This is a genomic window from Micromonospora parva (genome assembly GCF_040649675.1).
In the GTDB taxonomy this organism is placed as follows: Bacteria; Actinomycetota; Actinomycetes; order Mycobacteriales; family Micromonosporaceae; genus Micromonospora; species Micromonospora parva.
Map to the genome: position 1 here is coordinate 396,682 of NZ_JBEZFX010000008.1, position 41,555 is coordinate 438,236.

37 protein-coding genes and 1 riboswitch (1 of these 38 running past the window's edge) are annotated in these 41,555 nt (G+C 72.1%); of the genes, 21 read left to right on the forward strand and 16 right to left on the reverse strand.

From position 1 onward, the window contains the following. Window positions 1-531 carry the 3' portion of an alpha/beta hydrolase family protein gene (locus AB0C03_RS22220; protein ID WP_357638671.1) on the forward strand. It extends 333 nt beyond the left edge of the window, so only the last 531 of its 864 coding nucleotides appear in the window; the start codon falls outside the window, past its left edge; its stop codon occupies window positions 529-531. 30 nt (window positions 532-561) lie between these two features. Here AB0C03_RS22220 and AB0C03_RS22225 read toward each other — a convergent pair whose 3' ends face one another. After that, window positions 562-732 carry a hypothetical protein gene (locus tag AB0C03_RS22225; RefSeq protein ID WP_210857745.1) on the reverse strand — a complete coding sequence of 57 codons (171 nt, stop codon included), beginning with the start codon at window positions 730-732 and terminating at the stop codon, window positions 562-564. Between the two features lie 198 nt (window positions 733-930). Between AB0C03_RS22225 and AB0C03_RS22230 the strand changes: the two genes are divergently transcribed. Together AB0C03_RS22230 and AB0C03_RS22235 are read left to right on the forward strand one after the other, a co-directional pair. Further along, window positions 931-1,560, forward strand: coding sequence for a hypothetical protein (locus AB0C03_RS22230; protein WP_210857746.1), 630 nt, complete (start codon window positions 931-933; stop codon window positions 1,558-1,560). A 218-nt stretch (window positions 1,561-1,778) separates the two neighbouring features. Continuing rightward, the gene (locus AB0C03_RS22235; protein ID WP_030335872.1) at window positions 1,779-2,150 is read left to right on the forward strand and encodes a hypothetical protein; all 372 of its coding nucleotides are present in this window, start codon (window positions 1,779-1,781) and stop codon (window positions 2,148-2,150) included. A 37-nt stretch (window positions 2,151-2,187) separates the two neighbouring features. On the opposite strand, the gene AB0C03_RS22240 is transcribed toward AB0C03_RS22235, so the two are convergent. Continuing rightward, window positions 2,188-3,093, reverse strand: a complete 906-nt coding sequence (locus AB0C03_RS22240; protein ID WP_051708761.1) for a DUF72 domain-containing protein — start codon at window positions 3,091-3,093, stop codon at window positions 2,188-2,190. 134 nt (window positions 3,094-3,227) lie between these two features. Here AB0C03_RS22240 and AB0C03_RS22245 point away from each other — a divergent pair, with 134 nt between their 5' ends. Then, complete coding sequence (locus tag AB0C03_RS22245; RefSeq protein WP_357638674.1) at window positions 3,228-3,731, forward strand: DinB family protein; 504 nt, start codon at window positions 3,228-3,230, stop codon at window positions 3,729-3,731. 40 nt (window positions 3,732-3,771) lie between these two features. Here the strand turns inward: AB0C03_RS22245 and AB0C03_RS22250 are convergent, their stop codons facing one another. Both AB0C03_RS22250 and AB0C03_RS22255 read right to left on the reverse strand, forming a co-directional pair. Next, window positions 3,772-5,829 carry an amylo-alpha-1,6-glucosidase gene (locus AB0C03_RS22250; protein WP_030335878.1) on the reverse strand — a complete coding sequence of 686 codons (2,058 nt, stop codon included), beginning with the start codon at window positions 5,827-5,829 and terminating at the stop codon, window positions 3,772-3,774. After that, entirely contained in the window at window positions 5,826-6,269 is a 444-nt protein-coding gene (locus AB0C03_RS22255) for an SCP2 sterol-binding domain-containing protein (RefSeq protein ID WP_357638677.1), read from the reverse strand. Before AB0C03_RS22255 ends, AB0C03_RS22250 begins: the two co-directional genes overlap by 4 nt. Window positions 6,270-6,433: 164 nt before the next feature. Here AB0C03_RS22255 and AB0C03_RS22260 point away from each other — a divergent pair, with 164 nt between their 5' ends. Next, window positions 6,434-7,480, forward strand: coding sequence for an NAD(P)-dependent alcohol dehydrogenase (locus AB0C03_RS22260; RefSeq protein ID WP_357638679.1), 1,047 nt, complete (start codon window positions 6,434-6,436; stop codon window positions 7,478-7,480). Window positions 7,481-7,489: 9 nt separating this feature from the next. On the opposite strand, the gene AB0C03_RS22265 is transcribed toward AB0C03_RS22260, so the two are convergent. Next, window positions 7,490-7,999 (reverse strand): mycothiol transferase, encoded by a 510-nt coding sequence (locus AB0C03_RS22265; protein WP_357638681.1) that lies wholly within the window; start codon window positions 7,997-7,999, stop codon window positions 7,490-7,492. 79 nt (window positions 8,000-8,078) lie between these two features. Here AB0C03_RS22265 and AB0C03_RS22270 point away from each other — a divergent pair, with 79 nt between their 5' ends. Further along, window positions 8,079-8,594 carry a 2'-5' RNA ligase family protein gene (locus AB0C03_RS22270; protein ID WP_030335886.1) on the forward strand — a complete coding sequence of 172 codons (516 nt, stop codon included), beginning with the start codon at window positions 8,079-8,081 and terminating at the stop codon, window positions 8,592-8,594. A 208-nt stretch (window positions 8,595-8,802) separates the two neighbouring features. Then, window positions 8,803-8,988, forward strand: coding sequence for a hypothetical protein (locus AB0C03_RS22275; protein WP_091401337.1), 186 nt, complete (start codon window positions 8,803-8,805; stop codon window positions 8,986-8,988). A gap of 15 nt (window positions 8,989-9,003) precedes the next feature. On the opposite strand, the gene corA is transcribed toward AB0C03_RS22275, so the two are convergent. After that, complete coding sequence (gene corA, locus AB0C03_RS22280) at window positions 9,004-10,128, reverse strand: magnesium/cobalt transporter CorA (RefSeq protein WP_030335888.1); 1,125 nt, start codon at window positions 10,126-10,128, stop codon at window positions 9,004-9,006. A gap of 154 nt (window positions 10,129-10,282) precedes the next feature. On the opposite strand from corA, the gene AB0C03_RS22285 reads away from it, so the two are divergent. The 4 genes from AB0C03_RS22285 (at window position 10,283) to AB0C03_RS22300 (ending at window position 15,126) form a co-directional block, all read left to right on the forward strand. After that, complete coding sequence (locus tag AB0C03_RS22285; protein ID WP_051708762.1) at window positions 10,283-12,238, forward strand: hypothetical protein; 1,956 nt, start codon at window positions 10,283-10,285, stop codon at window positions 12,236-12,238. Between the two features lie 86 nt (window positions 12,239-12,324). Continuing rightward, a riboswitch (SAM riboswitch) is annotated at window positions 12,325-12,436 on the forward strand. A gap of 273 nt (window positions 12,437-12,709) precedes the next feature. Then, entirely contained in the window at window positions 12,710-13,576 is an 867-nt protein-coding gene (locus AB0C03_RS22290; protein WP_030335891.1) for an ABC transporter substrate-binding protein, read from the forward strand. A 39-nt stretch (window positions 13,577-13,615) separates the two neighbouring features. Then, window positions 13,616-14,386 (forward strand): amino acid ABC transporter permease, encoded by a 771-nt coding sequence (locus AB0C03_RS22295; protein WP_030335893.1) that lies wholly within the window; start codon window positions 13,616-13,618, stop codon window positions 14,384-14,386. Beyond that, window positions 14,383-15,126 carry an amino acid ABC transporter ATP-binding protein gene (locus AB0C03_RS22300; RefSeq protein WP_030335896.1) on the forward strand — a complete coding sequence of 248 codons (744 nt, stop codon included), beginning with the start codon at window positions 14,383-14,385 and terminating at the stop codon, window positions 15,124-15,126. The genes AB0C03_RS22295 and AB0C03_RS22300 overlap by 4 nt, the downstream gene beginning before the upstream one ends. Before the next feature lie 27 nt (window positions 15,127-15,153). Here AB0C03_RS22300 and AB0C03_RS22305 read toward each other — a convergent pair whose 3' ends face one another. Continuing rightward, on the reverse strand, window positions 15,154-16,731 hold the full coding sequence (locus AB0C03_RS22305) for a Na+/H+ antiporter (protein ID WP_030335898.1): 1,578 nt from the start codon (window positions 16,729-16,731) through the stop codon (window positions 15,154-15,156). Between the two features lie 112 nt (window positions 16,732-16,843). Beyond that, a complete protein-coding gene (locus AB0C03_RS22310; protein WP_030335900.1) occupies window positions 16,844-20,173 on the reverse strand; it encodes an ATP-binding protein in 3,330 nt (1,109 codons plus the stop codon). 138 nt (window positions 20,174-20,311) lie between these two features. Here AB0C03_RS22310 and AB0C03_RS22315 point away from each other — a divergent pair, with 138 nt between their 5' ends. From AB0C03_RS22315 to AB0C03_RS22325, 3 genes are all read left to right on the forward strand, one after another. Further along, window positions 20,312-21,190, forward strand: coding sequence for an alpha/beta fold hydrolase (locus AB0C03_RS22315; RefSeq protein WP_030335902.1), 879 nt, complete (start codon window positions 20,312-20,314; stop codon window positions 21,188-21,190). Window positions 21,191-21,559: 369 nt separating this feature from the next. Beyond that, window positions 21,560-22,009: a hypothetical protein gene (locus AB0C03_RS22320; RefSeq protein ID WP_156057840.1), complete on the forward strand. Its 450-nt coding sequence runs from the start codon at window positions 21,560-21,562 to the stop codon at window positions 22,007-22,009. Then, entirely contained in the window at window positions 22,006-22,404 is a 399-nt protein-coding gene (locus AB0C03_RS22325) for a hypothetical protein (RefSeq protein WP_030335905.1), read from the forward strand. The genes AB0C03_RS22320 and AB0C03_RS22325 overlap by 4 nt, the downstream gene beginning before the upstream one ends. A 66-nt stretch (window positions 22,405-22,470) precedes the next feature. On the opposite strand, the gene AB0C03_RS22330 is transcribed toward AB0C03_RS22325, so the two are convergent. The 3 genes from AB0C03_RS22330 to AB0C03_RS22340 all read right to left on the reverse strand — a co-directional run bounded on the left by AB0C03_RS22330 (window position 22,471) and on the right by AB0C03_RS22340 (window position 25,838). Beyond that, window positions 22,471-24,627 (reverse strand): hypothetical protein, encoded by a 2,157-nt coding sequence (locus tag AB0C03_RS22330; RefSeq protein ID WP_051708763.1) that lies wholly within the window; start codon window positions 24,625-24,627, stop codon window positions 22,471-22,473. After that, window positions 24,624-24,806 (reverse strand): hypothetical protein, encoded by a 183-nt coding sequence (locus AB0C03_RS22335; protein ID WP_030335909.1) that lies wholly within the window; start codon window positions 24,804-24,806, stop codon window positions 24,624-24,626. Before AB0C03_RS22335 ends, AB0C03_RS22330 begins: the two co-directional genes overlap by 4 nt. Before the next feature lie 96 nt (window positions 24,807-24,902). After that, a complete protein-coding gene (locus AB0C03_RS22340; protein WP_030335911.1) occupies window positions 24,903-25,838 on the reverse strand; it encodes an SDR family NAD(P)-dependent oxidoreductase in 936 nt (311 codons plus the stop codon). 131 nt (window positions 25,839-25,969) lie between these two features. Between AB0C03_RS22340 and AB0C03_RS22345 the strand changes: the two genes are divergently transcribed. Then, window positions 25,970-26,125, forward strand: a complete 156-nt coding sequence (locus tag AB0C03_RS22345; RefSeq protein ID WP_156057843.1) for a hypothetical protein — start codon at window positions 25,970-25,972, stop codon at window positions 26,123-26,125. A 15-nt stretch (window positions 26,126-26,140) separates the two neighbouring features. On the opposite strand, the gene AB0C03_RS22350 is transcribed toward AB0C03_RS22345, so the two are convergent. The 3 genes from AB0C03_RS22350 to AB0C03_RS32355 form a co-directional block, all read right to left on the reverse strand. Further along, on the reverse strand, window positions 26,141-26,908 hold the full coding sequence (locus AB0C03_RS22350) for a TetR/AcrR family transcriptional regulator (RefSeq protein WP_030335913.1): 768 nt from the start codon (window positions 26,906-26,908) through the stop codon (window positions 26,141-26,143). 109 nt (window positions 26,909-27,017) lie between these two features. Continuing rightward, the gene (locus AB0C03_RS22355) at window positions 27,018-28,916 is read right to left on the reverse strand and encodes a GH25 family lysozyme (protein ID WP_357638688.1); all 1,899 of its coding nucleotides are present in this window, start codon (window positions 28,914-28,916) and stop codon (window positions 27,018-27,020) included. Window positions 28,917-29,034: 118 nt separating this feature from the next. Continuing rightward, window positions 29,035-29,874: an FG-GAP repeat domain-containing protein gene (locus AB0C03_RS32355; protein ID WP_435823379.1), complete on the reverse strand. Its 840-nt coding sequence runs from the start codon at window positions 29,872-29,874 to the stop codon at window positions 29,035-29,037. Between the two features lie 1,239 nt (window positions 29,875-31,113). Here AB0C03_RS32355 and AB0C03_RS22365 point away from each other — a divergent pair. After that, window positions 31,114-34,290, forward strand: coding sequence for an AfsR/SARP family transcriptional regulator (locus tag AB0C03_RS22365; RefSeq protein WP_357638692.1), 3,177 nt, complete (start codon window positions 31,114-31,116; stop codon window positions 34,288-34,290). Between the two features lie 119 nt (window positions 34,291-34,409). Beyond that, window positions 34,410-34,997: a hypothetical protein gene (locus AB0C03_RS22370; protein ID WP_357638694.1), complete on the forward strand. Its 588-nt coding sequence runs from the start codon at window positions 34,410-34,412 to the stop codon at window positions 34,995-34,997. A 39-nt stretch (window positions 34,998-35,036) separates the two neighbouring features. Here AB0C03_RS22370 and AB0C03_RS22375 read toward each other — a convergent pair whose 3' ends face one another. Both AB0C03_RS22375 and AB0C03_RS22380 read right to left on the reverse strand, forming a co-directional pair. Continuing rightward, window positions 35,037-36,671 (reverse strand): MFS transporter, encoded by a 1,635-nt coding sequence (locus AB0C03_RS22375; protein WP_030335922.1) that lies wholly within the window; start codon window positions 36,669-36,671, stop codon window positions 35,037-35,039. Further along, on the reverse strand, window positions 36,665-37,360 hold the full coding sequence (locus AB0C03_RS22380) for an SDR family NAD(P)-dependent oxidoreductase (RefSeq protein WP_030335924.1): 696 nt from the start codon (window positions 37,358-37,360) through the stop codon (window positions 36,665-36,667). The genes AB0C03_RS22375 and AB0C03_RS22380 overlap by 7 nt, the downstream gene beginning before the upstream one ends. A gap of 162 nt (window positions 37,361-37,522) precedes the next feature. On the opposite strand from AB0C03_RS22380, the gene AB0C03_RS22385 reads away from it, so the two are divergent. The 4 genes from AB0C03_RS22385 (at window position 37,523) to AB0C03_RS22400 (ending at window position 41,399) form a co-directional block, all read left to right on the forward strand. Then, entirely contained in the window at window positions 37,523-38,815 is a 1,293-nt protein-coding gene (locus AB0C03_RS22385) for a sensor histidine kinase (protein ID WP_357638697.1), read from the forward strand. Then, window positions 38,803-39,468 carry a response regulator transcription factor gene (locus AB0C03_RS22390; protein ID WP_030335928.1) on the forward strand — a complete coding sequence of 222 codons (666 nt, stop codon included), beginning with the start codon at window positions 38,803-38,805 and terminating at the stop codon, window positions 39,466-39,468. The genes AB0C03_RS22385 and AB0C03_RS22390 overlap by 13 nt, the downstream gene beginning before the upstream one ends. 99 nt (window positions 39,469-39,567) lie before the next feature. After that, the gene (locus AB0C03_RS22395; RefSeq protein ID WP_357638699.1) at window positions 39,568-40,629 is read left to right on the forward strand and encodes a Gfo/Idh/MocA family oxidoreductase; all 1,062 of its coding nucleotides are present in this window, start codon (window positions 39,568-39,570) and stop codon (window positions 40,627-40,629) included. A gap of 221 nt (window positions 40,630-40,850) precedes the next feature. Further along, a complete protein-coding gene (locus AB0C03_RS22400) occupies window positions 40,851-41,399 on the forward strand; it encodes a DUF1062 domain-containing protein (RefSeq protein ID WP_210861613.1) in 549 nt (182 codons plus the stop codon). Window positions 41,400-41,555: the final 156 nt, after the last annotated feature.

Sequence of the window (41,555 nt, forward strand, 5' to 3'; positions counted from 1 at the left end):
CTCGGGCACTCACTCGGCGGGCAGGCCGCGCTGCTGCACCTCGCCCTGCACGGCGGCGGCGAGGTGGACGGCTTGGCGCTGGTAGCTGTCGGCATCCCGCACTGGCGGAGCTACCCGGGCCGGCGCGGCCTCGGCGTGCTGCCCTACACCCAGGGCATCGCCGCCACGGCGGCGCTGCTCGGCGTCTGGCCGGGCTGGGGCTTCGGTGGCCGGCAGGCGCGCGGCGTGATCCGCGACTGGGCGTACACCGCGCGGACCGGTCGGTTCCCCCGGCTCAACGGTACGGACACCGAGGCCGCGGTCCGCGCGGTACGGACACCGGTGCTGGCCGTCAGCGTCGACGACGACCAGTACACGCCGCACGAGACCATGGACCACCTCTGCGCGAAGCTCGGCGACGCGCCGGTGACCCGGGAACGGTACACAGTGGCGCAGGCCGGAGCGCCGTTGGACCACTTCACCTGGGTCCGCGCGGGCGTTCCGCTGGCGCGGCGGATCGCCGCTTTCGCCACCGACCTGCCGCCCCGCTGAGCCGTACCGGCCCGTCGGGGGCGGGTCGGCTCACTCGTCCTGGTCCAGCGGCACCAGCTCACCGTCCCGCTCGACCTGGATCTCGGCGTGCTCCTTGCGGGGCGCGACCTCGGCGGTGTTCCGGTTCGGGTCGTTGTCGGGGTGCATGAGCACCGCGTCTGTTTTGGGGGTCTTCTCCCGGCTCTCGTCCGGCTGCGACATCGCGTTCCCCTCTCGTCGGCGTCGCTGGAGGATCTACCCGCCACCGGGCGAACGACTCCTGCCCGGACGAGGCCGACGCACCGACGCCACGGATGTCCCGTAGTTGCCCGCCACGGCGCGGATCGGCCCTGGCGGGCCGGGGTTAGCCGCCCGAGCGGCGGGTAAGCCGCACCGCCCGACACGGCGGAAGGGGATCACATGTCCGAACGGCACACCGCACTGCGTTCGATGCACGATCTGGGCCTGGCGGCCTGGTTTGGCGGCTCCCTCATGGGTGCCTTCGGTGTCAACGGCGCAGCGGCGAAAATCAGCGACTCGACCCAGCGGCTCCCGGTCGCGTCGGCCGGATGGTCCAAGTGGACGCCGGTCAACGCGGCGGCGATCGGCGCCCACCTGGCCGGCGCCGTCGGCGAACTGGTGACCGAGAGCCCACGGGTGGCGGCCCAGTCCGGCGTCGGCCGGGCCAGCGCCATCAAGACCGCGCTGACCATCGGCGCGCTCGCGGTCACCGGCTACAGCCGGTTGGTCGGCATGCGGCTGGAGAAGGCCGGCGGCCCGTCGGTGAGCGGTGCCACCGAGCCGAACCACCAGACCCCGGCCAGTGTGGCTTCGTCGCAACGGCAGATGAAGCTGCTCCAGTGGGCCATTCCGGCGCTGACCGGGACGCTGGTCGTGGTCACCGCGTACATGGGTGAGCAGCAGAAGCCCGGCCAGGTGTTCCGCGGGATGCTCGGTCGCGCGGGTGGGATGAAGGGCGCGTCCAAGAGCATGATCAAGATGGCGGGAATGAGCAACGGCAAGCGGCCGATGGCGATGGCCGGACGCTGAAGCGTCGGGCCGGCCGGCGTCCCGCCGCCACCTCGACGGCGGGGCGCTGGCCGGCCCCGCGCGTGTAACCGGAGTGACGACGAATCCCACGCGACGACGAGTCGGCGCCCGTGCGGCGGCGCGCCGGTGACCTGTCGGGCGGCGAGGGCGGGCGGGCAGCCCGGCCCGAGGACGGCACATCGTCCGCCGGTGGCGGCGGACCGACGAGCGGGGTGGCCATGACGGCGCACAAGGGACGCAGCGGCGACAACGACCGGCTGGAGCCGGAGGCGACCAACCCGTGGGGCACCGGCGACGGTTTCGACGCCGACGCGCCCTGGGGCACCGACGACGACTCACCGATGGACGAGGGCAGCGAGGAGACAGCGGTGCCCGAGGGCCGGCGCGGCGAGCGGCGGGCGGGTGCCCCGGCGGGTCGGACGGGCCCGGCGGGTCGACACGGCTTCGGTTCGGTCGAGCCGACGCGCACGCCGATGGCCGGGCCGGGCGCCCCACCCGATCCCGCGCCCAGTGGCCGGACCTTCCCCGACGACGCGGAGATCGGCGAGTCGACCCAGGACGCGCTGCGCAGCCGGGGACGGCGGTCCTGACCGGACCCGCACCCCGGCCGGCCGGCAGGTGCGCCGGTCAACCGTTCGTCGGGACGGCGTGATCGGCGACCATCGTCTCGGTGAGCAGTTGCGCCAGCCGGGTGGCGTCGCGCTGGGCCTGCCCGGCGCAGCAGTTGTTGAACAGCACGTGCAGCTCGTCGGGGAGAGCCGCGAACTCGGCCAGCCGTCCCGCCCAGTGCCGCAGCTCGTCCTCGGCATAGGCGTAGCGGAACTTCTCCTGCTTGTCGCCCTCGACCCAGGCGTCGCTGTGACCGTGGAACCGGACGACCGCCGGCTCCGCCGTCATGCTCAGGATCGGCGGCACCGACGACGGGTGTCCCTGTGGCATGTCGACGCAGACCACTGACAGGTCGTGGGCGCGGAGCAGGTCCAGGGTGTCCGCCGCGGCCGCGTCGTCCAACCAGGAGCCGTGCCGCAGCTCGACACCGACCCGCCACGGCCGGCAGCGCTGCGCGAGCTCGACGATCCGGCGTTCGGCCGCCGGGCTGCGCACCAGCCACGGCGGGAACTGCAACATCACCACACCGAGCTTGCCGGCCGCCGCGATCGGCGCCAGGGCCGCGCGGAACCGGGTCCACAGCTCGTCGTACGCCCGCTCCGGCAGGTCACGGCGGCGGATCCGGCTCGGGCCGGCGGCCGGACGCAGATCCCGGGGCAGCACGGTGACCGGCGTCGGGTGACCGGTGAAGAGGCTGAACGCCTTGACGTCGAAGGTGAAGTCGTCCGGTGTGGCGTCCACCCAGCTCTGGGTCGTCTCCGGCACCGGGATGGCGTAGTAGGACGTGTCCACCTCGACCAACGGGAACTGGCTGGCGTAGAAGCCCAGCCGACGCGCCGGCGTGCTGGCCGAGCGGGGGTACCACCCGGAGCGCAGCAGGGACTGGTCCGCCCAGGACGACGTGCCCACCTTAATCACAGCCATGTCATTCAGTGGACCGCCATCGACGCGGATCGGCAACCGCTGGCGGTCCTCCGTCGACCTGGTGCCGTGCCCGGGAAGTGTCGGTGCCCGGCAATACGGTGGCACCGGGTGGACATCGACGAAAGGGTGGCGGCATGACCAGCACTGAGCAGCTCACCGGTGAGCGCACCGATCTCCTGCAGGCGCTCCGCAGGCACCGCGGTTTCCTCTTGCAGACCGTCGACGGGCTCACCGACGAGCAGGCGGCCAATCGCCCCACCGTCAGCGGTCTCTGCCTCGGCGGCCTCATCAAGCACGTGGCCGGCGTCGAGCACCGGTGGATGCTCTTCGCGGTGGGCGGCGCGGAGGCGATGGGCCGCGAGGAGGTCGACTGGGTCGGTCAGTTCCAGATGGCACCGGGTGAGACACTGGCCGCTCTGGTCGAGCGCTTCCAGGAGGTGGCCGCCCGGACCGACGAGTTGGTCGCCACCCTCGACCTGGACGCGGCGCACCCGTTGCCGCAGGCTCCCTGGTTCGAGCCGGGGGCGAGCTGGACGGTCCGCCGGGTGCTGCTGCACCTCATCGCCGAGACGTCCCAGCACGCCGGGCACGCCGACATCCTGCGCGAGTCGATCGACGGCGCCAAGACCATGGGCTGACGCCGACCGTCATCGCCACCGCCTGCGCTGATTCTCGGCCTCACCGCAGGCGGTGCCGGCGTTCGGTGCTCCGATCTCTCGCGTAGGCGTCGGAGTGACCCCAACGGCCGGGGATGTCGAGCAGTTCCAGCCGGCCGAACCCCTCGGGCACCGCCGGGTCGACCAGCAGGTTGTCGCCGGTGGGCCGCAGGCCCAGCACGGTGGCGAGCAGCATCAGCAGGGACCCCGACGACCACGCCTGCGGGCGGCAGCTCGTCGCCAGTTGCACAGGGTAGGTCGTCAGGCTGCGCTCGTAGCCGGCGATCACCTCCGGCACCTCGCCACCGAGCGTCAGCGTCATGTCGAAGACGCCGGCGGCGATCCGGGCCGCCTGAGCGTCGAGGCGGTAGCGACGCAGCCCGGCGGCGATCACCGCGTTGTCCGACGGCCACACCGCGCCCAGGTGCGCGCCCACCGGGTTGTAGGTGCGCTGCCCGGTGGCGAACGTGCGTACCCCCCAACCGCTGAACAGTCGCGGCCCGACCAGGTGCTCGGCTACCGCCTCCGCGCGGTCGTCAGCGACGATCCCGCTCCAGAGCAGGTGCCCCATGTTGGAGGCCAGCGCGTCGACCGGCTCTCCGTACGGGTCGAGCGCCAACGCGTAGTACCCCCGGTGTGGCAACCAGAAGTCCCGGTTGAAGCGCTCCTTCAGCGCTGCCGCCTCCCGTTCCAACCGGTCGGCGTACGCGAGGTCGCCCCAGAACTCGCGGGCCAGCCGGGCGCCTCGGCGCTTCGCGTCGTACGCGTAACCCTGCAACTCGCAGGTGGCGCGGGGGAAGGCGGGCTGTCGACCGTGGGCGTCGACGATCGCGTCCGGGGAGTTCTTCCAGCTCTGGTTGACCGCGCCGTAGCGCTCGTTGCGGCGCTGGTAGCGCACGTAGCCGTCGCCGGTCAGGTCGCCGTACTCGTCGATCCAGTCCAGCGCCATCCGGGCCGGGTGGCGCAGCTCGCGGACCAGGTCCGCGTCACCGGACCAGCGCTCGTACTCGTCGAGCAGGACGACGAAGAGCGGGGTGGTGTCGGCAGCGCCGTAGTACAACGCGCTCGTCCGTTCGCGGAACGCCCCCGTCTCGCCGTACCGCAGGTGGGCCAGGATCTTGCCGGGCTCCTCTTCCAGCCAGTCGTCGAGCTGACCGCCCTGCACGAGCGCCAGCATCCGCAGCGTCGACGGGGCCAGTTCGGGGGTGAACGCCATCGTCTGCAGGCAGGTGATGATGCTGTCCCGCCCGAACAGACCCATCGCCCACGGCAGACCACCGATCGGCACCCGCTCGCGGTACGAGAACGGCTGGTAGCGCAGCGCTGCCAGGTCCGCGAGGCTGCCCTGGTAGAGCTCTTCCAGGCCGGCGCGCTCGGCCACCAGTTGCGGCGCACGGTCCAGCCACCGGCTCAGGTCCTCGTCCATCCCCGTGCGCAGGGCGTGCTGGTGCGACTGCAGGTCGGCGCGGAGATCCCGACCCTCCTCGCCGCCCATGGTCACTGTGACGTGCAGGTCGGTCTCCCACCTCCCCTCGGGTGGGATGCGGATCCGGAAGGTCATCCCCTGCTCGTCCACGTCGGCGGGGACGGTGCTGCACACCGTGGTCTCCCGGATGAACCGTTCCCGCTGGTAGCGCAGCACGAGCTGCTGACGCGCCGGGTCGGCGGCGACCTCGACGGCCCGCTGCCGCACCTGCCCGACCTCGACGATGTCGGTGAAGTCGCTGGCCATCTCCAGCCGGACGGTGTATTCGGCGGGCTGCGACGAGTGGTTGAGCACCGTGATGTTCTCGTGGAAACAGTCGTGAACCGAACGGTGCCTGATGATCGACACGTCGGCGTCGATGTAGTGGCTCGCCGTGCCGGGAACCAGGAAGAACCGGGTCTCGAAGTAGGTCAGGTCGTCCCGGGACAGGGCGTTGGTCCGTTCACCGTCGATCCGCAGCACCCAGTGCGACAGGAACCGGGTGTCGTACGCGAAGAGTCCGACCGGAAGCTGCGGGTCGGGCTCGATGTCGCCCTGGGCGTCGGTGATGGCGAAGATGTTGCCCGCGATGACGTGCACCAGTTCCTGCTTCACGGCCGACCACCCCGAGCGGTCGTCACGGCCCGGCCAGCAGACACGGCCCCGCCGGCCGGCGCGGTTCGGCCGGCAAGCGCGGCCCGGCCCAGCTCGCGCGGGTGACGGGCGCCGTCCGGCCCGGAGAAGATCCGCCGCAGCAGCATCAGCAGTTGCACGTTGCCGTGCACTGTCACCTCGTTGCGCAGCAGGCCCGCTCCGGGGTGCAACTCGCCGCGAACCATCCGGTCGAAGACCGCCCGGTCGGCCCGCACCACCAGCTCGGCGTCCTCGGCCGAACGGGTCACCTGGACGTGTTGGCCGGCGATGGTCAGGTACCAGTGGTCGGTGCTGCCGTCGTCACGGACATCCAACCGCAGCGTCCCCGCGGTGGTCTCCGGCAGGTCGGGTCGCCGACCGGTGTCCAGCTGTCGCAGGTACTGCTCCGCCGTCGCACCCATCAGATCCCCTCCCCACGGTTCCCCGCAGGATCACCTGCGCCCGGGTGAGGCCGGTTCACCCGGAACGGGTGAGGGTGCCCCGGGGTCGCGCCGGTGGCGGCCCGTTTGCCGCGCGACGAGGTGGGCAGGCCAGTGGTTCAGCCGACACAGACGGGAGCACCGGCATGCGTGCACTGCGGTTGCGGGAGTGGCAGTCGGAACCGGAGTTGGTCGAGGTCCCCGACCCGACGCCCGGGCCGGGTCAGGTGGTGGTCCGGATCGGCGGTGCCGGCGCGTGCCACTCCGACCTGCACCTGATGGACGAGTTCGAGCCGGGCACGGTGCCCTGGAACCCGCCGTTCACCCTCGGTCACGAGAACGCCGGCTGGGTGCACGCCCTCGGCGACGGGGTGACCGGGCTGTCCGTCGGGCAACCGGTCGCGGTGTTCGGGGCATGGGGTTGTGGCACCTGCGCCCGCTGTCGGCTCGGGATCGACCCGTACTGCGAGAACCCTTCCGCCGCGCCGGTGCCGAGCGGAGGCGGTGGGCTCGGACTGGACGGCGGGATGGCCGAGTTCGAACTTGTCCCGGACGCGCGGCACGTCGTACCTCTACCGGAGGGTCTGGATCCGGTGCAAGCCGCGCCGCTGACCGACGCGGGGCTCACCCCGTACCACGCCGTCCGGCGCTCCTGGCCGAAGCTGCCACCGGGCAGCACGGCCGTGGTGATCGGGGTCGGCGGGCTGGGGCACGTGGGCGTGCAGATCCTCAAGGCCACCACCGCCGCGCGGGTGATCGCCGTGGACACCCGGGCCGAGGCGCTGCGGCTGGCCGAGGAGTGCGGCGCGGATCGCACGGTGACCTCCGGACCGACCGCCGCCGAGGAGATCCGGGATGCCACCGGAGGGCGGGGCGCCGACGTGGTGCTGGACTTCGTCGGCGCGGACAGCACCCTGGCGCTCGGCGTGGCGGCGGCCCGCACCGTGGGCGACCTGACCATCGTGGGGATCGGCGGCGGCACCGTGGGAGTGTCGTTCTTCTCCGTGCCGTACGAGCTGAGTATCGCCACCACCTACTGGGGCAGCCGACCCGAGCTGGTGGAGGTGCTCGACCTGGGCGCCCGGGGCCTGGTCCGGCCGAGCATCACCACCTTCGCGCTGGACGACGCCCTGGACGCGTACCGCCAGATGCGCGACGGGACCCTGGAGGGCCGGGCGGTGATCGTGCCGTGAGCCCGGCCGTCAGCCGGCCTCGAGCAGGCCACGCACGTAGGAGGCCTGGCCGACGTGTTGCAGGTCGTCCTCGACGACGCTGACCAACCGGACGCCGAGGGTGACCGGCGGATCCCACGCCTCGTCGACCACACGGTCCAGGTCCGCCGGGGCCAGACCGGCCAGGAAGTCCCCGGTACGCCCGGCGACCGCCCCGTAGTAGTCGATGAGCGCCTGCGCGCTCTCCGGCCTAACCGTCGCGACCTGGGCGGGCGAGTGCCCGTAGCCGGTGTTGTCGGGGTCGGCGGCGAGCCCGAACCGCCCCGCCCAGTCGCCGCTGGCCCAGATCTGGTCGGCGTCGAGGATCTCGGCGACATGATGGTCCTGCACCCGGGTGAGGTGCCAGACCAGCCAGCCGATCGAGTTGGCGCCCGGGGCGGGCTGGTGGCGCAGTTGCTCGGGGCTGAGGCCCTCGACCGCCGCGCGGACGAGGTCGGGCAGTCGGTCGTACGCCTCGGTCAGCAGGTCACTCACATTCACGTGCTGCGCCTTCCTGGTCGGTTGCGGATCAGGTACCGCCGGAGACGGGCGGGCAAACCTCGGCCGCTACGGTGATCAAATGGTCGCCGCGCTGGAGTTGTACCTGGACCCGGACGCCACCCGCCGGATCCGGGTGCTCTGGGACGCGCTGGAGGCCGAGGGCGTGCAGAGCATGCGCTCGCTGCTGGAGCAGCGCCACCGTCCACACGTCTCGCTCATGGTGGCGCCCCGGTTCGACCCGGAGCAGGTCGCCGAGGCGTTACAGGGGACGGTGGTGGCCGCCCCGTTGCGGCTCGAATTCCAGCACGCCGGCCAGTTCGTCGGTCGGGTGCTCTGGCTCGGTCCGACGCCCACCCCGGAGTTGCTGGCGCACCACCGGCTGGTGCACGACCGGCTCGCCGCCGCCGGCATCCCCCTCGCCGAGCACTACCAGCCGGGGCGCTGGGTGCCGCACTGCACGCTGTCCATGCGGGTGCCGAACACGCTGATGGCCGCCGCGGTGCGCCGCTGTCTGGAGGTGTTGCCGCTGGCCGCGACGGTGGTCGGCGCGGCGCTCACCGACCATGCCCGGGGCATCGCCCACCCGCTGCCTTGACCGTGACTCGACCGTCGCTGCGTAATGTCCGGTTTGGCGGGCGGCAGTCGGAAACCCGAAAACAAGCGGTGCGGAAGTGGCCGGGCGTGGGAAGGTTCGAGTGGCTGTCGTACCGGTGGTGGGCTGCTCACGGGCGGTCCCACCCGGCCGGTGGCGCGAATTCACCCCGCGCCGCCCACGGCGGCTTCGACGAGGAGAGGCAGGGCCCATGCAGGCTCAGCGCAGGCCACCGCGCACGGAGCGGAGCCAGACCCGGGACGACCGGACCGGCGGCGGAATGACCGGGGCAGCCACCCCCCTGACGATCTGGGCGGCCGCCGTACTGCTCGGCCGGATCGGTGCCGGCGACGACGACGTCGAGGACGAACGGCACATCCTGCGCGGCATCGAGTGAGCCGCGGCCAAGGGCTCAGAGCCAGCCGCGCCGCTTGAAGATCACATAGAGGGTGCCGCAGACCAGCAGCATCAACAGCAGCGCGAAGAGGTAACCGAAGCGCCAGTTCAGCTCCGGCATGTGGACGAAGTTCATGCCGTACACGGTGCCGATGAGCGTGGGAGCGAAGAGGATCGCCGCCCAGGAGGAAACCTTCTTCAGCTCCTCGTTCTGGCTGTAGCTGGCCGCTGTGAGACTGCGCATCTCCTCGTTCTGCTGCTGCGAGACGAGGGTCGCGTTGACGGTGAGGATGTTCTGCAACAGGTGCCGGAAACCGTCCACCCGCTCCACCACCTGGGTCAGGTGGTCGGTCACGTCGCGCAGGTAGCGGCGCAGCTCCTCGTCGGCGCTGGCGCTGCCCGCGCCGACGGCCAGCGCGTCGAGCACGCTGAGCAGGGGGCGGGCGGCCCGCTGGAACTGGATGACCTCGCGGCTGAGGCCATAGATGCGGCGGCTGGCGTTCGGGTCGCCACCGAACACCTGGGTCTCGATCTCGTCGATGTCGTTCTCCAGCCCGGCCACCACCGGCGCGTACCCGTCGACGACCTGGTCCAGGATCGCGTACAGGACCGCCTCCGGGCCCCGGGCGAGCATCTGCGCCTCGGTCTCCATCCGCCGCCGCACCGCGGCCAGGTCCGGTGCCTCACCGTGGCGGACGGTGACCACGAAACCCGGCCCGATGAACAGGTGCAGCTCGGAGAACTCGACCTCCTCCCGCAGGTCGTCGTAGCGGGCGGCGCGCAGCACCACGAACAGGGTGTGGCCGTAGCGCTCCAGCTTGGGCCGCTGGTGGGCGTTGATCGCGTCCTCGACCGCCAGGTCGTGCAGCCGGAACTCGCGGGCCAGTGAGGTGATCTGCTCGATGTCGGGCCGGTACAACCCGATCCAGGCCATCGCGTCGTCCTGCTCCTGCAGGCAGCGGTACGTCTCGGCGAGGCCGGACGGCGAGGCGAACCGGTGCCCCCGGAGGTAGACCGCGCTGTCCACCAGGCCGTGGGAGGCTGCGGGCGACTCCGGGGGCGGCACCACGCCGACCCTCGTCTCGTACTCGTCGAGTTGACGGCCGAAGCCACCACCCGGGCGGAAACGACGGCCGACCATGCCCTGTCCCCTCCCCCGGTGCCGTCCGGTCCGGACCGGGAGGCTGCATCCCCGGTGCCCTGGGCCCGAAACCCGCCGGGGTGTCGGCTGGGTTCCGCGCACCGGCGGACGGCAGCGGCCCCATGGGCGGATACTCACGGTGACCGTGAGCGGGATGACGGGGGACGCGCCGGTGACGTTCGACAGACGCGCCGGCCGGTTGCGGGGGTGGCTGCTCGCCGGCTCGGACCAGGCCGTGCAGCACCCGGGACCGCACGGGCGCCCGCCGGAGCACCGGCACCACCCGTGGTGGAAGGTGATGTGCCTGACCGGTGTGGACTACTTCTCCACGCTGGGTTACCAGCCGGGCATCGCGGCGCTGGCCGCCGGGGCGCTCTCGCCGGTGGCGACGCTGGTGCTGGTGCTGGTGACGCTGCTGGGCGCGTTGCCGGTCTACCGGCGGGTGGCGGTGGAGAGCCCGCACGGTGAGGGTTCCATCGCGATGCTGGTCCGCCTGCTGAGCTACTGGCCGGGCAAGCTGCTGGTGCTGGTGCTGCTCGGTTTCGCGGCCACCGACTTCATCATCACCATCACCCTCTCGGCGGCCGACGCGACGGCGCACATCGACGAGAACCCCTTCTGGCCGAGTGCGCTCAAGGGGCACGAGGTGCTGGTCACACTGCTGCTCGTGTCGCTGCTGGGCGCGGTGTTCCTCAAGGGATTCACCGAGGCGATCGGGATCGCCGTCGTCCTGGTCGCGGTCTACCTGACGCTGAACGCGGTGGTGGTGGCCGACGCGCTGTGGCGGGTGGTGAGGCATCCGAGCGCGGTGGGCGACTGGACCACCGCGCTGACCACCGGGCACGGCGACCCGTGGTTGGTGGTCGGGCTGTCGCTGCTGGTCTTTCCGAAGCTGGCGTTGGGTCTGTCCGGCTTCGAGACCGGGGTGGCGGTGATGCCGAGCGTACGGGGTGACCCGCAGGATTCGGAGGCACGACCGCTGGGCCGGATCCGTGGCGCGCGCCGGCTGCTCACCACCGCAGCGGTGATCATGAGCGTTTTTCTGATCACCAGCAGCGTGACGACAACGGTGCTGATCCCGCCGGACGCCTTCCAGCCGGGCGGGCCGGCGAACGGGCGGGCGCTGGCCTATCTGGCACACGCTCACCTCGGCGAGGTGTTCGGCACCATCTACGACCTGTCCACCATCGGGATCCTCTGGTTCGCCGGGGCGTCGGCGATGGCTGGTCTGCTCAACCTCGTGCCGCGCTACCTGCCCCGCTACGGCATGGCGCCGACCTGGGCGCGAGCCGTCCGGCCGCTGGTGCTGGTCTTCACCTCGGTGGCGTTCCTGATCACGATCGTCTTCGAGGCCAGCGTGGACGCGCAGGGCGGCGCGTACGCCACCGGGGTGCTGGTGTTGATCACCTCGGCCGCGACGGCGGTGACGCTCGCGGCGCTGCGGCAGCGTCAGCGCGGTCGCACCATCGCGTTCGGCGTCATCGCGGTGATCTTCGTCTACACGACGCTGGCGAACGTGGTGGAACGCCCCAGTGGCGTCAAGATCGCCGCTTGTTTCATCGGCGGGATCATCCTGGTGTCGGTGTTGTCCCGGCTGATGCGGGCCTACGAGCTGCGCGTCGATCACGTCGAACTGGATCCGGCCGCGGCCCGGATCATCGACGAACGCGCCGGCCGGCGGATCCGCCTCATCGCGCACGAACCCGACCGGCGCGACGAGGCGGAGTACCGCGCCAAGCTCGCCCAGACCATGGCGGACAACGACTTCCCCGACGACAGCGACGTCATCTTCGTCGAGGTCGAGGTCACCGACCCGTCCGACTTCGAGACCGAGGTGCTGGTCCGCGGCAGCGTCGTCGACGGCCGCTTCCCGGTGCTCAGCCTGGCCAGTTCGTCGGTGCCCACCGCGCTGGCCGCCCTGCTGCTGGAGATCCGCGACCGCAGCCGTCGGCGGCCCCACATCTACTTCGAGTGGTCCGAGGGCGGCCCGGTTCGCAACTTCCTGCGCTACCTGGCGTTCGGGCAGGGCGCGATCGCCTCGGTGACCCGGGAGATCCTGCGCCGCCAGGAACCCGACCCACACCGTCGACCGCACGTGCACGCCGGCTGACCTGGGCGCGGACGGCTCGTCGCGCACGGTGAGCGTGGTCATACCGACTGGACGCGGCACCCGTTGGTGCTGCTAGCCTCGGCGCAGGTCATGAGCGCCAGCGCGAAGCCCCGGCTCGCTGGCCGGCAACCCTCCTCCGCGGTGGGGTGCCCCGGGTGAAGACCAGGCACCGGCACGACGTCGGTGCAAGCGTGGCCTGGCACCCAGGTCAGCACAGACCCGGGAGAACCATGCGCATCCTCAGCACCACCCCACCGACTGACGTCGCGGACCTCCGCACCGGTCGACCCTCGCCCGCACTGACCCGGCGACGGCACGTGGACACGATGCGAATGTGCAGCGCCGCCTGTCGTCGCGGCACCGCGCTCTAGCACCACCCTCCCGAAACCCCTTTCCACCGGTACGCCCATCGGGCGCGCCGTCGGTGGCGCGCACCCACGCCCGCCGAGACACCACCCTTCGGAGACACCAGTGCGATTCCTTCCCGCAGTGACCCGTGCCGCCGCCCTGGGGGCGGCGACGATCCTGGCCGCCACCGCCCTCACCGCCTGCGGCGACGACAGCTCGTCCGACGCCACCACCAACCCGTACGGCCTGGCCCAGCCGGGCGTGCTGCGCGCCGGCACGCTGACCGACGCCCCGCCGAACGTGTACCTCAAGGACGGCAGGTTCACCGGCTTCGACAACGACCTGCTGACCGCCGTGGCCGGCAAGCTCGGCCTCACTGTGGAGTTCGTCGGCACCGACTTCTCCGCGCTGCTCAGCCAGGTCAACAACCGCAAGTTCGACGTTGGCAGCTCCTCGATCACCATCACCGAGGCCCGCAAGAAGACAGTCGACTTCGGCAACGGCTACGACTTCGGCTACTTCGGCCTGGACGTCCCGGCCGGCTCGCCGATCACCAACTTCGACCAGCTCACCGGCAAGCGGGTGGTGGTGGTGCAGGGCACGGTCCAGGACGACTACGCCACCGGCAAGCAGCTGAACCCGGTGCGGGTGCCGGACTACAACGGTGCGATCAACCAGCTCAAGGCGGGCACCGCCGACGCGTGGATCGCCCCGGCGGAGATCGGCGAGAAGTCGGCCGCCGACAGCAACGGCAAGATCACCGTGGCGGCCAAGCAGCTCAGCCCGGCACCGACCGCGTACGCCGTGGCCAAGGGCAACGACAAGCTGCGCGAGGCGCTGAACAAGAGCCTCGACGAGGTCATCGCCGATGGCACCTGGACCCGGTTGCAGGCGCAGTACTACCCGGGCCGGCCGATCCCGGCGGACTTCAAGCCGGGCAGCGGCGCGGTCACTGTGGCGCCGTCGGCGTCCGCGTCGGCGGCGTCCTGAACCGGTGACGAGCGAGCGGGGCGGTAGGAGAGGCGACACATGGATCCGTTGAGCACCCTGTGGGAAACGTTCTTCGACTGGGACTCGATGCGCGAGGCGCTGCCCGAGATGCTGACCGTCGGGTTGCCCAACACGCTGATCCTGGCGGTCTCCGCCGCTCTGCTCGGCTCGGTGCTGGGCCTGCTGCTGGCCGTCGCGGGGATCTCCCGCAGCCGCTGGTTGCGATGGCCGGCGCGGGTCTACACCGACGTGTTCCGGGGGCTGCCGGCCGCCGCGACGATCCTGCTGATCGGCGTCGGGTTGGCCCCGCTGGGCATGCAGGTCTGGGGACCGGACCCCTACCCGTTGGGCATCCTGGCGCTGTCGCTCATCGCTGCCGCGTACATCGGGGAGATCTTCCGCTCGGGCATCCAGTCGGTGGAGGCCGCCCAGTTGGAGGGCGCCCGGGCGCTCGGTTTCTCCTGGGCCGACGCGATGCGGCTGGTGATCGTCCCGCAGGGCATCCGGCGGGTGCTGCCGGCCTGGGTGAACCAGCTCATCGCGCTGATCAAGGACTCCAGCCTGGTCTACTTCCTCGGTCTGGTGGCCAGCCAGCGGGAGCTGTTCCGGATCGGGCAGGACTACGCGGCCACCACCGGTAACGAGTCGGCGCTGCTGCTGGCGGGCCTGTGCTACCTGGCGTTGACCGTTCCGTTGACGCACGTCGTCAACTGGATCGACCGCCGGCTGCGCAACGGTCGGCCGGCCACCGCGCCGACAGACGAGGACGACGACACCGCGCCGTACGCGATGGAAGGGGATCGGCGATGACCGCCGCCAGCACGACCTCGGTCAGCCTCGACGTACGCGACGTGCACCTCGCCTTCGGACCGAACCGGGTGCTGCGTGGCGTCGACCTGTCGGTGCCGCGTGGCGCGACGGCCTGTGTCATCGGCCCGTCCGGGTCGGGCAAGTCCACACTGCTGCGCACCATCAACCGGCTGATCGAACCGGACCGGGGCGACGTGCTGCTGGACGGGCGCAGCGTGCGGGGCGACGACCCGGACGCGCTGCGGCAGCGGGTGGGCATGGTGTTCCAGCAGTTCAACCTCTTCCCGCACATGAGCGTGCTGCGCAACGTCACGCTGGCGCTGCGCCGACTGCGCAAGCTCGGTGAGGACGAGGCGGACGCGCTCGCCCGCGCCCAGTTGGAGCTGGTGGGGCTTGCCGGCAAGGCGAACTCCCGACCGGCGCAACTCTCCGGTGGTCAGCAGCAACGGGTAGCGATCGCCCGTGCGCTGGCGCTGCGGCCCGAGGTGATGCTCTTTGACGAGGCGACCTCGGCGCTCGACCCGGAGCTGGTCAAGGGTGTGCTCGGGGTGATGGCCGACCTGTCCGCCGCCGGAATGACCATGGTGGTGGTGACCCACGAGATGGGCTTCGCCCGGCAGGTCGCCGACACCGTCGCCTTCATGGACCGGGGTGTGGTGCTGGAGGCCGGCCCGCCCGAGGCCGTCTTCGAGCGGGCCGAACATCCGCGGCTGCGCCGGTTCCTCGACCAGGTGCTCTGAGCCGCGCGGGCGCGCGGTGGCCGACGGTCACTCGTTGGGTTCGCGCCCCAGCAGCCGGATCTCCTCGTTGTCCAGCGCGGACTGGAGTTCCTGCAGCACCAGGTCGTCGATTTCCCGGTTGTCGCGCAGTCGGGTGACCTCCCGCCTCTTGTGCGCGAGGACGCCGAGGCGCAGTTGCCGTTCCAGCCGGCGCTCATCGGCGATGGTCCCACCGCCCTCGTTGAGGTCCTCCAGGTGCCGCTGGTACTCGGCCTCCAGCCGACGCACCGAATCACCCTGGACACCGATCTCCGCGGCGACCTGCGGGAGGGCGGCCAGGCCCGCCTCGGCGGCCCGCCGCCGGGCGTGCCGGGCCTCGTCGACGCGTCCCGGGTCGCCGCTGAGCCCGGCCCAGCGCACCACCAGCGGCAGGGTGGTGCCCTGCAGGAGCATGATCAGCACGATCACCAGCGCGGTGACGAAGATGATCAGGTCGCGTTCGACAACCGGCCGGCCATCCACAGTCATCGTCGGGACGGCCAGGGCGGCGGCGAGCGACACCGCACCCCGGAAACCGGCCCAGCCCCCGACGGTCCCCACCCGCCAGCCGGAGGGACCTCGACCGACGTCGTCCACCATCCGGCGGCGGCGCAGTCGCGCCGACTGCGCTGTGACATAGATGAAGAGCAGCCGGGTGGCCACGACGACCACCGTGACCACCAGCGCGATCAGCAGCGCCCGCTGCGGCGACGTGCTGGTGATGCCCCGCACCGCGCGGGGAATCTGCGTGCCGAGCAGGACGAACAGGCCACCGTTGATCAGGAAGGTGGACAGGTCCCAGAACGCGAACGCCAGCACCCGGGACCGGGCGCGGATCACCCGCGGGCCGGCGTAGGACAGCACCAGGCCGGCGACCACCACCGCCAACACACCGCTGGCATGCACCGAGTCGGCGAGCAGGAAGGCGCCGAACGGGGTCAGCACGCTGAGCGCGCCCTCGCGCAGCGGATCGTCGAGCCGTTTGCGGACCAGCACCACGGCGGCCCCCACCAGCAGACCGGCGACCACACCGCCGACGCTGGCGCCGACGAACTCCTCGCCGACGCCGAGCACGCCCGGCTCGGCGCTCTGGCTGAGCAGACCCACTGCCACCGCGAAGACCACCAGCGCGGTGCCGTCGTTGATCAGGCTCTCCGCGTGCAGGGTGGTGAGCAGCTTGCGGGGCAACCGCTTGGCCAGACCGGTGACCGCGGCGGCGTCGGTCGGCGCGAGGACCGCGCCGAGCACCCAGGCAGCGGCGGGGTTCACCCCGAACGCCTGCGCGGCGTACGACACGGTGACCATGGTGAGCACCACCAGCACCACGGCGAGCATCCCGATCACCGGCAGGTTGGCGCGGATCTCGCGCAGGCTGATGGTGAGGCTCTCCCGGTACAGGATCGCCGGCAGGAAGATCAGCAGGACCAGATCCGGTTCCAGGGTGACCTCGGACAGCGGCGGCGTGAACCCGAGCAGCACGCCCAACGCGATGAGCAGGACCGGCGGGGCCACCCGGTACCGACCGCCGACGGTGGTACCGACGAGCACTGTGACACCGAGCACCACGATCAGGACGAGCGCCTCCACGCCTACCCCCTCGGACCATGGCCGACGGCGGACGCGCCGGTGGCTCCATCTGACCGCACCGGTCGGTGCGTTCCGGCGGAAACCGGCAAGTTGTGGTGGTCGCGGGTGCGGATCAGGCCCCGGCACGGGCGCGGGCGGTCACCGCACCGGCCGTACGACGGTGTTCGGCCGCCTCCTCGTCCCGGCCCAGGGCGGCGGCCAGGTCGGCGAGGTGCCCGGCCACCGGTCCGACGGTGAGCACCCCGCTGCCCGCTGCCAACTCACCGGCGGCCGGCAGCAGTTCGGCGTGAACCCGGGTCATCGTGGCCCGGTCGCCGAGCACGCGCGCCGCCCGACCGACGAGGCAGAGCCGTACCTCCCGCAGCAGGTCGTGCGGTCCCTCGGGAAGGGCCCGCAGGGCGGCCGCGGCGGCGTCCCGTTCACCGGCGGCGAGCAGCAGCAGTGGTCGGACCCACGGTTCGTGCGGACCCCAGTCCAGGTCCGCCCCGTCGTCAGCGCCGGTGATCAGCCGGTCCGCACCGCCGGGCCCGGTGGCCGGCCAGTCGGTGCCGATGGTGTCGGCAAGCCGCAGGCCGAGCAGTGCCAACGGGAGCAGGCCCCGGGTCAGCCCCGGCATGCCCTCGGCGCTCGTGCGGTCGGCTGCCGAGGCGTACGCCCGCGCTGCCGCCGCCGAGTCGCCGTCGAGCGCCAGCCGCAGTGCGGCGTACCACCTGGTGAAGACGCCGACCAATGGCAGCTCGTACCGCTCGGCGAGATCGTCGGCGGCGCGCGCGTGGGTATCCGCGCCGGGCCGGTCGGCCAGCGCGCAGCTGGCCTGGACCAGGACGAGGTGACCGAGCACCTCGAAGGTCACCAGCTGGTGCCGGACGGCCAGGTCGACCAGGTCGACGCCGATCCGGGCCCGCGCGCCGGCCAGACCGACGCGGTGAAAGGAGTGCATGAAGCGGGCGTTGAGCGCGAAGGCCACCAGCCCCGGATCGCCGACGCTGCGGGCGATCGCCTCGGCCTCGTCGGCGGCACGGCGGCCACGATCGGTGGTGGTGCCGCGCAGTTCCAGCGCGAGGGTGCTCAGCAGCCGGCTGCGCTGCGCCGAGCGGACCGGGCCGAGCGCTGTCAGCGCGTGTTCGGCGGCCCGGACGATGTGCCCGGAGAGCACGTCGTCGTCGTTGCGCGTCCAACTGGCGGGCACGTCGAAGCCGGCCAGCGCCTCCTGGATCAGCTGGGGGTCGCCGGTGGACTCGGCGGCGGCGATCGCCTCGGCGCGCCGTCGCCGCGCGTCGGCCAACCGGCCCGTCACCGCCAGCGCCCGCCCCAGGCCGAGCAGCGCGGTCACCCGCCCGCCCGGCTCGACCCCACCGGCGCGGTCGTACGCGTCGATCGCCTGACCCCACAGCCGAGCCGCCTCATGGGGGTTGCCGCCCCGTTCGGCCCGCTCGGCCGCCACCCGGGCGTACCTCGACGCCTCAGCGGCCGCGACCGGCCCACCGGCGCGCAGCAGGTGGTACGCGAGGGCCGCCGGTTCGACGGGTTCCCGCTGTCGCAGCACCTCGGCGACGGCAGCGTGCCAGGCGCAGCGGCGCGACGCGGACAGGTCGGCGTAGAGCGTGTCGCGAACCAGGATGTGGGTGAAACGCAGCCGCCCGTCGGGCTCCCGCTCGCTGAGGAATCCGGCTGCCAGGGCGCGGTCCACGGCGTCCAGCACCGCCGCCGGGTCACCGGCCAGCACGCCCAGCACGTCCGGGTCGAGGTCCCGGCCGAGCACTGCCGCCTGGCGCAGCACGGTACGGGTCGGGGCGGGCAGCTGCGCCAACCGGTGCCGGATCACGTCGCGTACGCCGGGCGGCACGGCGGCCAGCCCCGACTCCCCGGCGGCCGCGTACAACTGGGCCAGTTCGCGGACGAAGAAGGGGTTACCGCCGCTGCGGTTGTGGATCGACCGGGCGGTGGCCTGGTCCAGTTCCGCACCGACGATGGCGCCGGCCAGCTCACCGGTCGCCGACGCGGGCAGGCCGGCGAGGTACTCCCGGACCGGCTCCAGCCCGGCGGCGCGGGCCAGGGTGGCGGTCAGCTCCGGGCTGATCTCGGTGGCCCGGTAGGTGCCGAGGATCAGCACCGGCCCGCTGGCCGGTTGCGGGCCGGTGAGCAGCGCGGTCAACAGGTCCAGGGTGTCACCGTCGGCGCGGTGCAGATCATCGAGGACCAGGAGGACCGGCGCTCGGTCGGCGACCGCCGTGAGCAGCGACGCCACCGCGCGGTGCCGGCGGAACCGCACCGTGGCGGGGTCGGCCGGTTCCGTCGGGTCGTCTTCCGGGTCGGCGGTGACGACGGGGGCGTTCGGCCCGGCGAGCGCGTCGGTGATCTGGGTCCAGGGCCACGCCGGCGGGGCGCCCTCGTACTCCGGGCTGCGTCCCCACGCCGTGGTCCAGCCCTGGGCGGCGAGTTGCCGGGTCACCGCCTCGGCCAGCGCCGTCTTGCCGGCGCCCGGGTCGCCGCTGAGCAGGGCGAGTGTGGGCTGGTGGCCCCGGGACGCGGCGTCGGCGGCGCGCCGCAGCCGCTCCAGCTCGGCGTCGCGGCCGACGAACGGGCGCTGCCCGGCCGCGACGGGGCGAGCCGGCTCGCCGAGGCCGGGGGCGACCGGCCGGTCGACCGGTGGGGTGAGGTGCGGGGCCTGGGCCAGGATGTCGGCTTCCAGTTGTCGCAGCTCGGGCCCCGGGTCCACGCCCAGCTCGGTCACCAGGACGTGGCGGGCCTCCCGCAGCGCGGCCAGCGCGTCGCCCTGCCGGCCGGCGCGGTAGCGGGCCACGGCGAGCAGCCGCCAGGCGTCCTCGCGCAGCGGATAGCTGGCCAGGTGTGCCGGTAGGTCGGCGGCGGCCTCGTCCGGTCGGCCCACCGCCAGCAGCGCCTCCGCCCGCCGCTCGACGGCGAGCATCCGCAGCTCGTTCAGCCGGTTGATCTCCGCGACCGCCCAGGACTCGTTGGCGCAGTCGGCGTACGCGGGCCCGCGCCAGAGGTCGAGCGCCGCATCCAGCGCGGCCACGGCCGGTGTGGGACGGCCGGCCGCCAGCAGGTCCGCCGCCTCGCCGACGGCGGCCTCGAATCGTCCGGCGTCCACCGCGTCCGGGGCGACCTTCAGCACGTACCCCGGTGGTTCGGTGACCAGGATCCGGGGCGGCTGCCGGGGTGGTCGATCGGGCTCCAGGGCCCGGCGCAGGTCGGCGACGAACGTCCGGATGGCGCCCACCGCGCCGTCCGGTGCGACCTCCCACAGGTCGTCGACGAGGCGCTCCACCGGCACCACCCGGCCGTGGGCGATCAACAGCCGGCCCAGCACCAGGCGCTGCCGGTGGCCCCGCAACGGGACCGGGCCGTGCTCGGTCGCGGCGATCACCGGCCCGAGTACGCCGAAGGTCACCGCGACGGGCGCCGTCAGCTGCCTGGTCATGGCACCACAGTAGGCGGGCGGCCCGGCCGGCACTGATCGGACGCTGACCGGCTGCTGATCACCGGCGGGCAGGCTCGACGAGGTACGACGGCGACGGGCCACCGCCCCCGCCGGCACTGCTCACCAGGAAGATTTCCCGTGGACCCCAGGATCAACGGATTCGACTACCGCCGCGTCACCGTCGCCGACGGGGTGACGCTCAACGCCGCCGTGGGCGGCTCCGGGCCGGCGGTCGTGCTGTTGCACGGCTTTCCGCAGACCCACCTCATGTGGCGGCACGTCGCGGCCGACCTGGCCGCCGACCACACTGTCATCTGCCCCGACCTGCGCGGCTACGGCGACAGCGACAAGCCGCTCGACACCGACGGCACCGGGTACGCCAAGCGCACCATGGCCGCCGACATCGTGGCGCTGGCCGGCGCGCTCGGTCACGACCGGTTCGCGTTGGCCGGGCACGACCGGGGTGCCCTGGTCGCGTTCCGGGCCGGCCTCGACCACCCGGCGGCTGTCAGCCAGCTGGCCCTGCTCGACGTGCTACCCACCCTGGACATGTGGGACGTGCTGCACGGCACCAGCGCCGGTGTCGCGTTCCACCTGTACCTGATGGCGCAGCCGCCCGGCCTGCCCGAGAAGCTGATCGCCGGCAGCCCGGACGCCTTCTTCGGTCACTTCCTGGACATCTGGACCCGTGACCCGGAGGCCCTTCCGGCGCACGTGCGGGCCGCGTACCTGCGGGCGTCCCGCGAGGCGGTCCCCTCGATCGTCGCCGACTACCGGGCGTCGGCCGGGATCGACGTGGCGCACGACTCCGCTGACCGGGCGGCCGGCAACCAGCTGCGGATGCCGGTGACGGTGCTCCAGCAGGACTGGGGCGCGGCGCTGGGCTACGACGCGGCGGCGGTGTGGCGGGCCTGGGCGCCGGACCTGGAGCACCAGACGGTCAGCTGCGGACACTTCATGGCGGAGGAGGCCCCGGCCGAGGTGCTCCGGGCGGTGCGCGCCCTGCTTGCGCGTTGACCGATCGGCGACCCAGTCACCCCACTGTCACCCTCGGTAAGATATCCGACACCGACCGTCGGCGAGGTGGTGGAACGACCGGGTCGCCGCCTGCCGCGCACATGCCGTCCAGAGGCCTCTGAAATGCGCCCTGACCTGCGGTAATACGACGTTACGCCAGGTGGACGACAACCGGTCATCGGTGCTACACAGGCAGATAACGGCAGCCAACGACGTCTGGTCGCTCCGTACTTCTCGCCCAACGACCGTCAGCAGGCAACGCACCACTGGGGGCCTCGCCGCACGGATCGCCGCTCGACAGCGCGACCCACCCAACGGCACTGGTCCGCCGGCCACTGCCGGACGTCGGTCCTGGACCAAGGAGTTGCCGTGGGAAACCTCCGTATCCGATCCCGCCACCAGCCGTACGAGATCGCTGTCCTGGCCGCGGCGCCGCTGTGCGGCGTGCTGATGCTGACCCTCAACGTCCGTCCGACATCAGTTCAGACGTCCATGCCGGCACCGATCCAGGTCGCCTGGGAACTGGGGCTGATCGCGGTGGGCGTGGGTGGGCTACTGGGCATCGTGTGGCCCGGCCGGCTCTCCACCGGGCTCGGCCTCGAACTCGCGTCGGTGCTGGTGCTCGGCACGATCACCGGCATGTACGCGGTAGCCGTACTGGTGATGTCCGGCCGGAACTCCCTCGTCGCGATCTCGTTCGTGATGGCGGTGACTGTGGGATCGCTCTGGCGGGCCGCACAGATCGCCATCGACCTGCGTCGCCTGGCCCGCGCCTGCGAACTCGTCACCTACGAACAGTTGCGGACAGGTGTCACGTGAACAGCTCACCCCCACCGGCGGCACCGCACTGGGTGCAGGTGGCGCTCAGCGTGCTCGGCATCCTCGGCGGCGGCACCGGCCTGGCCGCGATCGCCGCCGTTGTGGTGCAGCGGGGCAAGTTCAAGGCCGATGCCGCCGACACCCTCACCGAGGCCGCCCTCACCCTCGTGCAGCCGTTGCAGACCCGGATCACCCAGTTGGAGGGCGAGGCGCTCAGCGCCCGGTCCGAGCTGGGCACGCTCCGCGAGCAGGTCAACCAGTTGCAGTTCGTGGTCCGGGTGCTCACCCGGACGCTGGACCGCTGGCGTGCCGCCATTCGTGCCCCGGACGCCACGCTGCGGAAGGTCCGCGCGACGGTGGCGGAGTCCGACCGGATCCCCGAGATGGACCGTTGACGCCGACGCGGCCCAGCGCCGCCCTCGCGCCCGGCGCAGCTCAGCGCCGTCGGCGTCCGGCGCAGCTCAGCCCGCGGCTCGCAGGCGTGCGATGAGGTCGTTCACCGCGGCCCGGAAGTCGGGGTCGGTTTCCCCCGGATGATGCCCCCGTAGCACTGGCGCAGACCGCTCCCCCGGTGCCGGCAGCAGGTCCGTCGGGTCCCGCAACCGCCGGTCGACGTGACTCGCCGGATCGGCCGGGTCCGCAGGCGGATCGCCGGGCCGGTGTGCGGCGAAGACCCACCCGCCGACCGGGTCGGTGTCCCGCCAGAGGTTGAGCCACCGCCAGCCGACCCGCTCCCCCACCTCACGAAGCATCTCCTCGTTGAAGTAGGCCGGAAAGAGCCGGGCGTACAGGCGGTCCAGCGGTGACCCGTAGGTGAGCAGGGCGACCCGTTGACCTACCTGCGGGGGCAGCCGCAGCACCGCGAGCGCGAGCAGCGCGGACCCGTGGCTGTGCCCACAGAGCAGCACCCCGACGTGACGCTCGGCGAGCTGGCTGATCCGGTCGGCCAACTCCGGCACCGCGCGGTCGGCGTAGCTCGGCGGCGCGAACGGGTGCGCGGCCCGGGGCCAGAAGGTGCCCAGGTCCCACAGGATGCCGACGTGCCGACGGAACCAGTTGGTCCGAAAGGCGAACACACCGCCGGCCAACAGCGTGAACGCCAACGCGGCGATGAGGTAGCTGCTCCCGTTGAGCCCCATCTCGATCACTCCGGCCGGCAGCCCGAGAAACCGCCGCGCCAACTCCTCCGGATCACGCCCGGTGCCCCCCACCAGACTCGTGGTCAGGCCGATCACCCCGAGCGCCGCGTACGTGACGGCCAGCAGACCCCACCACTCGGTGAACCGGGCCCGGGCGACGGTCTTCGTCGTCAACCGCAGCCGACCGACCGCCTCCGGCGCTACGTCCGGGAAGTCGCGGGCGGTGATGGCCGCCGCCGCCCGCAGCCGACGCCGCCGGGACACGACTGTCATCACGGCACACAGCAGCGCCGCCGCGACGAAGTGCAGGAAGAAGGCCAGCAGCGTCCAGCGGTACGGCAACGGTGGCCCCCCGTCACCGCGGTAGCCGCCGAGCAACTCCCCGCTCTGGTAGACGAGGTCGGCGGAGAGCCCACCGGCCAGGCCGACCGCGATGGTGGCGAGGACGGCCGCCCCCAGACCGGCGGGCAGCGCGGACCGGCCGCCCACCCGACCGTGGTGCCCCAGCACCACCGCGCTGAGCAGCACCAGCAGGGCCATCTGGCCGAGCAGTGCCCCACCCGCGATTCCGCCGTAGCCGGGCAGCCCGGTCGCCGGCGCCCAACCCCGCGGGTCCGCCGCCACGACGGCCAGGGTCGCCGCGCACAGGCCGGCCGCCGTGCGGGCGGTCCAGCTGGCCGTTCGCATGGTCGCCGGCCGGTCGATCACTCCCGGAGCGGCGAGCAGCCCGACGCAGGCCAGCAGCACCGCCGCGTTGAGCGCCAGCAGCAGCGTCGTCCCGAACGTCGCGCCGCCGACGCGGCGGGCCGTGAGCAGCACGAGGTCGAGTACGGCGAGCGCGGCGGCGACATGGATCGCGCGCAGCCGGCGCACCAGCGGCTCCATCGCCCACAGTGGATGATCGGTCGGGCCGGACCAGCGGGTACCCAGTAGGCGCAGGAGCACCACCGCCGCGATCGGCAGGAGCGCCAACACGGCCAGCCGCTCCCCGACGTGCCGGCCGTCGAGTCCGGCCATCGTGTCGAAGGGCGGGCGGCACCGGGCCGCGCCGAGACAGCGCCAGGCGATCAGGTCGAGGGCGACCCCGGCGACGGACACCACGTACAACACGGTGAGGTTGAGCGCGAGGAGCCGACACAGCACGTCGACCCCGGCCGCGCGGTGGCGGCCCGTGGGTCGCATCCACACCGCCACGTTGCCGAGCATGAACGGCAGCAGGAAGACCATGGCGAGGGTCCGGCCGACGGTGCCGGAGGGCAGGTCACCCCAGCGGTACGCCTCCAGCGTCACCCCGCCCGGTTCGGCGTCGTCCGATCGGGCGTCGCGGTGGAAGCCCCCGCTGTCGTCGCCGGCGACCTGCCGGACCTGCGGCCGGTCGAGGATGACAGTGGGGTCGCCCCCGGACACGCCGTGCACCCGCAACTCCACCACGTCGGGTCGTCGCGGCTGGTCGCCGTGCTGTCGTCCCTGCTCGGTCATCGGGGCCGCTGTCCGTGTCGCAGCTGGTCGGGCACGCCACTCTCACCGGATCGCCGGATGAACCGCCACAGCCCCGGCATCGCGTCGAACATCACCCAGAGCAGCAGGGCGACGATCAGCGGGGCCCGGTCCGAGTCTTCCCGCCGGAGCAGCAGCCGTCCCGGAAGCCTGCCCGCCATCGCCACCCTTCCCCGGCCGCAGCTGCCACCGCCGCCCCAGTCGTACCACCCGGACGGCCGGGCCTGGGCGGGTTCCGCCGAGCCCGGGCGTCGCGGTCAACGGCCGGTGCCGCGCCGCGCGATCAGGTCGGACGCCACGCTCCAGAGCCGCTCGGCGTTGCCGGGGTCGACGGCGTAGCCGGCCACGCCGCTGTAGTCGGCCGGCCGTTCGCTGACGATCGGGGCCTCGGCGCAGTCCTCGAAGTAGCGACCCCCGACCCCGTCCAGCAGCGGGGAGGCCGCGAGCAGCACCGAGGTCGCCGCGCCCTGTTGCGGGGTCTTCTGCCGTTCCTTGGGCGTACGCAGGCCGCCGGTGTGCTTCTGCAGACCGGTGGCGATGGCGCCCGGGTTGAGCGCGTTGGCGTGGATGCCCTCGCCCGCCCAGCGGCGGGTGACTTCCACGGCGAGCAGCGCCTCGGCGCTCTTGGACTGCCCGTAGGCCAGCAGCGGGTCGTACGGCCGGAACGCGAAGTGCAGGTCGTCGAAGATCACCGGGGAGAAGAGATTGCCGCTGGAGCTGACCGACACCACCCGGGCGCCGCCGGCCGCGGCGAGGGCGTCGTGCAGGCCGACGGTCAACGCGAAGTGCCCCATGAAGTTGGTGGCGAACTGCATCTCCCAGCCCTCGGCGGTGCGCTCCAGCTCGGGCAACGCCATGATCCCGGCGTTGTTGACAAGGATGTGCAGTGGCTGGTCCCAGCCGGCGACGAACTGGCGTACCGAATCCTGGTCTGCCAGGTCCAGCGCGCGGACGGTGACCCGCTGCGCGCCGATGCTGGCCGCGATGTCGGCGGCGGCCTGCTCACCCGCCGCGACCCGGCGGACCGCGAGCACGACGTCGGCGCCGGCGGCGGCGAGCGAACGCGCCGTCTCGACGCCGATTCCGGCGGCGCCGCCGGTGATCACGGCCCGCTTGCCGGTCAGGTCGACCCCGGCGAGGACCTCGTCGGCGGTCGAGGCGAAACCGAAGGGGGTGGTGATGGGCTCTGTCATTGCTGTCCCGTCTCTCGATCACGCTTACCCCGACACTGTCACCCCATGGGCCGGGGCTAGCCGGTTCCCTGTTTTTCCTGGTAGTGACAGGACCAGTCTGGGCGGCCGGTGGCTGCTCCTACGATGGGCGGGTGAGCACGGCCGGCCCGCTCGGCGAATATCTGCGTGCCCGGCGCGAGCTGATCGGGCCGGGTGACGTCGGGTTGCCGGGCAGCCCGTCGGCGCGGTCACTCGCCCGGCTGGCCCGCAGGGTCGGCAGGGCGGCGGACCGGGGCGCGTCGCGCTGACCCGAACCGGCCGGGCTACCGGTTGGCCGCCCGCTCGGCGACCACCACCGAGATGCCGTCGAGGACGCGTTGCAGACCGAACTCGAACGCGTACTCCGGGCCGTACGCGGCGCCGTGCTGCTGGCCGGCAGCGGTGCCGACCCGCGAGGCGATCGGGTAGGCGCCCGCCGTCATGAACCGCTCCAGCCAGGGCGCGTGCGACTGCCACCACTGGCCGTCGGTCATGCCGGTCTCGCGCTCCAGGTCGACCACCTCGGAAGCGGCGCGCGCGGCGCTCTTCACGTGACCGAGCACGAGGGTGAGCACCGCGTCGACCTCGACGTCGGTGAGCCCGATGTCGACGATCGCGGCGAGCTCGTAGTCGTACTTGGCCATCAGGTGCGGGCCGAGGACCGGTCGGGTCGTCTCGGCCCGCAGCATCCAGGGGTGCCGCTGGTAGAGCGCCAGGTTGTCGCGGGCGATCCGCTCCAGCCGGGTGCGCCAGTCGCCCTCGACGGCGGGTCGCGGCATCTCGCCGTACGCGGTGTCGATCATGACGGCGACGAGTTCGGCCTTGCCCGGCACGTAGGTGTAGACGGACATGGTGCCGACGCCCAGCGCCTCGGCGACCCGGCGCATGGTCAGCGCGTCGAGCCCTTCGGTGTCGGCGATGTCGATCGCGGCCCGGACCACCCGGTCGACGCTGAGCGCCGGGCCGGCGCTGCGGCTGGTCGGCTCCCGGGTGCGCCAGAGAAGGGCCAGGCTGCGGGCCGGGTCCGCGGTCGCCTTACGCTCAGTCGCCATAGTCCCGCCATGCTAACCGCCGGTGCCGTACGTCGTACCGGCAGCGGGGCCAGCGACGACAGCGGTGTGGGAAGGTTCTCAGGAACCCTCCCACACCGAGCGGTCGTGCTCAGAGAAGTCGGATGGCGTCCCACTGCCAGGAGGCGCTGGCCGGCACGGTCAGGCTGCCGGTGAACGCACCGAACCCACCGCTGGTGTTCGCCAGCGCGGTGTGCATGGTGATCGACCCGTCCGCCTGGCAGTACATCGCCGCGAGGTCGGTGCGGCCGTCGCCGTTGTGGTCACCGGTGATCGTCTTGAACGAGTCCCACTTCCAGGAGTTCGCGGGGAGCTTGTAGCTGCCGGTGAAGGTGCCGAACCCGCCACTGGCGTTGCCGAGCGAGGTGAACAGCTCGATCGACTCGTCCTTGTAGCGGTAGAGCATGCCGGCGTCGTCGCGACCGTCACCGTTGAAGTCACCGGTGGTCAGGCGGATCGCGTCCCAGTACCAACCCGCACTCGCCGGGACGGTCAGGCTGCCGGTGAACGCCGCGAAGCCACCGCTGGTGTTCGCCAGTGCGGTGTGCATGGTGATCGACCCGTCGGCCTGGTAGTACATGGCGGCCAGATCCGAGCGCCCGTCGCCGTTGTAGTCACCGGCGATGGTCCGGAACGAGTTCCACTTCCACGAGTTGGCGGGCAGCTTGTAGCTGCCGGTGAACGTGCCGAACCCACCACTGGTGGTGCCCAGCGAGGTGAACAACTCGATGGACTCGTCCTTGTGGTGGTAGAGCATCGCCGCGTCGTCACGTCCGTCGCCGTTGAAGTCACCGCTGGTCAAACGGATCGCGTCCCACTTCCAGGCCGCGCTGGCCGGTACGGTCAGGCTGCCGGTGAACGCCCCGAACCCACCACTGGTGTTCGCCAAGGCGGTGTGCATCGTGATCGACCCGTCGGCCTGGTAGTACATCGCCCCCAGATCCGAACGCCCGTCACCGTTGAAGTCACCCACGATGCTGCGGAACGAGTTCCACTTCCACGAGTTCGCCGGCAGCTTGTAACTGCCGAAGTACGCCCCGAACCCGCCACTGGCGTTGGCCAGCGAGGTGAACAACTCGATCGAGTCGTCGTTGTAGTGGTACAGCATGGCGGCGTCGTCGCGACCGTCGCCGTTGAAGTCCCCGGACAGTTGCACCACGTCCGGGTCCGCGACCGGAGTCGGCGCCGGGCTGCCGCCGGCGAGCGCCTGGAGCTGGCTGAGGCTTCCGTTGAACACGTCCTGGTCGCCCGGCAGGGAGCCGCTGTCCGAGTACTGCCACAGGGTGAACTGGTTCCAGCCCGCGGGCAACGGCTTGTACGTGGAGCTGTAGTTGGCGATGAAGAGCGGGTTGGCGCCGAACGTCGCGTTGTTGCCGGTGCACGGATTCCACCAGTTGGTGTTCGTGTAGATCATCGTTCGCTGGCCGGTGCGCGCGTAGACCCGGTCGACGAACTGCTTGACCCACGTCGACATCTGGCTCGTGCTCAGCCCGTAGCACGGGGACGGCGCGCCCGACCCCTCCCAGGGCCATTCGATGTCCAGCATCGGGATGAGCGTCTTGCCGTCCTGGGAGTACTGGGCGTGGTCGAGGAAGTAGTTCGCCTGGCTGGTGCCGTCGGACTTGTCGGGGCGGGCGTAGTGGTAGGCGCCGGCCAGGATGCCGTTCTGCTTCGCGCCTCGGAAGTTGGCGGTGAAGGAGCTGTCGATGAAGGAGAGCCCCTCGGTGGCCTTGGCGTAGGAGAACTTCGCGCCCGCGGCGGCCACCGTCGACCAGTTGATGGTGCCCTGGTGGTGTGAGACGTCGATGCCCGTCACCGGATAGCCCGGGGGGACCGCCGCTGTCGCTGTCATTCGGGAGAGGCCGGAGATGGCCGGGTGTCCGTTCGGGGCGTCGGCGCCCGGGTCCTTGGCGACGGCCGGTGTGGCGACCGCGAGCAGGGCGACCGCTGCCAACGCGGCGATGGCGCCCGACCTCGTTGTACTGATCATTACTGGTTACTCCTCGGCGTACGGGCGCGGGTGGGCGCCGGCTGATGCTGGTCTGGTCCGACGTGGCGACGCGTGCGGGAGGGCTCGACGGTCGAGCCCTCCCGCGGCGAGGGGAGAATCAGAGAAGGCGGATGGCGTCCCAGTACCAGGAGGCGCTGGCCGGCACGGTCAGGCTGCCGGTGAAGGCACCGAACCCACCGCTGGTGTTCGCCAACGCGGTGTGCATGGTGATCGATCCGTCGGCCTGGTAGTACATGGCGGCCACGTCCGACCGGCCGTCGCCGTTGTGGTCTCCGGTGATCGTCTTGAACGAACCCCACTTCCAGGAGTTCGCGGGGAGCTTGTAGCTGCCGGTGAAGGTGCCGAACCCGCCACTGGCGTTGCCGAGCGAGGTGAACAGCTCGATCGACTCGTCCTTGTAGCGGTAGAGCATTCCGGCGTCGTCGCGGCCGTCACCGTTGAAGTCACCGGTGGTCAACCGCACGGAGTCCCACTTCCAGTAGGCGCTGGCCGGCACGGTCAGGCTGCCGGTGAACGCCCCGAACCCACCACTGGTGTTCGCCAACGCGGTGTGCATCGTGATCGACCCGTCGGCCTGGTAGTACATCGCCGCCAGATCCGCACGACCGTCGCCGTTGTAGTCACCAGCGATGGTCCGGAACGAGTCCCAGGTCCAGGCGTTCGCCGGGATCTTGTAGCTGCCGGTGAACGTGCCGAACCCGCCACTGGTGGTGCCCAGCGAGGTGAACAACTCGATCGAGTCGTCCTTGTGGTGGTAGAGCATCGCCGCGTCGTCACGTCCGTCGCCGTTGAAGTCACCGCTGGTCAGCCGGATCGCGTCCCACTTCCAGGCCGCACTCGCCGGTACGGTCAGACTCCCGGTGAACGCACCGAACCCACCACTGGTGTTCGCCAACGCGGTGTGCATCGTGATCGACCCGTCCGCCTGGTAGTACATCGCCCCCAGATCCGAACGCCCGTCACCGTTGAAGTCACCCACGATGGTCCGGAAAGAGTTCCACTTCCACGAATTCGCCGGCAGCTTGTAACTGCCGAAGTACGCCCCGAACCCGCCACTGGCGTTGGCCAGCGAGGTGAACAAATCGATCGACGAGTCCTTGTGGAGGTACAGCATGGCGGCGTCGTCGCGACCGTCACCGTTGAAGTCCCCGGACAGTTGCACCACGTTCGGGTCCGCGACCGGCGTTGGCTCCGGCTCCGGCTCCGGTGTCGGCTCGGTGGCCTCGATACCGGTTCGCCGGATGGGTTTGTAGGTCCTCAGGTCGTCCCAACCGTTGAAGCCGCGTGAGCCCGTGTTGTTGTTCGCGTACGGGTTCTGCACCGTCTGCCCGTCGCTGTTGAACGAGTAGACATAGGCGCCCTTGGAGTGGTCGTTCTTGTCCTTCCAGAACGCGAAGAGCTCGATGTGGCCGCTGCGCACCATGGCGTCACCGGGCTGGAAGTCGTTGATGCTGCCGAGCGTGGTCCACATGGCGTTGCTGCCCTGGAACTGGTCGGTGACATAGCTCTGGGAGAGGTGCCAGGCCATCGAGACGAGACCTGAGCAGTCCCGCCGGTAGGTGTGCGAACCGTCGACGTCCTTGGCCCAGGTGCCGGTCTGGGTGTACGTGATGTCGCGATCGACCCAGTTCTGTGCGCGGTCGAGCATCTCGGTCCGGGTGATCGGCCCGTTGATCGATGACGCCTCGGCGGGCGAGATCGTGAGCAGGGCGTTCGCCCCGATGACCGCGAGGCTCAGCGCCGCACCGGCGATCAGCCGGGTCGTGTACTGCCGGTTTCCGCGTGCTGCGAAGAATCGCATAGCAGGTGTCCTCCAATGCAAAAGGTGGTTTTTCGGGCCGGTGAAGGGCCCGTCGGGGCAGCCGGCATCGCCTCGGGGGCAATGACAGCCACCGATCGCCGGTTAGAGTCGCTGCGAACGTGCAAGATCACGAGGGCTGCCGGCACCCCGGCGGCTCTCTGCGCATCGTTCGATGAAGTTGTTGCTGGCGGCTCCTCTCGGAAGGGGAAGTGCACTGGTCGGTCGTGCTCGCCTCTCCGGTAGCGGTGCATCGGATCGGCTGTGGCAAAACCTTCGCAGCCGCATTCGGTAGGGAAGCTGAACGAATTCTTGACAAGCACGTCCGGCCTGGTGACGGCCGATGTGGACGACCAAACGGGGCGCGGGGGCGATGCCGTGGAACTTCGAATACTCGGCGAACTACAGATCCAGGTGGCCGGCCGGCCGATCGAACTCGGCCCGCTGAAACAGCGCCTGGTGCTGGCGGCCCTGGCCGTCGACGTCGGTCGGGGCGTACCGGTCGAGATGCTGATCGACCGGGTGTGGGACGGCTCGCCCCCGGCGGACGCCCGCGGGGTGCTCTACACCTACATCACCCGGATCCGCCGGCTGCTCGCCGCCGCCGCGCTCGGGGAGGGCGTCAGCCCGATCACGGTGGCCCGGCGGGCGGGCGGGTACCAGTTGGAGGCCGCCGACGACCGGGTGGACCTGCGGCAACTGCGCACCCTGAGCGAGCAGATCCAGCACCTCGACGCGGATGACCCGCGACGGGCGCAGCTGCTGCGTCAGGCGGTCGAGCTGTGGCGCGGCGACCCGCTGGACGGGCTGCCCGGCGACTGGGCGGCCCGGGTCCGGGAACGACTGCGTCAGCAGGCGCTCGGCACGCTGGTGGAGTGGGCGGAGAGCGAGTTGCGCCAGGGCCGTCCCGGGCCGGTGGCCGACCGGCTCAGCCAGGCGTTGGAACGCGACCCACTCACCGAACCCCTCGTCCTGCACCTGATGCGCGCGCTGCACCTCGGCGGGCGACGCGCCGAGGCGCTGGACCAGTACGCCCGGACCCGCGCCCTGCTCTCCGACGAGTTGGGCGTCGACCCGGGCAGCGAGCTGCAGCTCCTGCACCAACGCATCCTGCGTGACGAGTCGGTGCCGCGCCCGGCGGTCGTGCGCGAACCGACGCCGCCACCCGCCGTGGCCCCACCACAGCCGGTCGCGTCGACCGACCCGGACGAGCAGGACCAGCCGGACGACGCACCGCGTGCCGGGCGGGCCGGCCCTGGCTGCCAGCTACCGCCCCCGCTGCCGGACCACACCGGATGTGAGGCGGAGATCGAGCAGGCGCTGACCGCCCTGGCCCAGCCCCAGCGGACGCTCACCGCACGGCCACCGCTGATGCTGTCCGGGCCCGGCGGCGTCGGCAAGACCTCGCTCAGCGTCCGACTCGCCCACCTGCTGCGCACCAGCTACCCGGACGGGCAGATCTTCGTGGGGCTCGACGGCCGGCGCAGCGACCCGGTCAGCGTCCTCAATCAGGTCCTGCGTGCCCTGGGCGTGTCGAACGTCCAGCAGCTGCGCAGCACCGAGGAGAAGCTGGGCCAGTACCGGTCGGCCATCAGCGGACGACGCATCCTGATCGTCCTCGACGCGGCCGTCAGCGCCGAGGAGGTCCGTCCGCTGGTGCCGGGCGACTCGGGCTGCGCCCTGATCGCCACCAGTCGGGCCCGGCTGACCACTGTTCCCGGGGCGCACCACGTCGAGCTGACGATGTTCAACTCCCAGCAGTCGTTGGCCCTGCTCGGGCAGATGATCGGCGCGGACCGGGTCGCTCGTGAGCCGGCGGCGGCGCAGACGCTCGTCGAACTCTGCGCCGGCCTGCCGCTCGCCCTGCGCATCGTCGGTGCGCGGCTGACCGCCCGACCACACCAGCGGATCGCCCGGCTCGCCGACCGGCTGCGCAACGAGCGCAACCGGCTCGACGAGATGACCGCCGACGGGCTGGCGGTCCGGCTCAGCGTGGCGGTCAGCTACCAGGGCCTCGACCCGGCGGCGCGGCGGATCTTCCGGTTGCTCGGCTTCATGGGGGCGCCCACCTTCGCCGAGTGGCTGGGCGCGGCGCTGCTGGGCGAACCGGTCGACGTCACCGAGGACCTGCTGGACCTGTTGGTCGACGCCCGGCTGATCGAGGTGGTGTCGGACCCGGTGCACCGCACGGTGCGCTACCGGATGCACGACCTGGTTCGGCTGTACGCGTACGAGCGTGCCGTCGAGGAGGACAGCACCGCCGAACTGCACACCGCGGTGGCCCGGGTGTTGACCGCGGCAACCGAGCTCAGCGAGCGCCTCGGCGAGCGGCTTCCGCACGCGGTGCCACCGCTGTACCGGCAACCGCCGATGCCGGTCAGTCTGCAGTCCTGTGTGCTCGCCGCGGATCACCTGCGGCCGGGCTGGCTCGACGCCGAGGGCGCGTGCCTGGTCGCCGCGGTGGAGCGCGCGGCCGAACTCGACATGGACGCCGCCGCCTGCGCGTTGGCCGACGCGCTGGTCTTCGCCTCGTTCGCGGTCCGCAACGACTTCGTGAGCTGGGACCGTACCCACGCGGCGGCGATCGGCGTCGCCCGCCGCACGGGCAACCGGGTGGCGCAGGCCGTCATCGAGTGCGGCATCGGGCTGCTCCGCTACAAGGAGGACCGGTTCGACGAGGCGGAGCGCTACTTTCCCGCCGCTGTGGCGCTCTTCGACGAGGCCGGTCACCAGGCGGGGGCCGCCGCCGCGCGCAACGGTCTCGGCACCGTGCTGCGCGAGGTGGGACGGCACCACGAGGCGATCCCGTTGTTGACGGCCGCCGCCGAGACGCTGGCCCGACTCGGCGACGAGAACGGCGCCGCGCACGCCCGCTACGGGCTCGGGCACTGTCACCGCGAGTTGGGGGACGACGCGGCGGCCACCGCGCGGCTCGGCGAGGCGATCGGCGCGTACCGCACCCTCGGCCACTGGCGGGGCGAGGCCATCGCCACCCGTGCCATCGGCCTGGTGCACCGGGCACGAGGCGAGTTGGACGAGGCGGAGGAGTGGTGCTCGCGCGCACACGCCCTGATCGTGGAGCATCAGGACGAGCACATCGCCTGCTACACGTCGCAGGCGCTGGCGAAGATCTGGCTGCGCCAGGGGAAGATCGACCAGGCCCGGGGGCCGCTCGACCGTTCCCTGATCACCTGCAAGCGGCTCCACGACCGGCTGGGCACCGCCCTCGTGCAGCGCACCATCGGTGAGCTGCACCTCGCCGCCGGCCACCTCGACGACGCGGTCCGCGCACTGGGGCTGGCGTACGACGGATGGCAGGCCCTCGGGCACGACCTGGGCCGGGCGCGAACCCTGCGCGACACCGGGATGGTCCGGGCGGCGGCCGGTGACCTGCCGGGGGCTCACACCGCCTGGGCCGACGCCCTGGCCGTGTTCACCAGGTTGGGCACCCGGGAGGCCGCGGAGGCTCCGGGCTGGCACCGGGCCTGCGGCCCCGACTGTGGCTCCGTCTTCGGGTCGCCCGCCGGCGGCCCGCTGGCCGTGTCGGCCGCCTGAAAGGCCGCTCCGCCTGCGGATTCAAGGTTTGTTCCAGCTCTGGCAGAGGCACGGCTCCTACCGTCGTCGGCGGGTCCGGGAAGTCAATCCGACCCGACCGACGAGGTAGGGAGTCAGCTGTGCGAGTTCGAGGCAGTGACGTGGCGATGGCGGTGGCGATGGCCCTGACGTGTGCGGTGGCGGGATGCGGGCAACCCGCCCCGCGCTCGGTCGGAGCGCCGGCCGCCAGCTCGCCCGGGTCCATCCCGTCCACGCCACCCCCGACCGGTGGTCCGTCGCCCTCCGTCGACGCCACGCGGACCGCGACCGCCGGGCCGGGCCCGGCGAGCGGCGCGGGGACCGTCGCCGGTGACGGTTCGGATCGGGCCGCCGCCGGTGCCGGCGCACCAGCGGAAGGCGGCGGAGCGCCGGATCGGGCAATCGACACCGACACCACCTGTACGCCCGGCACGTTGCAGGCGGCCAGCCAGGCGCTGCTGGGCGGCGTGCGGATCGCCCGAGTGGAGGTCTTCGCCTGTCGGAACTCCTATGCCCGGCTGACCGCCGTACCGGCCGGCTCGCCGGACACCCTTCCCGAACCGCAGATCTTTTTGAAGCGGTCCGGGGCGCAGTGGCAGCTCGCCGGGCGGGCGGCGGCGAACATCGACTGTGGCGACGGCGGCCTGGCACCGGCCATCAGCACGGCCTGCGGCGCGCTGGCCGGTTGACGTCCGGCGTGGACCGCTGCTCGCGTTGGCGGTGCCCGTTCAGAGCGCCTCGCTGTCGTCGGAGAGCGTGGGGCCGGCGGCGGCGGGCACCAGGTGTCGGACCTCGGGCTCCCCGTCGGTCAGCTCCCGGGCCCGTTGCTCGGCCGCGCGGTCCTCACCGGTCAACCGGCCGCCGTGCTGGCGCAGGTGCTCGTCCCAGGACGGCACCACATACACCTCGACGAAGCGATCCACCGTCTCGGCCGGGCGAAACAGCCCCCAGCGCATCGCCCCGGTCCGCTGCCGCGCGCCACGCACCAGGTCCATCGCCGCCAGGAACTGTTGGGCCCGCTCCGGCCGGACGGTGTACTGCACCGTCACCAGCACCGGCCCCACCCCCGGGTCCGGTTCGTGCGCCAGGTGCAACTGTGGCCAGTACGCCGCCGGTTCACGGTTCACCGACCGGAGGTCGGGCAGCGGCCAGATCCGGCTCGTCAGGGTGCCGACCAGCATCAGCGCCGCCGCCGCCAGGTACGCGAGGACCAACCCGCCCATGTCGGCCACCAGCCCCCAGAGCAGCGCGCCGACCGCCTGCCCACCGGCGAAGCACACCTGGTAGACGGCCAGGCCCCGGGCGCGTACCCAGCTGGGCAGGAAGAGCTGCATCTCGGCATTGACGTTGGCCAGCACGGTCACCCAGGCCATCCCGGCGGGCAGCAGGGCGAGCAGCACCAGCGGCACCACCGGCACGGTGCCGACCACGGTCAGCGCCACCGTGAACAGAGCCCCGGCGATCAGCAGGAGCTGGTTGGCCGACAGTCGGGTGCGGATCACGGCCAGCAGCACACCGCCACCGATGGCGCCCACGCCGAGGGCGGCCAGCAGCACCCCGTACCCACCGGAGCCCAGCCCCAGCCGGCGACTCGCGACCAACGGCAGCAACGCCCACAACGCGCTGGCCGGGACCACGAAGACCAACGCGCGGCGCAACAGCCGGCGCACCGTCGGCGAGTGACGGACGTAGCGGCTGCCGGCCCGCAACGCGGCGGTGAACCGCTCGGGCACCTCGACCGCGCGGGCGTTGTCGGGCCGCCAGCGCCACAGCGCGTACGCGAAGACGCCGAAGGCGACCGCGTTGATGCCGAAGACCGGGGCGACGCCGGTACGGGCGATCAGCACACCGGCCACCGCGGGACCGACCGCCCGCGCCACGTTCACGCTGATCGAACCGAGCGCGGACGCCGACCGCAGCTGGTCCTGCGGCACCAGCTCCGGGATCACCGCCGCCCAGGCCGGCAGGGTCAACGCCTGCCCGACCCCGAACGCGAAGGTGAGGGTGAGCAGCAGCGCCGGCGGCATCCGGCCGGTGACTGTGAGCAGTGTCAACGCCACCGCCACCGCCACCAGGAACAGCTGCACGGCGATCAGCAGGTGCCGGCGGTCGAAGCTGTCGGCCAGCACCCCGGCGGGCAACGCCAGCAGCAGCACCGGCAGCAGACTGGCCGTCTGCACCAACGCGACCAGGGTGGGGGCGTTGGAGTGGTTGATCAGCAGCCACTGCGCGCCGACGGTCTGCATCCAGGTGCCGATGTTGGCGGCGAGCAGGGCCAGCCACAGGTTGCGGTAGACCGCCGTCCGCAGCGGCGCCCACGCCGAGGCCGGACGGTCGGCGGGTCCGGCTGCGGCCGTCACCACCGCCCGTCCGCGCGCAGCACGCGCTCACCGGAGACGTAGAGGTCGTCGGGTTCGAGCAGCAGCAACCGGACGACCTCGGTGGCGACCTGTTCGGGCATGGCGTACACCTCGTCCAGGAACTCGGCACCCACCCGTTCCTGCAGTCGGGTCGGCATCGGCCCGGGGTGCAGCTGCATCACCTTGACCCGGTTGCTGTGCTGCGCCTCGGCCAGCGAGTCGACCAGGCTGTTGCCGTAGCTCTTGGTGGCCCGGTAGACGGGGATGCCGGGCCGGGGGGCCGCCAACGCCAGCGCGCCGATGTAGACGACGTTGCCGTGGCCCTGCCGGTCAAGGTGCCGCACCGCCTCCCGCAGCAGGTACGTGATGCCCAGAACGTTGATCTCCACGGCCCGCCGGATGTGCTCCACCGACAGGTCCCCCAGGTCGCCGCCCGCCCACATGGAGGCGCAGGCCGCCACCCCGTCGATGGTGCCGTAGCGCTCGACCACCCCGGCGAAGGAGTCGCGGACCTGCTCGTAGGAGGAGACGTCGCAGACCGCCCCGTCGCAACCCAACTCGTCGGTCGCCGCGGCGACCTCGGCCGGCACGTTGCCGAACACCACAACCCGGTGCTCGTCGACGAGCAGTCGGGCCACCGCGAGACCGAGACCGCTGGTCCCGCCGACCACCACGAAGGTTCTGGCACCCATGTCTCTCCAGCCGCCGCCGACACCGGTCACGCAGGCCGCGTGACGGCCCGTTCTTCCCCTTTCCGGACCCCGCACACCCGTTCGCGGGTAGTGCTGGGCATACCCCGAAGAGTGGATCTGGACGGCTGGGGCAGCCAGCCGCTGCCGATTAGCGTCTGCGGCATGACCACGGAACACCCTTCGCACCTGGCCGAGGCGCTGCGCCGCCGCCGCTGGCTGCTCACCGCGTGGCCCTGGCGGGCGCTGGCCTACCTGGTGACCACCGTGCCGATCGCCGGCGTGCTCACCGTCGGGCTGCTCGTCATCGGCGCGCCCCTGCTGGCCGCCGTCAACGCGTTCCGCCTGCACGGCCGGCCGCCGAGCGTCGCGCTGACGCTGTTCCTGGCCACCGGCAGCCTCATCCTGCTGGCGTTGGCCCCGCTGGTCAGCTTTCCGGTGGCCGCCGTCGAGCGGTGGCGGGTCGGGCTCGTCGACGGTCGTGCGCTGCCCTCGTCGCCGTGGCCGGGCCTGGTCGCCCGCTACCGCAGCGCCGCGACCTGGCGGGAGGTGGCGTATCTGTTCTGGCTGGGCGGCTTCGCGCCGGTCGCGTACTGGGTGTTCCTGCTGCTGGTCCTGCTGGACCTCGGGATGATCTCCAGCCCCTGGCTGGCCGGCGACGCCAACCAGCCGGTGGTGATCTGGCAGCCGATCGACAGCACCGGCGAAGCCATTCCGTACGCGATCGTGGGGGTGCTGCTGATCCCGGTGCTCTGGTACGCCGTCGGCCTGCTCGCCGCCGTGCAGGCGGCCGTGGCCCGGTGGCTGCTGGCCCATCCGGTGGACGCGGCGGCGCTGCGCGAGGTCACCCGCTCCCGCACCCGACTGGTCGGGGCGTACGAGGCCGAACGCCGCCGCATCGAACGCGACCTGCACGACGGCGCACAGCCCCGACTCACCAGCCTCACCCTGCAGCTGGGGCTGGCCCGGCTGGACGTGCCCGAGGACTCCCCGGCCTCCCGACCCCTCGCCGTGGCGCACGACCAGGCCCGGGGTCTGATGGTGATGCTGCGGCAGTTGGTGCACGGCATCCGCCCGCAGAGTCTCACCGACCTCGGCCTGGCCGGTGCGGTACGCGAACTGGCCGACGCCGCCACCATCCCGGTTGCCGTGCGCGCCGACCTGCACGGCGAGCTGCCGGAGATCGTGGAGACCACCGCCTACTTCGTGGTCTCCGAGGCGCTGGGCAACGTCGCCCGGCACGCCCGGGCTACCCGCGCCGACGTCCGCCTCACCCAGGCCGGCGGTGACCTCGTCGTCGAGGTGACCGACGACGGCCACGGCGGCGCCGACCCGGCGCGGGGCACCGGCCTGACCGGGCTCGCCGACCGGGTCGCCGCCGTGGGCGGCCGGCTGCTGCTGTCCAGCCCGGCCGGCGGGCCTACAGTGGTGCGGGTGGAGCTGCCATGCCGTCGGTGACCCGGGTGGTGCTCGCCGAGGACGAGGTGCTGCTGCGCGAGGGTCTGGTGGCGCTGCTGAACCGCTTCGACTTCACTGTCTGCGCCGCCGTCGGCTCCGCACCGGACCTGCTGGCCGCGGCCCGCGAACACCAACCGGACCTGGTGCTGACCGACATCCGGATGCCACCGGGCCGCCGCGACGACGGGCTGCGCGCGGCCGTCGCGTTGCGCGCCGACCGACCCCAGCTGCCGGTCGTGGTGCTCAGCCAGTACGTGCAGACCGGGTACGCGGCGGCGCTGCTGGACAGCGGCGACGGCCAACGGGTGGGCTACCTGCTCAAGGACCGGGTCGCCGAGGTCACCGAGTTCGTCGACACGCTGCGCCGGGTCGCCGACGGCGGCACGGCCATCGACCCGGACGTGGTCCGGCAGCTTCTGCACCGCCCCCGCGATCCGCTCGCCGCGCTGTCCGCCCGGGAGCGCGAGGTGTTGGCGCTGCTCGCCGAGGGGCGCTCCAACGCGTCGATCGCCGGCCGCCTGCACGTCAGCGAGGCGGCGGTCGGCAAGCACGTCGGCAACATCCTGGTGAAGCTCGACCTGCCGCCCAGCGACGACACCAACCGCCGGGTGCTCGCGGTCCTCACCTACCTGCGCGCCGACGCCGCGAGCTGACCAGCGCCGGGCCGCGACCGGGCACGACCGCCCGGGGCGTAGATTCGATCAGCGGGGCCGCCGTCACCAGGGCACGGCCCGGGGAGACGGGGGCACGGCATGGCGAAGGCGCTGCGGGTTGGTCTGCTGGGGTACGGGCTGGCGGGCCGGGTGTTCCACGCGCCGCTGATCGCCGCGACCCCGGGCCTGCGGCTCGACGCCATCGTGACCCGTGATCCGCAGCGGCGCGAGCAGGCCCGACAGCACTTCCCGGACGCCCGCCTGGTCGACGACGCCGACGAGCTGTGGCGTACCCCTGCTGACCTGGACCTGGTCGTGGTGGCGACGCCGAACCGGCAGCACGTGCCGATGGCGCGCGCGGCGCTCGCCGCCGGCCTGCCGGTCGTCGTCGACAAGCCCCTCTCCCCGACCGCCGCGGAGGGCCGCACGCTGGTCGACGAGGCGACCGAGCGCGGGGTGCCGCTGACGGTCTTTCAGAACCGCCGCTGGGACGGCGACTTCCTGACCGTCCGCCACCTGGTCGAGCGGGGCGAGTTGGGGCGGGTGCTGCGCTTCGAGTCCCGGTTCGAGCGGTTCCGCCCGACCATCAAGCCGGGCTGGCGGGAGCTCGCCGGCCCGAAGGAGGCCGGTGGTGCCCTCTTCGACCTCGGCGCCCACCTCGTCGACCAGGCGGTGCAGCTGTTCGGCCGGGTCGACCGCGTCTACGCGGAGGTGGACCGTCGCCGCGCGGGCGCAGCCGTCGACGACGACGCCTTCGTGGCGTTGACCCACGCCAACGGGGTCCACTCGCACCTGTGGATGGGCGCGGTGACCGCTCAGCTCGGGCCGCGCCTGCGAGTGCTGGGCGATCGGGCCGGCTACACCAGCTACGGGCTGGACGTGCAGGAGGCGGCGCTGCACGACGGCGGCCGACCGGACCAGCCGGGCTGGGGCGAGGTCCCGCCGGAGCGCTACGGCCTGCTCGGTGTCGACGGTGACCTGCGGCCGGTGCCGACCGCGCCGGGCGCGTACCAGAGTTTCTACGCACAGGTGGCGGCCGCGTTGCGCGACGGCACACCGATGCCGGTGGACCCACGGGACTCGGTCCACACGGTCGAGCTGATCGAGCTGGCGCACCGGTCGGCGGCCGAGGGCGTGGTGCTGCCGGTCCCGACCGTCTGACCGGTTCGCACGTCCCGTCACCTGGGCTGCTGAGGCGTACGCGGAAAACCGGTGGAGCGGCGCCGCCGTGCGCCGTTACCGTGCTGCGCAACAGGTCGTCTAGGCAAGGACGTGCCGTTGTACACCCTGTGAGACCTCCCGAGAGCTGATCTGTCGCGCGTCGCGCCTGTGCGCCGCGCTCCTTTTTGCTGCGGACTTCTCACTGAAACCGGTGTACCTCTGTGCTCATCAATTGGGCCGTCGTGCCCACCTGCCTGCCCATCATTCGCCGCCGTTGCCACGGGTGCGCGTCCCAGCGCCTTCGGGCGAGCGGCAAGTTCCGGGTCAACGCCAACCACAAGCTCATCGATACCTGGCTGCTCGCGCTCTGTACCGAGTGCGGGGAGACGGCGAAGCTCACCGTCCTGGAGCGGATGACCGTGCGCACCATCCCACCCGAGATGCTGGACCGGCTCCATGCCAACGACCCCGGCCTGGCCGCCGAACTGCTCCAGGATCCGGACGTTCAGCACCGCAACCGGTTCACCCTGGACTGGACCGACGCCTGGCGTCTCGACACCGCCGGATCGGATCACCTGGACTGTGACGTGCTCGACGTCGCGGTCCGCAACGCGGCACGGATCCCGGTCCGGCCGACCCGGCTGATCGCCGACGGTTGCGGTCTGTCGCGGGGCGAGGTCAGCCGACTCATCACGGAGGGGAAGGTTGTTTCGGCGGCCCGGTTGAGCGGCAAGCTCTCCGGCGACTTCACCTTCACGCTGAAACGCTGACCCGTCCTCGGGGTCTGTCCGGCATGACGCCGGGCAGGCCCCTAGGGCCTGTTTCATAAGAACTGGCCGGCCTGCGGCGGGCCCGGACGACGACCGGCGGCGTTGCGGTTTCGTCCGGATACGACACCGGTATCCGGACGAAACCGCGCCTTGCCG

Excerpts from the sequence above, each read along its gene's own strand:
- AB0C03_RS22385 (WP_357638697.1), top strand. The coding sequence starts at position 37,523 with ATGACCACGGAACACCCTTCGCACCTGGCCGAGGCGCTGCGCCGCCGC.
- AB0C03_RS22270 (WP_030335886.1), top strand. The coding sequence starts at position 8,079 with ATGGTCGCCGCGCTGGAGTTGTACCTGGACCCGGACGCCACCCGCCGG.
- AB0C03_RS22230 (WP_210857746.1), top strand. The coding sequence starts at position 931 with ATGTCCGAACGGCACACCGCACTGCGTTCGATGCACGATCTGGGCCTG.
- AB0C03_RS22390 (WP_030335928.1), top strand. The coding sequence starts at position 38,803 with ATGCCGTCGGTGACCCGGGTGGTGCTCGCCGAGGACGAGGTGCTGCTG.
- AB0C03_RS22240 (WP_051708761.1), bottom strand. The coding sequence starts at position 3,093 with ATGGCTGTGATTAAGGTGGGCACGTCGTCCTGGGCGGACCAGTCCCTG.
- AB0C03_RS22340 (WP_030335911.1), bottom strand. The coding sequence starts at position 25,838 with ATGACAGAGCCCATCACCACCCCCTTCGGTTTCGCCTCGACCGCCGAC.
- AB0C03_RS22295 (WP_030335893.1), top strand. The coding sequence starts at position 13,616 with ATGGATCCGTTGAGCACCCTGTGGGAAACGTTCTTCGACTGGGACTCG.
- AB0C03_RS22395 (WP_357638699.1), top strand. The coding sequence starts at position 39,568 with ATGGCGAAGGCGCTGCGGGTTGGTCTGCTGGGGTACGGGCTGGCGGGC.
- AB0C03_RS22260 (WP_357638679.1), top strand. The coding sequence starts at position 6,434 with ATGCGTGCACTGCGGTTGCGGGAGTGGCAGTCGGAACCGGAGTTGGTC.
- AB0C03_RS22355 (WP_357638688.1), bottom strand. The coding sequence starts at position 28,916 with ATGATCAGTACAACGAGGTCGGGCGCCATCGCCGCGTTGGCAGCGGTC.
- AB0C03_RS22275 (WP_091401337.1), top strand. The coding sequence starts at position 8,803 with ATGCAGGCTCAGCGCAGGCCACCGCGCACGGAGCGGAGCCAGACCCGG.
- AB0C03_RS22255 (WP_357638677.1), bottom strand. The coding sequence starts at position 6,269 with ATGGGTGCGACGGCGGAGCAGTACCTGCGACAGCTGGACACCGGTCGG.
- AB0C03_RS22235 (WP_030335872.1), top strand. The coding sequence starts at position 1,779 with ATGACGGCGCACAAGGGACGCAGCGGCGACAACGACCGGCTGGAGCCG.
- AB0C03_RS22350 (WP_030335913.1), bottom strand. The coding sequence starts at position 26,908 with ATGGCGACTGAGCGTAAGGCGACCGCGGACCCGGCCCGCAGCCTGGCC.
- AB0C03_RS22225 (WP_210857745.1), bottom strand. The coding sequence starts at position 732 with ATGTCGCAGCCGGACGAGAGCCGGGAGAAGACCCCCAAAACAGACGCG.
- AB0C03_RS22335 (WP_030335909.1), bottom strand. The coding sequence starts at position 24,806 with ATGGCGGGCAGGCTTCCGGGACGGCTGCTGCTCCGGCGGGAAGACTCG.
- AB0C03_RS22245 (WP_357638674.1), top strand. The coding sequence starts at position 3,228 with ATGACCAGCACTGAGCAGCTCACCGGTGAGCGCACCGATCTCCTGCAG.
- corA (WP_030335888.1), bottom strand. The coding sequence starts at position 10,128 with ATGGTCGGCCGTCGTTTCCGCCCGGGTGGTGGCTTCGGCCGTCAACTC.
- AB0C03_RS22285 (WP_051708762.1), top strand. The coding sequence starts at position 10,283 with ATGACGGGGGACGCGCCGGTGACGTTCGACAGACGCGCCGGCCGGTTG.
- AB0C03_RS22300 (WP_030335896.1), top strand. The coding sequence starts at position 14,383 with ATGACCGCCGCCAGCACGACCTCGGTCAGCCTCGACGTACGCGACGTG.
- AB0C03_RS22380 (WP_030335924.1), bottom strand. The coding sequence starts at position 37,360 with ATGGGTGCCAGAACCTTCGTGGTGGTCGGCGGGACCAGCGGTCTCGGT.
- AB0C03_RS22330 (WP_051708763.1), bottom strand. The coding sequence starts at position 24,627 with ATGACCGAGCAGGGACGACAGCACGGCGACCAGCCGCGACGACCCGAC.
- AB0C03_RS22310 (WP_030335900.1), bottom strand. The coding sequence starts at position 20,173 with ATGACCAGGCAGCTGACGGCGCCCGTCGCGGTGACCTTCGGCGTACTC.
- AB0C03_RS32355 (WP_435823379.1), bottom strand. The coding sequence starts at position 29,874 with ATGTACTACCAGGCGGACGGGTCGATCACGATGCACACCGCGTTGGCG.